The 54,921-nt window shown below is 71.0% G+C and carries 53 protein-coding genes and 1 pseudogene (1 of these 54 only partly in view); 25 read left to right on the top strand and 29 right to left on the bottom strand.

The annotated features are described in order from the left end of the window. Nucleotides 1-185: 185 nt before the first annotated feature. The 4 genes from ectA to thpD are packed head-to-tail and all read left to right on the top strand — an operon-like array spanning nt 186 to nt 3,301. Nucleotides 186-710 (top strand): diaminobutyrate acetyltransferase, encoded by a 525-nt coding sequence (gene ectA / locus ACZ7LT_RS00420; RefSeq protein WP_471232439.1) that lies wholly within the window; start codon nt 186-188, stop codon nt 708-710. Then, a complete protein-coding gene (gene ectB / locus ACZ7LT_RS00425) occupies nt 707-1,981 on the top strand; it encodes a diaminobutyrate--2-oxoglutarate transaminase (protein WP_471232441.1) in 1,275 nt (424 codons plus the stop codon). Before ectA ends, ectB begins: the two co-directional genes overlap by 4 nt. A 33-nt stretch (nt 1,982-2,014) precedes the next feature. Next, nucleotides 2,015-2,413 (top strand): ectoine synthase, encoded by a 399-nt coding sequence (locus ACZ7LT_RS00430; RefSeq protein WP_471232442.1) that lies wholly within the window; start codon nt 2,015-2,017, stop codon nt 2,411-2,413. Nucleotides 2,414-2,416: 3 nt separating this feature from the next. Beyond that, nucleotides 2,417-3,301: an ectoine hydroxylase gene (gene thpD / locus ACZ7LT_RS00435; protein ID WP_471232444.1), complete on the top strand. Its 885-nt coding sequence runs from the start codon at nt 2,417-2,419 to the stop codon at nt 3,299-3,301. Nucleotides 3,302-3,355: 54 nt separating this feature from the next. Here thpD and ACZ7LT_RS00440 read toward each other — a convergent pair whose 3' ends face one another. From ACZ7LT_RS00440 to ACZ7LT_RS00460, 5 genes are all read right to left on the bottom strand, one after another. Continuing rightward, entirely contained in the window at nt 3,356-4,411 is a 1,056-nt protein-coding gene (locus ACZ7LT_RS00440; protein ID WP_471232446.1) for an aminotransferase class V-fold PLP-dependent enzyme, read from the bottom strand. Nucleotides 4,412-4,515: 104 nt separating this feature from the next. Continuing rightward, nucleotides 4,516-5,214 (bottom strand): DsbA family oxidoreductase, encoded by a 699-nt coding sequence (locus ACZ7LT_RS00445; RefSeq protein WP_471232448.1) that lies wholly within the window; start codon nt 5,212-5,214, stop codon nt 4,516-4,518. Nucleotides 5,215-5,290: 76 nt separating this feature from the next. After that, nucleotides 5,291-5,767: a GNAT family N-acetyltransferase gene (locus ACZ7LT_RS00450; RefSeq protein WP_471232450.1), complete on the bottom strand. Its 477-nt coding sequence runs from the start codon at nt 5,765-5,767 to the stop codon at nt 5,291-5,293. Nucleotides 5,768-5,843: 76 nt separating this feature from the next. Continuing rightward, on the bottom strand, nt 5,844-6,452 hold the full coding sequence (locus ACZ7LT_RS00455) for a DUF1349 domain-containing protein (protein WP_471232451.1): 609 nt from the start codon (nt 6,450-6,452) through the stop codon (nt 5,844-5,846). A gap of 5 nt (nt 6,453-6,457) precedes the next feature. Continuing rightward, nucleotides 6,458-7,975 (bottom strand): aldehyde dehydrogenase (NADP(+)), encoded by a 1,518-nt coding sequence (locus tag ACZ7LT_RS00460; protein WP_471232453.1) that lies wholly within the window; start codon nt 7,973-7,975, stop codon nt 6,458-6,460. A gap of 107 nt (nt 7,976-8,082) precedes the next feature. Here ACZ7LT_RS00460 and ACZ7LT_RS00465 point away from each other — a divergent pair, with 107 nt between their 5' ends. Beyond that, nucleotides 8,083-8,853, top strand: a complete 771-nt coding sequence (locus ACZ7LT_RS00465) for an IclR family transcriptional regulator (RefSeq protein WP_471232455.1) — start codon at nt 8,083-8,085, stop codon at nt 8,851-8,853. Between the two features lie 5 nt (nt 8,854-8,858). On the opposite strand, the gene ACZ7LT_RS00470 is transcribed toward ACZ7LT_RS00465, so the two are convergent. Continuing rightward, nucleotides 8,859-9,371 carry a cupin domain-containing protein gene (locus ACZ7LT_RS00470; RefSeq protein WP_471232456.1) on the bottom strand — a complete coding sequence of 171 codons (513 nt, stop codon included), beginning with the start codon at nt 9,369-9,371 and terminating at the stop codon, nt 8,859-8,861. A 202-nt stretch (nt 9,372-9,573) separates the two neighbouring features. On the opposite strand from ACZ7LT_RS00470, the gene ACZ7LT_RS00475 reads away from it, so the two are divergent. The 8 genes from ACZ7LT_RS00475 (at nt 9,574) to ACZ7LT_RS00510 (ending at nt 17,085) form a co-directional block, all read left to right on the top strand. Continuing rightward, on the top strand, nt 9,574-10,524 hold the full coding sequence (locus tag ACZ7LT_RS00475; RefSeq protein ID WP_471232458.1) for a hypothetical protein: 951 nt from the start codon (nt 9,574-9,576) through the stop codon (nt 10,522-10,524). A gap of 33 nt (nt 10,525-10,557) precedes the next feature. After that, complete coding sequence (locus ACZ7LT_RS00480; protein ID WP_471232460.1) at nt 10,558-11,811, top strand: sensor histidine kinase; 1,254 nt, start codon at nt 10,558-10,560, stop codon at nt 11,809-11,811. Beyond that, entirely contained in the window at nt 11,811-12,467 is a 657-nt protein-coding gene (locus tag ACZ7LT_RS00485) for a response regulator transcription factor (protein ID WP_471232462.1), read from the top strand. Before ACZ7LT_RS00480 ends, ACZ7LT_RS00485 begins: the two co-directional genes overlap by 1 nt. A 91-nt stretch (nt 12,468-12,558) precedes the next feature. Beyond that, on the top strand, nt 12,559-14,004 hold the full coding sequence (locus tag ACZ7LT_RS00490; RefSeq protein WP_471232463.1) for a peptidoglycan D,D-transpeptidase FtsI family protein: 1,446 nt from the start codon (nt 12,559-12,561) through the stop codon (nt 14,002-14,004). A 112-nt stretch (nt 14,005-14,116) separates the two neighbouring features. After that, complete coding sequence (locus ACZ7LT_RS00495) at nt 14,117-14,503, top strand: hypothetical protein (RefSeq protein ID WP_471234744.1); 387 nt, start codon at nt 14,117-14,119, stop codon at nt 14,501-14,503. Nucleotides 14,504-14,567: 64 nt separating this feature from the next. After that, nucleotides 14,568-14,798: a hypothetical protein gene (locus tag ACZ7LT_RS00500; protein WP_471232465.1), complete on the top strand. Its 231-nt coding sequence runs from the start codon at nt 14,568-14,570 to the stop codon at nt 14,796-14,798. Between the two features lie 65 nt (nt 14,799-14,863). Then, nucleotides 14,864-16,048, top strand: coding sequence for a TerD family protein (locus ACZ7LT_RS00505; protein WP_471234745.1), 1,185 nt, complete (start codon nt 14,864-14,866; stop codon nt 16,046-16,048). A gap of 269 nt (nt 16,049-16,317) precedes the next feature. Continuing rightward, nucleotides 16,318-17,085, top strand: coding sequence for an SDR family NAD(P)-dependent oxidoreductase (locus ACZ7LT_RS00510; RefSeq protein WP_471232467.1), 768 nt, complete (start codon nt 16,318-16,320; stop codon nt 17,083-17,085). A 534-nt stretch (nt 17,086-17,619) separates the two neighbouring features. Here the strand turns inward: ACZ7LT_RS00510 and ACZ7LT_RS00515 are convergent. Beyond that, a complete protein-coding gene (locus ACZ7LT_RS00515) occupies nt 17,620-19,065 on the bottom strand; it encodes a hypothetical protein (RefSeq protein WP_471232469.1) in 1,446 nt (481 codons plus the stop codon). A 203-nt stretch (nt 19,066-19,268) separates the two neighbouring features. On the opposite strand from ACZ7LT_RS00515, the gene ACZ7LT_RS00520 reads away from it, so the two are divergent. Continuing rightward, complete coding sequence (locus ACZ7LT_RS00520) at nt 19,269-21,113, top strand: endonuclease/exonuclease/phosphatase family protein (protein ID WP_471232471.1); 1,845 nt, start codon at nt 19,269-19,271, stop codon at nt 21,111-21,113. A 15-nt stretch (nt 21,114-21,128) separates the two neighbouring features. Here the strand turns inward: ACZ7LT_RS00520 and ACZ7LT_RS00525 are convergent, their stop codons facing one another. After that, entirely contained in the window at nt 21,129-21,851 is a 723-nt protein-coding gene (locus ACZ7LT_RS00525) for an antibiotic biosynthesis monooxygenase (RefSeq protein WP_471232472.1), read from the bottom strand. A gap of 104 nt (nt 21,852-21,955) precedes the next feature. Between ACZ7LT_RS00525 and ACZ7LT_RS00530 the strand changes: the two are divergent. Then, nucleotides 21,956-22,382, top strand: a pseudogene (locus tag ACZ7LT_RS00530) (GNAT family N-acetyltransferase). 50 nt (nt 22,383-22,432) lie between these two features. Next, complete coding sequence (gene dapA, locus ACZ7LT_RS00535; protein ID WP_471232474.1) at nt 22,433-23,329, top strand: 4-hydroxy-tetrahydrodipicolinate synthase; 897 nt, start codon at nt 22,433-22,435, stop codon at nt 23,327-23,329. Here the strand turns inward: dapA and ACZ7LT_RS00540 are convergent. From ACZ7LT_RS00540 to ACZ7LT_RS00555, 4 genes are all read right to left on the bottom strand, one after another. Beyond that, a complete protein-coding gene (locus ACZ7LT_RS00540) occupies nt 23,314-23,517 on the bottom strand; it encodes a hypothetical protein (RefSeq protein WP_471232476.1) in 204 nt (67 codons plus the stop codon). The genes dapA and ACZ7LT_RS00540 overlap by 16 nt on opposite strands. 62 nt (nt 23,518-23,579) lie before the next feature. Further along, complete coding sequence (gene dapD, locus ACZ7LT_RS00545) at nt 23,580-24,581, bottom strand: 2,3,4,5-tetrahydropyridine-2,6-dicarboxylate N-succinyltransferase (protein WP_471232477.1); 1,002 nt, start codon at nt 24,579-24,581, stop codon at nt 23,580-23,582. Between the two features lie 90 nt (nt 24,582-24,671). Continuing rightward, a complete protein-coding gene (locus ACZ7LT_RS00550; RefSeq protein ID WP_471232479.1) occupies nt 24,672-25,208 on the bottom strand; it encodes a TetR/AcrR family transcriptional regulator in 537 nt (178 codons plus the stop codon). Further along, a complete protein-coding gene (locus ACZ7LT_RS00555) occupies nt 25,208-25,528 on the bottom strand; it encodes a DMT family transporter (protein ID WP_471232481.1) in 321 nt (106 codons plus the stop codon). Before ACZ7LT_RS00555 ends, ACZ7LT_RS00550 begins: the two co-directional genes overlap by 1 nt. Before the next feature lie 62 nt (nt 25,529-25,590). Between ACZ7LT_RS00555 and ACZ7LT_RS00560 the strand changes: the two genes are divergently transcribed. Further along, nucleotides 25,591-26,637, top strand: a complete 1,047-nt coding sequence (locus ACZ7LT_RS00560; protein ID WP_471232483.1) for a DUF7847 domain-containing protein — start codon at nt 25,591-25,593, stop codon at nt 26,635-26,637. Here ACZ7LT_RS00560 and ACZ7LT_RS00565 read toward each other — a convergent pair. From ACZ7LT_RS00565 to ACZ7LT_RS00610, 10 genes are all read right to left on the bottom strand, one after another. After that, the gene (locus tag ACZ7LT_RS00565) at nt 26,627-26,992 is read right to left on the bottom strand and encodes a VOC family protein (RefSeq protein WP_471232485.1); all 366 of its coding nucleotides are present in this window, start codon (nt 26,990-26,992) and stop codon (nt 26,627-26,629) included. The two genes, ACZ7LT_RS00560 and ACZ7LT_RS00565, sit on opposite strands and share 11 nt — an antisense overlap. A 109-nt stretch (nt 26,993-27,101) precedes the next feature. Continuing rightward, complete coding sequence (locus ACZ7LT_RS00570; protein WP_471232487.1) at nt 27,102-27,440, bottom strand: metal-sulfur cluster assembly factor; 339 nt, start codon at nt 27,438-27,440, stop codon at nt 27,102-27,104. Further along, nucleotides 27,437-27,910 (bottom strand): Fe-S cluster assembly sulfur transfer protein SufU, encoded by a 474-nt coding sequence (gene sufU, locus ACZ7LT_RS00575; RefSeq protein ID WP_471232488.1) that lies wholly within the window; start codon nt 27,908-27,910, stop codon nt 27,437-27,439. The genes ACZ7LT_RS00570 and sufU overlap by 4 nt, the downstream gene beginning before the upstream one ends. Before the next feature lie 15 nt (nt 27,911-27,925). Beyond that, a complete protein-coding gene (locus ACZ7LT_RS00580) occupies nt 27,926-29,182 on the bottom strand; it encodes a cysteine desulfurase (RefSeq protein WP_471232490.1) in 1,257 nt (418 codons plus the stop codon). Further along, a complete protein-coding gene (gene sufC, locus ACZ7LT_RS00585) occupies nt 29,179-29,943 on the bottom strand; it encodes a Fe-S cluster assembly ATPase SufC (protein ID WP_471232491.1) in 765 nt (254 codons plus the stop codon). The genes ACZ7LT_RS00580 and sufC overlap by 4 nt, the downstream gene beginning before the upstream one ends. A 7-nt stretch (nt 29,944-29,950) precedes the next feature. Beyond that, on the bottom strand, nt 29,951-30,268 hold the full coding sequence (locus ACZ7LT_RS00590; protein WP_019885323.1) for a bifunctional 3-phenylpropionate/cinnamic acid dioxygenase ferredoxin subunit: 318 nt from the start codon (nt 30,266-30,268) through the stop codon (nt 29,951-29,953). Then, complete coding sequence (sufD, locus tag ACZ7LT_RS00595; protein ID WP_471232492.1) at nt 30,265-31,449, bottom strand: Fe-S cluster assembly protein SufD; 1,185 nt, start codon at nt 31,447-31,449, stop codon at nt 30,265-30,267. The genes ACZ7LT_RS00590 and sufD overlap by 4 nt, the downstream gene beginning before the upstream one ends. 67 nt (nt 31,450-31,516) lie before the next feature. Beyond that, complete coding sequence (gene sufB / locus ACZ7LT_RS00600; protein ID WP_471232493.1) at nt 31,517-32,932, bottom strand: Fe-S cluster assembly protein SufB; 1,416 nt, start codon at nt 32,930-32,932, stop codon at nt 31,517-31,519. After that, nucleotides 32,929-33,657 carry a helix-turn-helix transcriptional regulator gene (locus tag ACZ7LT_RS00605; protein WP_471232495.1) on the bottom strand — a complete coding sequence of 243 codons (729 nt, stop codon included), beginning with the start codon at nt 33,655-33,657 and terminating at the stop codon, nt 32,929-32,931. The genes sufB and ACZ7LT_RS00605 overlap by 4 nt, the downstream gene beginning before the upstream one ends. Nucleotides 33,658-33,823: 166 nt before the next feature. Further along, nucleotides 33,824-37,432: a S8 family serine peptidase gene (locus ACZ7LT_RS00610; protein ID WP_471232497.1), complete on the bottom strand. Its 3,609-nt coding sequence runs from the start codon at nt 37,430-37,432 to the stop codon at nt 33,824-33,826. A gap of 176 nt (nt 37,433-37,608) precedes the next feature. Here ACZ7LT_RS00610 and ACZ7LT_RS00615 point away from each other — a divergent pair, with 176 nt between their 5' ends. From ACZ7LT_RS00615 to ACZ7LT_RS00625, 3 genes are all read left to right on the top strand, one after another. Next, nucleotides 37,609-38,535, top strand: coding sequence for an ABC transporter ATP-binding protein (locus ACZ7LT_RS00615; RefSeq protein WP_471232499.1), 927 nt, complete (start codon nt 37,609-37,611; stop codon nt 38,533-38,535). Beyond that, on the top strand, nt 38,532-39,299 hold the full coding sequence (locus ACZ7LT_RS00620; RefSeq protein WP_471232501.1) for an ABC transporter permease: 768 nt from the start codon (nt 38,532-38,534) through the stop codon (nt 39,297-39,299). The genes ACZ7LT_RS00615 and ACZ7LT_RS00620 overlap by 4 nt, the downstream gene beginning before the upstream one ends. An 83-nt stretch (nt 39,300-39,382) precedes the next feature. Then, nucleotides 39,383-40,351: a COX15/CtaA family protein gene (locus ACZ7LT_RS00625; protein ID WP_471234746.1), complete on the top strand. Its 969-nt coding sequence runs from the start codon at nt 39,383-39,385 to the stop codon at nt 40,349-40,351. Nucleotides 40,352-40,419: 68 nt separating this feature from the next. Here ACZ7LT_RS00625 and ACZ7LT_RS00630 read toward each other — a convergent pair whose 3' ends face one another. The 3 genes from ACZ7LT_RS00630 to ACZ7LT_RS00640 form a co-directional block, all read right to left on the bottom strand. Then, a complete protein-coding gene (locus tag ACZ7LT_RS00630) occupies nt 40,420-41,514 on the bottom strand; it encodes an amidohydrolase family protein (RefSeq protein ID WP_471232502.1) in 1,095 nt (364 codons plus the stop codon). A gap of 69 nt (nt 41,515-41,583) precedes the next feature. Continuing rightward, entirely contained in the window at nt 41,584-41,955 is a 372-nt protein-coding gene (locus tag ACZ7LT_RS00635; protein WP_471232504.1) for a hypothetical protein, read from the bottom strand. A 106-nt stretch (nt 41,956-42,061) separates the two neighbouring features. Continuing rightward, nucleotides 42,062-43,009: a heme o synthase gene (locus ACZ7LT_RS00640; protein ID WP_471232505.1), complete on the bottom strand. Its 948-nt coding sequence runs from the start codon at nt 43,007-43,009 to the stop codon at nt 42,062-42,064. Between the two features lie 367 nt (nt 43,010-43,376). On the opposite strand from ACZ7LT_RS00640, the gene tkt reads away from it, so the two are divergent. The 5 genes from tkt to pgl are packed head-to-tail and all read left to right on the top strand — an operon-like array spanning nt 43,377 to nt 50,006. Further along, nucleotides 43,377-45,464: a transketolase gene (tkt, locus tag ACZ7LT_RS00645; protein ID WP_471232506.1), complete on the top strand. Its 2,088-nt coding sequence runs from the start codon at nt 43,377-43,379 to the stop codon at nt 45,462-45,464. Between the two features lie 37 nt (nt 45,465-45,501). Next, nucleotides 45,502-46,653, top strand: coding sequence for a transaldolase (gene tal / locus ACZ7LT_RS00650; protein WP_471232507.1), 1,152 nt, complete (start codon nt 45,502-45,504; stop codon nt 46,651-46,653). 4 nt (nt 46,654-46,657) lie between these two features. Beyond that, nucleotides 46,658-48,190, top strand: coding sequence for a glucose-6-phosphate dehydrogenase (zwf, locus tag ACZ7LT_RS00655; protein WP_471232508.1), 1,533 nt, complete (start codon nt 46,658-46,660; stop codon nt 48,188-48,190). Further along, nucleotides 48,187-49,227, top strand: coding sequence for a glucose-6-phosphate dehydrogenase assembly protein OpcA (gene opcA, locus ACZ7LT_RS00660; RefSeq protein WP_471232509.1), 1,041 nt, complete (start codon nt 48,187-48,189; stop codon nt 49,225-49,227). The genes zwf and opcA overlap by 4 nt, the downstream gene beginning before the upstream one ends. Next, nucleotides 49,224-50,006: a 6-phosphogluconolactonase gene (gene pgl / locus ACZ7LT_RS00665; protein ID WP_471232510.1), complete on the top strand. Its 783-nt coding sequence runs from the start codon at nt 49,224-49,226 to the stop codon at nt 50,004-50,006. The genes opcA and pgl overlap by 4 nt, the downstream gene beginning before the upstream one ends. A gap of 78 nt (nt 50,007-50,084) precedes the next feature. Here pgl and ACZ7LT_RS00670 read toward each other — a convergent pair whose 3' ends face one another. The 4 genes in view from ACZ7LT_RS00670 to ACZ7LT_RS00685 are tightly spaced (at most 4 nt apart) and all read right to left on the bottom strand, a layout consistent with a single transcriptional unit that may run on beyond the window. After that, nucleotides 50,085-51,590, bottom strand: coding sequence for a PH domain-containing protein (locus ACZ7LT_RS00670; RefSeq protein WP_471232511.1), 1,506 nt, complete (start codon nt 51,588-51,590; stop codon nt 50,085-50,087). Next, a complete protein-coding gene (locus tag ACZ7LT_RS00675) occupies nt 51,587-52,099 on the bottom strand; it encodes a PH domain-containing protein (RefSeq protein WP_471232513.1) in 513 nt (170 codons plus the stop codon). The genes ACZ7LT_RS00670 and ACZ7LT_RS00675 overlap by 4 nt, the downstream gene beginning before the upstream one ends. 4 nt (nt 52,100-52,103) lie before the next feature. Then, on the bottom strand, nt 52,104-53,756 hold the full coding sequence (gene pgi, locus ACZ7LT_RS00680) for a glucose-6-phosphate isomerase (protein WP_471234747.1): 1,653 nt from the start codon (nt 53,754-53,756) through the stop codon (nt 52,104-52,106). Beyond that, nucleotides 53,743-54,921, bottom strand: the 3' portion of a protein-coding gene (locus ACZ7LT_RS00685) for an MFS transporter (protein ID WP_471232515.1). 117 nt of this gene lie beyond the right edge of the window; the window shows 1,179 of its 1,296 coding nt (coding positions 118-1,296); its start codon lies beyond the right edge, outside the window; it ends in the stop codon at nt 53,743-53,745. Before ACZ7LT_RS00685 ends, pgi begins: the two co-directional genes overlap by 14 nt.

The following is a 54,921-nucleotide window of genomic DNA, read 5'->3' on the forward strand; positions in this document are numbered from 1 at the left end:
CGCGCGTTTCGTCCCTGTGACGGACTCCACACCACAAGCGATATGCCCGGATATTACCGGGCATATCGCCCATTTCTGCGACCGTCCACGCGAGGGCTCGCGCCCGCGCGATAACACATGAGGCGCCCGCTGCCCAGCCCCTCGAGGAATGCAATCCAAGAATTCCCTCGGTAAATTCCCTCGGCATGACCGCAGCACAAGCAGCCATTGTTCTGGACAGCCCACGAGTGGAGGACGGAGCCGCGATCTGGCGTATCGCCCGCGACTCCGAGGTCCTGGACCTCAACTCCTCGTACAGCTATCTGCTGTGGTGCCGTGACTTCGCCGCCACCTCGCTGGTGGCCCGCGGCGCGGACGGCGAGCCGGTCGCCTTCGTCACCGGCTACATCCGGCCGGAACGCCCCCACACCCTCGTCGTCTGGCAGATCGCCGTCGACCACGCCCACCGCGGCCAGGGCCTCGCCGGGGTGCTCCTCGACGCACTGACCACGCGGGTCGCCTCCCGCGGCATCGAGACGGTCGAGACGACCGTCACCCCGGACAACACCGCATCGGACCGACTGTTCACCTCGTACGCCCGGCGCCATGACGTCCCCCTCACCCGCGAAGTCCTCTTCGCCGGGGACCTCTTCCCGGACGGGCCCCACCAGCCCGAAGTCCTCTACCGCGTCGGCCCCCTCCACTCCCGCCCCACAGGAGATTCGCTGTGACTGTCACCACCCCCCTGGACCACCTGAGCGTCTTCGAGACCCTGGAGTCGGAGGTGCGCAGCTACTGCCGCGGCTGGCCCGCCGTCTTCGACACCGCGCAGGGCGCCCGGCTCACCGACGAGGACGGCCGGAGCTACCTCGACTTCTTCGCCGGCGCCGGATCACTCAACTACGGCCACAACAACCCCGTACTGAAACGGGCGTTGATCGACTACATCGAGCGGGACGGCATCACCCACGGCCTGGACATGGCCACCACCGCCAAACGCGCCTTCCTGGAGACCTTCCAGGAGGTGGTGCTGCGGCCGCGCGACCTGCCGTACAAGGTGATGTTCCCCGGGCCGACCGGCACCAACGCCGTGGAGGCCGCGCTGAAGCTGGCCAGGAAGGTCAAGGGCCGCGAGTCGGTCGTCTCCTTCACCAACGCCTTCCACGGCATGTCGCTGGGCTCGCTCGCCGTCACCGGCAACGCGTTCAAGCGGGCCGGCGCCGGGATCCCGCTGGTGCACGGCACGCCGATGCCGTTCGACCACTACCTCGACGGCCAGGTCCCGGACTTCCTCTGGTTCGAGCGGCTCCTGGAGGACCAGGGCTCCGGGCTCAACAAGCCCGCCGCGGTGATCGTGGAAACCGTGCAGGGCGAGGGCGGCATCAACGTGGCCCGCCCCGAGTGGCTGCGGGCGCTGGCCGACCTGTGCCACCGCCGCGACATGCTGCTGATCGTCGACGACATCCAGATGGGCTGCGGCCGCACCGGCGGCTTCTTCTCCTTCGAGGAGGCCGGGATCACCCCGGACATCGTCACCCTCTCCAAGTCCATCAGCGGCTACGGCCTGCCGATGTCGCTCTGCCTGTTCCGGCCCGAGCTGGACGTCTGGGAGCCGGGCGAGCACAACGGCACCTTCCGCGGCAACAATCCGGCGTTCGTCACCGCCACCGCCGCCCTCGACGCCTACTGGGCCGACGGGCAGATGGAGAAGCAGACCCTCGTCCGCGGCGAACAGGTCGAACAGGCCCTGCTCGCGCTCTGCGAGGAGAACTCCGCATACGGCGCCCACTACCGCGGCCGCGGCCTGGTCTGGGGCCTGGAGTTCGCGGACCGGTCCCGCGCCTCGGCGGTCTGCGCCCGCGCCTTCGAGCTGGGCCTGCTGCTGGAGACCTCAGGCCCGGAGAGCCAGGTCGTCAAGCTGCTGCCGCCGCTGACCGTGACGCCGGAGGAGCTGGACGAGGGCCTGCGCACGCTGGACCGCGCGGTCCGCGAGACCGCCTGAACACCGCACGTACGAAGGGAAGTTGCACCACCGATGATCGTCCGATCGCTCAAGGACATCGAGAACACCGACCGGCACGTCCGGGCCAAGTCCGGCACGTGGGAGAGCAAGCGCATCGTGCTCGCCAAGGAGAGGGTGGGCTTCTCCCTGCACGAGACCGTGCTGTACGCGGGTACGGAGACGTCCATGTGGTACGCCAACCACATCGAGGCCGTGCTCTGCGTCGAGGGCGAGGCCGAGATCACCGACGACGAGACCGGTGAGGTCCACTGGATCGAGCCCGGCACGATGTATCTCCTCGACGGGCACGAGCGGCACACCCTGCGCCCCAAGACCGACTTCCGGTGCGTCTGCGTCTTCAACCCGCCCGTGACCGGACGGGAGGACCACGACGAGAACGGCGTCTACCCCCTGCTGACCGAGGAGGGCTGAACCATGACGGATCTGTACACCCATCCCACGGCCACGACGGATCTCTATCCCACGCGCGGCGCGGCCGAGACCCTCACCCCCCGCCAGGACCCGGTGGTGTGGGGCCCGGGCGCGGGCCTGGAGTCGTACGAGCGTGACGGCTTCCTCACCGAGCCCGATCTGCTCACCGACGACGAGGTCGCGCTCTACAAGGCGGAGCTGGACCGGCTGGTCGCCGAGCCGGCGGTGCGGGCCGACGCCCGCTCGATCGTGGAGCCGGCGTCGCAGGCCGTACGGTCCGTCTTCGAGGTGCACAAGATCAGTCAGGTCTTCGCCCGGCTGGTGCGCGACGAGCGGGTGGTGGGCCGGGCCCGGCAGATCCTCGGCTCGGACGTGTACGTCCACCAGTCGCGGATCAACGTGAAGCCCGGCTTCGGCGCCTCCGGCTTCTACTGGCACTCGGACTTCGAGACCTGGCACGCGGAGGACGGGCTGCCCCGGATGCGGACCGTGTCGGTGTCGATCGCGCTGACCGAGAACCACGACACCAACGGCGGCCTGATGATCATGCCGGGCTCGCACCGGACGTTCCTGGGCTGCGCGGGCGCGACGCCCAAGGACAACTACAAGAAGTCGCTGCAGATGCAGGACGCCGGGACGCCGTCCGACGAGGCGCTGACGCGGCTCGCGGACGCGCACGGGATCAAGCTGTTCACCGGCCGGGCGGGTTCGGCGACCTGGTTCGACTGCAACTGCATGCACGGCTCGGGCGACAACATCACGCCGTACCCGCGCAGCAACGTCTTCATCGTCTTCAACAGCGTGGAGAACGCGGCGCAGGAGCCGTTCGCGGCGCCCGTGCGCCGACCGGAGTTCATTGGGGCGCGGGACTTCACGCCGGTGCGGTGAGTCTCTGCCGCAGGGCTGAGCGAGGCGGGCCGGGGGTGCCCCGGCCCACCTCGCTCAGCCGTCCAGTGCCTCCAGCGCGTTCAGCGCCCGGTCGACGTCCGCCGCCGAGTTGTACAGGTGGAAGGAGACCCGCAGATTGCCCGCGCGGGCGGAGGTGACCACCCCGGCCTGCAGCAGGGCGGGCTGTCGGTCGCCGAGGCCGGGCACGGCCACGACCGCCGAGTCGGCCGGGACGGCCGGGTGGTCGAGCCGGTCGACTCCGGCCCGGAAGCGGGCGGCCAGCGCGGTCACATGGGCGTGGATCGTGTCGATGCCGGTGTCGAGCAGCAGCGCGAGGGAGCGCTCGGCGCCGTGGTAGGAGAGGTAGGCCGGGGCCTCGTCGAACCGTCGCGCCGAACGGGCCAGTTCGGTGACCGGGCCGTACGTACTGGCCCACATGTCCTCGCCCGCGACCCAGCCCGCGTGCATCGGCACCAGGGACTCCTGTGCCTCCTCGGTGACGGTGAGGAAGGACGCGCCGCGTGGGGCGATCAGGAACTTGAAGGCACCGGTGACGGTGTAGTCGAACGCCCCGGCATCCAGCGGCAGCCAGCCCGCGGACTGGGTGGCGTCGAGGAACGTACGGGCGCCGTGCGCGGCGGCCGCGGCCCGGACCGCCGCCATGTCCGCGACCCGCCCGTCGGCGGACTGTACGGATGAGAAGGCGACGAGCGCGGTCTGCGGGCCGACCCCGTCGGCGAGCGACTCCAGCGGCACGTACCGCAGCTTGAGGTCGCCGCGGACGGCGAAGGGCGTGATGACGGAGCTGAACTCCCCCTCCGGGAAGAGGACTTCGGCGCCCGCCGGCAGCGACTGGGCGATCATCCCGACGTGGACGGCGACCGAGCTGCCGACGGCCACCCGGTCCACGCCGACGCCCGCGAGCCGAGCGAAGGCGGCGCGGGCCCGGGCCACCACCTCGAAACTGCCCGCCCCCTCGGGGCTCCCGCCGGCGACCTCCTCGGCGAGGGCCTTGACGGCGTCGACGGCGCTGCGCGGCAGCAGTCCACAGCTGGAGGTGTTCAGATACGTCAGCTTCGGCGCGAACTCGGCGCCACCCAGGCTCTCCATGGCCCCAGCCTGGATTCCCCCGAACTCAAAGTCAATTACCGAAATTTACGCGGCATCCCTAAGAAACACTTATGGATACGTCGCGACGGCGCTCGCGGGCGGGATCAGACCGCGCAGCTGCCGTCCGTGTCGCAGACCTCCGCGTCACCGGTCACGGGCTGAAGCACCCGCCCCTCCCACGCCTGCTCCAGCGCCTGGGTGAACACCTCGGCGGGCTGACCGCCCGAGACGCCGTAGCGGCGGTCCAGGACGAAGAACGGCACACCGTTCGCGCCGAGCTCGGCCGCCTCGCGCTCATCGGCCCGTACGGCCTCGGCGTAGGCATCCTCGTCGGCGAGGACGGCCCGCACCTCGGCCTCCTCAAGACCCGCCTCGACGGCGAGCCGCACGAGCACCTCGGCGTCGAAGACGGACCGCTCCTCGGCGAAGTTCGCCCGGTAGGCGAGGTCGAGGAGCTCGTTCTGCCGGCCGCGCTCACGGGCCAGGTGGAGCAGGCGGTGGATGTCGAAGGTGTTGCCGTGGTCACGGCCTTCGGTGCGGTAGCCCAGCCCCTCGGCGCGGGCGTTGGCTGCGACGTGCTCCTCCATCGCGCGCGCCTCCTCGATGCTGCGGCCGTACTTCCGCGCCAGCATGTCCACCACCGGCGCGGTGTCCCCCTTGGCCCGGCCCGGGTCGAGCTCGAAGGAACGGTGCACGACCTCGACCTCGTCACGGTGGGCGAAGGCCGCGAGCCCCTTCTCGAAGCGCGCCTTCCCGATGTAGCACCATGGGCAGGCGATGTCGCTCCAGATCTCGACGCGCATGCTGTTCCACTCCCACTCGTACGGTCCGGAGGGGTCTCCTCCGCTCACGGCAGGGGCAACGCGGCCGTCGCCCGGCTCATTCCTGACCTGGGGGGAGTGTGAGCCGCAGCACGACATGGCTGCCCGCCCGCGGGGCCGTCGGGTCGGGGCGCCAGCCGTGGGCCGCGTAGAAGGCCTGGGCGCGGGTGTTGTGTTCGTACACCTCCAGGCGGGCGGCGGTGACCCCGGTCCTGCGCCAGGCCGCCACGCACGCCGCGTGCAGCGCCGTGCCGACGCCCCGGCGCCAGTGCGCCGGGGCGACATGCAGCTGGGTCAGGTACATGACGCCGTCGCGGACGCCGAAGGCGGCGGCCCCGGCCACCTCGCCCTCCCGCTCGGCGCACAGCACCCGGTCCTGCTCGACGGCGGCCGCCCACCCGGCCCGGCCGCGCGCCAGCCCCTCGGGGCTCTCGAACTCCTCGTCCGGCAGGCGGCCGCGGTAGTAGGTGGCCCGGGCCTGGCGGTGCAGGGCGGCGATGGCGTCGAGATCTTCGGCGTGGGCGTATCTGATCATGCGACCGAGGACGCGGACGGGCCGGGCGGCGGTTGCATGATGTTCCTGCCGGTGACGGGCCTGCTCCACCGGTGGTTCAGGAGCCGTCCCGCAGGCCCTGCGGCCACTGCGGGCGGTACTCGATCCGGTCGAAGGACACCACACAGCCCTCGCCCACCGGCGACTGCGCCATGAAACCGACCAGCGCCGCCGACGCCTGCTCCGTCGTGCCCAGCGAGAAGATCCGCACGAACGTCCACTTCTCGCCGTCCGTCGACGCGTGGAACGCGAACGCCCCTCCGGTCCTGCTGACCCTCAGCCAGACACTGTCACCGTCGACCACGAACGAGTTGGCGTCGTCGGAGTGACCCCGGGTCACGACTGTGCACACCGTCGGCCGGTCCGGCGAGAGCTCAAGGCAGAGCTTGGCCCACTCCCGCTCGGCCACATGGACGTACAGCACACCCGCGTCGAAGGCGGCACCGAAACCCGCCTTCACGCGCGCGATGAGCTGGAAATCGCCCTCCGGCGCGCCCAGCAGGCGCGGCGCGTCCGACGCCGGGTCCAGCGCGTCGCCCGTGGGCGGCACGAAACGGTCCTGCCGGGCGCCCGCCCAGCCGTTCAGCACACCCCGCTCGTACGACCAGTCGGCGTCGGGGCCGTAGGCGCGCAGCGGGAAAGGGAGTTCGGGGAGAACCAGATCCATGGGGGTCAGTCTTCCAGGCGTCCGTCGACACGGCGGGGAAGATCGAGAGGATTGCCGTCACGCAGCTCCCAAGGGAGCAGCGACTCGGGCGTGGACTGGTACGTCACCGGGCGCAGCCAGCGCTCCACGGCGGTCGCCCCGACCGACGTGGAGGTGGAGGTGGTCGCCGGGTACGGGCCGCCGTGGTGCTGCGCGGGGGCGACCGCGACGCCGGTGGGCCAGCCGTCGACGAGGATCCGGCCGGCGAGCTCGGTGAGCTCGGCGAAGAGCTCCCCCGCGCCCTCCTCGCCGTCGCCCATGTGGAGGGTGGCGGTGAGGTTGCCGGGCAGCCGGGTCAGTACGGCCGTGATCTCGTCCCGGGAGGTGTACCGGCCGACGACCGTGACCGGCCCGAAGCACTCCTCAAGGAGCAGCTCGTGCTCGCCCCCGGCGGCCAGCATCTGCGCCGGTACGGTCAGGACGCCCGCGCTCACGGTGTGCTCGCCGCCCGGGCCAGGGGTGACCGGCGCCGCCACACCGGGCAGCGCGCCGCGCTCCCGTACTCCCGCGACGAACGCGTCGCGCATCCGGTGGTCGAGCATCACCCCCGGCTCCGTCTCGCTGACGGCCGCCGTCAGCGCCGCGAGGAGCCGGTCGCCCGCCTCGCCCGCCGGGACGAGGACCAGCCCGGGCTTGGTGCAGAACTGCCCCTCACCGAGGGTCATCGAAGCGGCAAGACCCCCGCCGATCTTCTCGGCCCGCTCCGCGGCCGCCGCCTCGGTGACCACCACCGGGTTGAGGGAGCCCAGTTCGCCGTGGAAGGGGATCGGGACCGGACGGGCCGCCGCCGCGTCGAACAGCGCCCGGCCGCCCCGTACGGAACCGGTGAACCCGGCGGCCGCCACCAGCGGATGGCGGATCAGGGCGAGACCGGCGTCGAAGCCGTGGACCAGGGTGACGACGTCCTCGGGCAGCCCCACGCGCGCGGCGGCGCGGCGCAGCACGGAGGCGCACAGCTCGGAGGTGGCGGGGTGGCCGGGGTGGGCCTTGACGACGACCGGGCAGCCGGCCGCCAGCGCGCTCGCGGTGTCACCGCCGGGGACGGAGAAGGCGAGCGGGAAGTTGGAGGCGGCGTACACGGCGACCACGCCCAGCGGGATCTTGTACCGGCGCAGGTCCGGCCAGGGCGGGGTCTGCCCGGCGTCCGCGTGGTCGATCCGGATGTCGAGGTAGGAGCCCTCCTCGACGGTGGCGGCGAAGGCGCGCAACTGCGCGGTGGTCCGGGCGAGTTCACCGGTGAGGCGGGTGGGACCGAGCGCGGTCTCGGCGTCGGCGGCCTCGATGACGTGGTCGCGGGCCTCCTCCAGGAGGTCCGCGGCGGTCCGCAGCAGGGCGGCCCTGGCCGTACGGTCGGTGAGCGCCGCGCGGGTGGCGTGCGCGGCGCCGACGGCATGGTCGACCTCGTCCGCTGTGGCCTCGACCGCAACCTGCTCGCGCGGCTTTCCCGTCCGGGGGTCCACACTCCACACTGGTTCTGCTGCCACCGCACTGCCCCTGTTCGCTATTCTGAACGCAGTTCCTGTAGGTGAATCGCATTCGCACGGGGACTCTATTGACCGGGCGTACCGTGAACAAGAGGGGCGAGGGGCGAATGTCGACTGCCGATTCGGGTGGGGCTCAGGTCAAGTCGGCCGTACGCACGGTGGAACTGCTCGAATACTTCGCGGGTCGCCCCGGCATGCACTCCCTCGCCGCCGTCCAGGAAGCCGTCGGCTACCCCAAGTCCAGCCTCTACATGCTGCTGCGCACCCTCGTCGAACTCGGCTGGGTGGAGACCGACGCCACCGGCACACGGTACGGAATCGGCGTACGGGCCCTGCTCGTCGGCACCTCGTACATCGACGGCGACGAGGTCGTGACCGCCGCCCGGCCCACCCTCGACCGGCTCTCCGACGACACCACCGAGACCATCCACCTCGCCCGGCTCGACGGCACCAACGTCGTCTACCTCGCCACCCGCCAGTCCCAGCACTACCTGCGCCCCTTCACCCGCGTCGGCCGTCGGCTGCCCGCCCACTCGACCGCGCTCGGCAAGGCCCTGCTCGCCACCCACACCGACGAGCAGGTCCGCAAGCTGCTCCCCGAGAGTCTCCCGGCGGTGACCGAACACACGATCACGGACCGCGAGGAGCTCATCGACGAGCTGCACGCCGTCCGCGAGCAGGGATACGCCGTGGACCGCGAGGAGAACACACTGGGGCTGCGCTGCTTCGGCATCGCGATCCCGTACCGGACCCCGTCGCGCGACGCGATCAGCTGCTCGGTGCCCGTGGCACGGCTGACGCCGGGCCACGAACAGATGATCAAGGACGCGCTCTTCGACGCGCGGGACCGGCTGACGCTGGCGACGCGCCGGCTCTGACGCGGTCATCCGCGATCGGCCAGCGCCTTCTGCCACACCGGGCTGTCGACATAGTGATTGTCGAACCGCTCCGACGACTCCTTGATCTCCTCGAACCCCGCCTCACCCCGCATCACCCGGCCCAGCAGCCGCAGATAGTCGAAGCGCGCCATCCCCGGCGTGAACACGAACAGCACATCCGCCTCGGCGCCCGGCGCGGCCGCGAAGGCGTGCGGGGTATGCGGCGGTACGAGCAGGAAGTCGCCCTGCTCCAGAACGCTCAGCTCTTCCCCCACCATGACCTGGAGCGAGCCGCCGAGCACGAAGAACATCTCGGACGCCTTGGTGTGGAAGTGGGCGGGGGCTCCGACCGCGCCCTTCGCGAAGGAGGAGCGGTAGCTGGTGAGCAGGCCGCCGGTGGTGTCCGAGTCGGCGAGGAGGGTCATCACGCTGCTCGGGTCGGCGGTGGTCTCGGCGTCGGCGCCCCGGGTGAGGACGGGGGCGAAGGCGGGGATGTCCAGGCGTGTCTGTGCGTTCATGAAGATCACCTTAGGGACAGAGCGACCGGCCGGACAGGTCATTTCCGACCTCTGTTCGTGGGTCAATTTCCCTCCCCCACATGACCGCCCGCACATGACCTCCCTCGTACGACCTCGCCCGCACCGCCTCCCCCGCACGGCGGAGGCGGTTCGTCATCAGGCAGGACGTGCCCGTACGGCCCCGGCCAGGAGTGTGGGAGCCATGACACCACCGCTCTCCCCCGGCCGCCGCGCCCTGCGGGCGCTCACCATCGCCGCCTGCCTGCCGTACGTCTCGCTGAAGATCGCCTGGATCGCGGGCAGTCAACTCGGCATTCCCGACGGCAGCGTGCTGCTGGAGCAGCGCGCGGTGATGGCCGTCGCCAACGGCGTCACGGTCCTGATGGACGCCGCCGTCGTCGTCCTCGCCTTCCTGCTGACCCAGGCTTGGGGGCTGCGGGTCCGGGCCTGGCTGCTCGCCGTGCCGATATGGGCGGCGACCGGGCTGCTCGCCCCGATCGTGGTGGCCTACCCCTCGCAGCTGGTCCTCTCGGTGTTCGTGGGTGCCCCGCGCCGGGTCGCCGACGGCCGTCCGTTCCTGGAGGACTGGGTCTTCGGGGTCGTCTACGGCGGTTTCATCATCCAGGCTCTCGCGCTGGGCGCCCTGTTCGTGACGTACGCCCGGGGCCGCTGGGGCCAGGTGGCGCGGGGCCGGGTCGGTGAGCTGCCCCGGTCGCTGTCCGGCCGGGGGACGCGGGCCACGGCCGTCGTCGCCTCGCTCCTCACGCTCGTACCGGTCGCCCTGCACACCCTCTGGGCCTTCGGCGTTCCCGACGGTCTGTCGCGGGCCCGAATCGCGGAGCGCACCACCGACTTCCCCCTCCTGGAGGGCCTGCGGGTCGGCTTCGCGGCGGTCGCTGTGGCGGGGACGCTGATGCTGGTGTTCCGGCTGGGCCGGTCGCTGCGGGTGCGCACCGCGCTGACGATGGCATGGCTGGGTTCGGCGGCGCTCGGCTCCTGGGGCGCCTTTCTGCTGACGGCGGCGCTGCTGCCGGTCGACGATCCCAACAACCAGGTCACGGGGTGGATGGTGACCGCCTACGCTGGAGAAATGATCACGGGGTGCCTGATGGCCTGCTGCATAGCGGTCGTGCTGCGGCGCCGCGGCGCGTAGGGGCGAGGCTCAGGGGTGCGGGGGAGTACGGGCATGGCGGTGGCGGGGGCGCTGTTCGGGCGGCGGGCGCGGCTGCGCTGGGTGCATCTGATCCTGGGCGGCGCGCTGCTGATGCCGTACTGGCTGCTGGGGACGGTCGTCGCCGGGCCGCTGCTGGGCGGGCAGACCATGTTCGCGTCGTCGTTGACCGTGCAGTTCACGGCCTATGCGATCGCGCTGCCGCTGGCCGCCGTCACGGCGCTGTTCCCGCTGACCCGGCCGATGTCGGTGGCAGCGGCGCGGTCGCTGTGCGGGGTGCCGGGGGGCCGGTTCGCGGAGGGTCCGGCGGACAGCCGGGACGCGCGGCTGCGGACGGCGGGCTGGTACACGCTGCATGTCGGGCTCGGCGGGCTGATCAGTGGTGCGACGCTGGCGTTGCCGCCGTTCGCGGTGACGACGATGCTGCTGCCGTTCTCGCCCGGTCTGCGTGCCTCAGCGGTGAGCCACTTCTGGTCGCTGGACCAGGAGTGGCTGGTGTACGGGGGTGTGCCCGCGGGGCTGTTGATGCTGCTGGCGCTCGTGGCGGTGGCGGCGGGGGCGGGGGCGTTCATGGCCCGTCAGGCGCCGCGGCTGCTGGGTCCCACCCCGGCGGACCGGCTGGCGGCTGCCGAGCGGCGCGCGGCCGAGCTGGCCGTACGAAACCGGCTGGCGCGGGAGCTGCACGATTCGGTGGGCCATGCGCTGAGTGCGGTGACGTTGCAGGCGGGTGCGGCGCGGCGGGTGCTGGATTCGGATGCGGCGGCGGATGTGGAGTTCGTCCGGGAGGCGCTGGCGGCGATCGAGGAGACCACGCGGCGCACGGTCGGTGAACTGGACGCGGTACTGGGGCTGTTGCGGCAGGGCGAGGACGACGGGGAGCTGCCGGGGCCGGGGCTTGAGGCGTTGGACGGGCTGCTGGCGGGGGCGGCCGGGGCGAAGGTGGCGCTGAGGTTGGGCGAGGGTCTTGACCGGGTGCCGGCGGCGGTGTCCAGGGAGGCGTACCGGATCGTTCAGGAGGGTCTGACGAACGCGGTGCGGCATGCCGGCGGGGAGCCGGTGACGGGGTGGATCGGTGTGGACGGTGAGGAGTTGGAGATCGTGATGGAGAATCCGCTGTCGGCCGGGGGGCCGGTGGTCCGGCCGGGCGGTGGCCGTGGGCTGCGTGGTCTGGAGGAGCGGGCCCGGCTGCTGGGTGGTACGGCGGCGTCGGGTCCGGTGGGCGGGGTGTGGCGGCTGGCGACGCGGCTGCCGGTGGGGGGTGGCCGGTGATGGATGCTCCGATCAGGGTCGTTCTGGCGGACGACGAGCGGATGGTGCGTACGGCGCTGCGGGTGATCCTGGACGCCGAGCCGGATGTCGAGGTGGCCGGGGAGGCGTCCACGGGGGCCGAGGCGGTGTCGGTGGTGCGTGAGGTGCGGCCCGATGTGGTGCTGATGGATGTGCGGATGCCGGAGATCGACGGAATCCGGGCCACGGAGCAGATTCTGGCCACGATGGAGCGGCCGCCGAGGATCGTGGTGGTGACGACGTTCGAGAACGACGCGTATGTGTATGACGCGCTGCGGGTGGGGGCGGCGGGGTTCGTGTTGAAGCGGTCGGCGGCGGAGGAGCTGGTGGCGGCGGTACGGCTGGTGGCGCGGAGTGATTCGCTGCTGTATCCGGCGGCGGTGCGGGGGCTGGCGGCGGAGCATGCGCGGCGGCGGCCGGCGGCTCCGGCGTGGGTGGCGCGGCTGACCGAGCGGGAGGCGGATGTGCTGCGGCTGATGGCGACGGGGTTGACGAACGCGGAGATCGCGGGGCGGCTGGGGGTCGGGCCGGCGACGGTGAAGACGCATGTGGCGGCGGTGCTGGCGAAGACGGGGGCGCGGGACCGTACGCAGGCGGTGATCGCGGCGTACGAGTCGGGGTTCATCACGCCGGGGTAGGGACCCCGCGGGCAGCGCGGAGATGAGGATTCCCTGAGAAACCGGACACATCGGGAACGAGGGCCGGCTTTCCGCTCGTCCCGTCTGCGGGATGAACACAACGATCAGGCGGGCGGCTGTCTTCTCGCTGCTGCTGGTGGTCGCCCTGCTGATGCGGGCGACCTGGGTGCAGGCGTACGAGGACAGGGCGCTCGCGGACGACAAGAACAACCGCCGGAAGGTGATCGCGCAGTACGCGCAGCCGCTCGGGGACATCATCGTGGCCGGTTCGCCGGTCACCGGTTCGAAGAGGACGGAGGGTGGTGATCTGGCGTACAAGCGCACCTACACGCAGGGCGAGCTGTACGCCGCCGTCACGGGCTTCAGTTCGCAGGTGTACGGCGCCACGCAGCTGGAGGGTGTGTACGCGGATGTGCTGGACGGGACCGACTCGCGGCTGAAGAGTCCGCTGGACGCGTTGACGCGTGAGCAGCAGGATCCGGGTGATGTGCTGACGACGATCGATCCGGCGGTGCAGAAGGCGGCGTACGAGGCGCTCGGCTCGAAGAAGGGCGCGGCGGTGGCCGTCGATCCGAAGACGGGGCGCATCCTGGGGATGGTGAGTACGCCGTCGTACGACCCGTCGAAGATCGCGGGCGGGACGGACGGGGCGGCCTGGCGGAAGCTGACCGCCGATGAGGACAAGCCGCTGGTGAACCGGGCGATGCGGCAGCCGTTGCCGCCGGGCTCGACGTTCAAGCTGGTGGTCGCCGCGGCGGCGCTGGAGGACGGGCTGTACGGGTCGGTGGACACGGCGACGAAGAGCCCGGATCCGTACACGCTGCCGGGGACGGTGCGGGTGCTGGAGAACGAGAACCGGTCGGCGCCGTGCGAGAACGCCACGATCCGTACCGCGCTGCGGTATTCGTGCAACAACGTCTTCGCGAAGATGGCCGTGGATCTCGGCCAGGCGAAGGTGAAGGCGATGGCGGAGAAGTTCGGCTTCAACAACCAGAAGCTGGATGTGCCGGTACGTGCCTACGCGAGTGTGTATCCGTCGAAGATGGACGACGCACAGACGGCGCTGTCGGGGATCGGGCAGTTCGATGTGACGGCGACGCCGCTGCAGATGGCGCTGGTGTCGGCCGCCATTGCCAACGACGGTGTGCTGGTGGCGCCGCACATGGTGTCGAAGGTGGTGGACGGGGACGGCAATACGCTCCAGTCGTTCGAGGACACCGGTTCGACGCGGATCGTGTCGTCCGGGACCGCCGAGCAGCTGCGTGAGGCGATGCGGACGGTCGTGGAGCAGGGCACGGGGAGCAACGCCCGGATCGACGGCGCGGAGGTGGGCGGCAAGACGGGTACGGCGCAGCACGGCGAGAACAACAGCAAGACGCCGTACGCATGGTTCACGTCGTACGCCAAGGATTCCGCCGGGAAGGAGGTCGCGGTGGCGGTGCTCATCGAGGACTCGGGGGCGGCGCGCTCGGAGGTGAGCGGCAATGGTCTGGCGGCTCCGGTGGCGCAGAAGATGATGGCCGCGGCGCTGAAGTAGACCCTGGGTCGGGGGCGGGGCGGGCCGCACGGTATGCAGGGGGTCTCGATCGACGTCCCTGTGTTGGCGGAGGAGTTCCGTGCGGCTGCCTCGTTCCCTGTCCGGCTGGACCATGGCGGTCTTCGGTGTGCTCGCCGCGGCGCTTGGTGTCGTGGGGCTGGTCGCCCCGGATGTGATGATCTCGCTGATGGGTTTCGAGCCCATACCCTCGGCCCGCCGGGCGGAGGGTGACCACACCCTGGTGTTCCTCCTGGCATCGTCGATGGCGGCGCTGAACATGGGTGTGTACTACGTGCTGGCCGCCTTGGCGGACTGGCGTGCGTTCTTCCGCTGGACGGTCCCTTTCCGACTGCTGACCTGTGCGGTGTTCACGACGGCGGTCCTGTCGGGCCGGGCGGCGGAGGGCTTTCTCGGGGTGGGGATCTGGGAGGGCGTGGGGGCGGTGGTGACCGGGGCGGCGCTGCGGTACGAGGACCGGCGGCCGGCCGCCCGCGGATGACAGCCCCGGTCCTGCGCCGGATATCCGGGTGACGGGCGCGGGCGGCGGCCTGGATGATGCGGCCATGCCACGACCGTATGGATTCAGTTACGAGCAGCGCGCCGACGGCACCGTCGAGATCGTGCACCAGGGCCGCGCGGCGGGGACGCTGCGCGGCGCCCGGGCGGAGAGGTTCCTCCAGGAGGCGGAGTCCGGGGACGCGCAGCTGGTGATGGCGCGCTGGACCGGCGCGTACAAGCACGGCAACGAACGGCTGGCCCGGCAGCATCCGCGCAATCGGGGTGCACGCGGATAGCGGAACGTTTCGCAAGGTAAGGGAACGGCAAAGCGGCGTCGCTCGTTACCGAGAGCATGACCGCAATGACCCCCGGCTCGAACATCCCCCTCGGCGTGACCCGTGTGGCGGTGGACGTCACCGCACCGGTGCGGCTCGACGTATCGGGCCTGCTGCTCACCGCCGACGGCAAAGTGCGCTCCGACGACGACTTCATCTTCTACAACCAGCCGACGGGACCGGGTGTGACCTACCGGTCCGGTGGGGGCGCCGCCCCCGACGCGATCATCGTGGACACCTCGGCCGTGCCCGCCGGGATCGAGAAGATCGTGGTGACGGCGAGCCCGGACGCCGCGGGGCAGACGTTCCAGGGCATCGAGCCGACGGCGACGATCCGTGACGCCGACAGCGGCACGGCGCTGGCCACGTTCACGCCGCCGCAGCTCGGGTCCGAGACGGCGCTGGTGGTCGTGGAGATCTATCTGCGGGGCGGCGCCTGGAAGGCGCGTGCCGTGGGCCAGGGCTATGCGAACGGGCTGGCCGGGATCGCCACGGACTTCGGTGTCTCGGTCGAGGAGGAGCCCCCTGCGGCCCCCGCGGCCCCGGCCGACCCGAGGCTGGCCGCTCCCCCGGTCCCCGCCGCGGCGCCCGCCGCCCCTGCTTCCGCCGCTGCCGCGCCCGCGCCCGGCGCCGGGAAGATCAATCTGGACAAGGGCCGGGTCAGTCTGCAGAAGAACCAGACGGTGTCCCTGGTCAAGGGCGGCCGTCCGCTGCTCTCCCAGGTCAAGATGGGTCTGGGCTGGGAGCCCGCCTACCGCGGCAAGGACATCGACCTCGACGCGTCGGTGATCGCGTACGGCCCGCAGCGCAACCACCTGGACAGCTGCTACTTCGGCAAGCTGAGCATCCTGAACGGCTCGGTCAAGCACTCCGGCGACAATCTGACCGGCGAGGGCGCGGGTGACGACGAGGTGATCGTGGTCGACCTGGGCCGGCTGCCGGCCGAGGCGACGGGCCTGGTGTTCACGGTGAACTCCTTCTCCGGGCAGAAGTTCACCGAGGTCGCCAAGGCGTACTGCCGGCTGATGGACGCGGCGACGGGCGAGGAGCTGGTCCGCTTCGACCTCACCACCGCCGAACCGCAGACCGGCGTCATGATGGCGAAGCTGATCAAGCAGTTCTCCGGTGAGTGGGAGATGACGGCGATGGGCGACTTCGTGAAGTCCCGTACGGTCCGGGGCATGGTGAAGCCCGCCGCGCAGTCGCTCTGACGGTACGGACGGTTCGTAGGCGCTACGGGAACGGCCCGCCGGGGATCTCCGGCGGGCCGCTCCCGTGTACGGCGGGGCTCAGTCGCCGGTTGCTCAGTCGCGGGGTGCGCGGCGCCAGGGGCCGGTGGCGGACGTGGCGGCGAAGTCTCTACGGGTGAGGGGCATCGCGGTCTCCCGGGGTCGGCCGCTGTCGGCCACACGTTCGCGCTCACGTATAAACGGCAGTTGAACATGGACCGACATGGATCTACCGCGAGAGGCCTCCTTCCATGAATCTGCCCGCAGCCGGCCGCCGTGTCCTCGTCACCGGCGCGTCGCGTGGCCTCGGCCGCGCGGTCGCGCAGGCCTTCGCCGCCAACGGGGACCGGGTGGCCGTGCATTTCGGCACCCGCGCCGACGAGGCCCGCGAGACGCTCGACTCCCTGACGGGCTCGGGCCACGCCCTGACGGGCGGCGACCTGTCCGACCCTGCGGGTGCGGCGGCGGTGGTGGAGGCGGCGGCCGAGGCGCTGGGCGGCATCGATGTGCTGGTGAACAACGCGGCGGTGAATGTGCGTCATCCGCTGGCGGAGACTCCGTACGAGGAGTGGGTGGCGGTGTGGCAGCGGCATGTGGCGGTGAACCTGCTGGCCACGGCGCATGTGAGCCATCAGGTGGCGCGTCGCATGATCGACGCGGGTGGGGGCGGGCGGATCGTGAACATCGGCTCGCGCGGCGCGTTCCGGGGGGAGCCGGACCACCCGGCGTACGGCGCGACGAAGGCGGCGGTCCACGCGCTGGGCCAGTCCCTGGCGGTCTCCCTGGCCCCGCACGGCATCGGCGTGGCGTCCGTGGCCCCCGGCTTCTTCACCACGGAACGCGTGGCCCCCCGCCTCTCTGGCCCGGAGGGCGCGTCGATCCTGGCCCAGAGCCCCTTCGGCCGCGTGGCCACGCCGGAGGAGATCGCGGGGGCGGTGATGTGGTTGGCGTCGCCGGGGGCGGAGTGGGCGGCGGGGACGGTGTTGGACATGAATGGGGCGTCGTACTTGCGGACGTGACGGTGGCTCCGCCGGTTGTGCGCGTCGAAACGTTCAGGCCCTTCCGGGTGGGCCAGGCCCGTCGGGGGTGGGCCTTGGCGGTCGGGGGTGGGCCTGCGCCGTCGGGGTGGGCCCGGGCCGCGCCGCCCGTCGGGGCGTTTTCGCCCGCCCGGGCGGGGGTGCGGCCGAGGCGGTCCCGCGGGAACGTGGCCGGAACGGCACCGCCGTCGTAGCGTGCGGGCCCGTCGGGGTGGGCCGGGACCGAAAGCGCGCCGCCCGTCGGGGCGTTGTGCCCACCCTCCCCCAGACTCCGTCCGGGGGGACCCCCAGCCCAGCGGAACGTATGCCCACAACGGGCCCGAGATCCGGCGCCGCGTAGCCGGCAGCGCTGGAAAGGCGCGAGCCCCAACGCCCGCGCCGCGCAGTCGCACGCCCCGCAGCGAAGCCCCACCCCGCGCCGCGCAGCCGGCGCGCCCAGGGGCCCGGGGCACCGCCCCGGCCCCACCCCCCACCCGCCCCCGGCAGGGTTTCGGGAAGGGGCGGGGTGGGGGAAACTCAGGCCTGCGAGCGAGCCTTGAAGGCCGCCTTGCGGGCCTCCTTCGCCGAGTGCTTGTCGCGGTGGAGGCGGCCCATCGCCTCCAGGACCTCCGCCGTCGCCGGGTGGTTCACCCGCCACGCCGCGTCGAAGAAGCCGCTGTGCTGGCCCGTCAGGCCCTCGACGAGGTCCTGGAGTTCTTCGAGGTCGCCGTCGGCATCCAGCTGCGCGGCGATCGTGTCGATGGCCAGCCAGAAGATCATGGCCTCCGGCGGCGGCGGCACGTCCGACGCGCCGCGTTCGGCGAGCCAGACGCGGGCGAGGCCGCCCAGTTCGGGGTCGTCGAGGACGTCGCGGACGGCGGGTTCGGCGTCGGGGCCGACGAGGGAGAGGGCCTGCTGGCAGTGGAGGCGGCGCAGCGGGGAGCCGGCGTCGGTGCCGCGGGCGGCGGCGAGGAGTTCGCGGGCGCCGGCGAGGGGTTCGCGGCGGGCGATCCACAGTTCGGTCTCGGCGCGGGCGGAGGGCTCGGGGTAGTGGGCGAGACCGTCGAGGAGGGTGTCCGCGCCCTTGTCGGCGAGGTCGCCGACGGCGGGCGCGTCGACGCCGGCCTCCAGCATGCGGGCGCGGATGCCATAGAGGCCGAGCGGGGTGAGGCGGACCATGCCGTAGCGGCTGACGTCCTCGTCGTCGACGGGCGGCGCGGGCTCCTCGCCCTCCTCGGCCATGAGGGCTTCGTCGACGGGCTGGTAGGCGACGAGGCCGATCGGTTCGAGGAGCCGGAACTGGTCGTCGAGCCGCATCATCGCCTCGGAGACCTGCTCCAGGACGTCGTCGGTGGGCTCCCCCATGTCGTCGGGGACGATCATCGACGCGGCGAGCGCGGGCAGCGGCACCGGTCCTTCACCGGAGCCGCCTTCGGCGACGGTGAGCAGGTAGAGGTTGCCGAGGACGCCCTCGAGGAACTCGGCTTCGGCCTCGGGGTCCCAGTCGAGCGCGTCGAAGTCGATCTCGCCGTTCTCGCCGATGACGTCGGCGATGTCGTCGAGGACGGGCGCGGTGGCGTCGGCGAAGACGACGTCGAGGCCGTCGAGCCAGAGGCCGAGGACGTCCTGTGGGGCGCCGCCGGTGACGAGGGCGAGGTTGTCCCCGGCGGTGGCGGTGCCGAATTCAGCTTCCCCCTCCTCCGAAGGCTCCACGACGTCGACGAGTCCGGTGTCGACGGCCACCCGCCAGGCTTCGCTGGCGTACGCGGCGCCGTCCTCGTCCGGCGCGAGGCCGAGGACGCGGGCGGCCTCGGGCAGCTGCTCGTCGGCGAGTTCGCCGCCGGCGCCGACGCGGGTGTCGGGTCCGGCCCAGCGGGCGAGGCGGACGGCCCGCGCGAGCAGCGGGCTGGCGAGTGCGTCCCTCGCCAGTTCCGCGTCCGAGTGCAGCCGTACGGGCGGCAGGGTGGGGCGGTCCGAGACCATCGGGGATTCTCCTCGGGGCATACGTGTTCCAGGCGCGTGTTCCAGGCCGACCCAGCGTAGACGCTATTCGTCCGGTGCCTGCCGCTTCATGAGCCGGTCACCATCCGTACCCCCGGCAACTCTTGACAAGTTCCTTACTCACACAAGAGATTGACGCGCGTAGATCCATCGACCGATCCTCCAAGCACTTTCGGAGCCCTTTGATGCCTTCCTCCATACCGAGATCCGCGGCCGTTTCGACCGTCGTCGCCGCCGCTCTCGCCGCCGGTCTGCTGGCCGGTTCCGCCACCGCCGCCGCCGAGGACACCGCCCCGGCCGTGGTGCGTATCCACGACATCCAGGGCACGACCCGCACCTCCCCGCTCGCCGGCCAGGCGGTCACGGATGTCACGGGCATCGTGACGGGCGTGCGGACGTACGGCTCCAAGGGCTTCTGGTTCCAGGACCCGCAGGGTGACGGGGACGCGGCCACCAGCGAGGGCGTCTTCGTCTACACGGGCTCCGCGCCGACCGTCGCGGTCGGCGACGCGGTGAAGGTGTCGGGCACGGTCGGCGAGTACGTGCCGGGCGGTCTGAAGTCGGGCAACCAGTCGGTCACCCAGATCACCAAGCCGGCCGTGACGGTCGTCTCCTCCGGGAACGCCCTGCCCGCGCCCGTCCGGATCTCGGCGAAGTCCGTTCCGTCCGTGTACGCGCCCGAGGGCGACCCGGCCGCCGGGGGCTCCATCAACGGGCTGACGCTGCGCCCGGAGACGTACGCCCTGGACTACTACGAGTCCCTGGAGGGCACCAACGTCACGATCGGCTCGTCGCGGGTGGTCGGCGCCACCGACCCGTACTCCGAGCTGTGGGTGACGGTGAAGCCGTACGAGCACGCGAGCCGCCGCGGCGGCACGGTCTACGGCTCGTACACCTCGCAGAACACCGGCCGGCTCCAGATCCAGTCGCTGACCCCGATCGCCCAGCAGCCGTTCCCGAAGGCGAACGTCGGTGACGTGCTGTCGGGGACGACCGAGGGCCCGCTCGACTTCAACCAGTTCGGCGGCTACACGCTGACGGCCCGCACGCTGGGCACGGTCGTGGACCGTGGTCTGGAGCGGGAAACCACCGAGCCGCAGCGCCGCGGCGAGCTGGCGGTGGCCACGTACAACGTGGAGAACCTGGACCCGTCGGACCCGCAGGAGAAGTTCGACGCGCTGGCCAAGGCGGTCGTGGAGAACCTTGCGTCGCCGGACATCGTGGCCCTGGAGGAGATCCAGGACAACAACGGCGCCAAGAACGACGGCACGGTCGCCGCCGACCAGACGCTGAAGAAGTTCACGGAGGCGATCGCGGCCGCCGGCGGCCCGGCCTACGCGTGGCGCTCGATCGACCCGGTCAACAACAAGGACGGCGGCGAGCCCGGCGGCAACATCCGCCAGGTCTTCCTCTTCAACCCGGAGCGGGTCTCGTTCACCGACCGCGCCGGCGGCGACGCGCAGAGCGCGACCGGTGTGGTGCGCGGCGAGAAGGGCCGGGCGGCGCTGACGCTGTCCCCGGGCCGGATCGACCCGGCGAACACGGCCTGGGACAACAGCCGCAAGCCGCTCGCGGGTGAGTTCACCTTCAAGGGCAAGACGGTCTTCGTGATCGCGAACCACTTCGGTTCGAAGGGCGGCGACGAGTCGCTGGTCTCGCACCACCAGCCGCCGAACCGTTCCTCCGAGGTGAAGCGGCTGCAGCAGGCGCAGGCCGTGAACACCTTCGTGAAGGACATCCTGAAGGTGCAGCGCGGCGCGGACGTGGTCGTCCTCGGTGACATCAACGACTTCGAGTTCTCCGAGACGACGAAGGCGCTCACCGACGGCGGTGTGCTGTACCCGGCCGTGAAGTCGCTGCCGCGCAGCGAGCGGTACTCGTACGTCTTCCAGGGCAACAGCCAGGTCCTCGACCAGATCCTGACGAGCCCGTCGATCGACGACTTCGAGTACGACAGCGTGCACATCAACGCCGAGTTCGCCGAGCAGAACAGCGACCACGACCCGCAGGTGCTGCGCTTCCGCCCGTAACTCCTCCCCGCATTCTCAGGACACGCCCGCGCTGAGGCTCAGCGCGGGCGTGTACCGCTTCACGCCGCCGCCGACGACACCCGGGTACGTCTGCACCTTGCGCCACTGGGGAGTGTCCGCGCCGATGCCGTCACCGGGCGCGGCGAGGGCCTCGATGTGGGCCTCTGCGCTCTCCCACTCGGCGTAGTTGAGGATGCGGGTGCCGTCGACGCTGATGTGGAAGTTTCCGGAGATGCCGCCGGGGTGCGGGTTCGGGTCGGTCGCCAGTGCCTCGAAGACGCCGTCCACCCAGTCCCGCTGCCGGTCGGCGTCGGGGCCGTCGAACGTGACGTCCACGACGACGATGCTGCCCGGTACGCGATGGTCGTCCTGCGCCGACTTCTCGGCGCGGTAGAGCTCGTACGAGTTGACCTCGACGCGTTCGATGCCGGGGACGGCGGCGTCGATCTCGGCGTTGCGGTCGTCGCGGTGGCGGGCGAAGAAGTCCTGGAAGGCCTGCTCGCTGCGCCACTGCGAGTAGTGGAAGAGCGTGTCGCCGTCCTCCCCGATGTAGACGGTGTACGAGAGGATCCCGCTGTCGGGCCAGGCGCGGCTCTGCCAGGTCTTGCGGATGGCGTCGACGGCGGCGCGCTGGCGCTCGGGGGTCCCGACCCGCCAGGTGCTGGCCTTGACGACTCCGACGTCGGCGCGGGTGAGGTCGGGACGGGCGTCGGTGTGGAGGCGGGCGTGGACGGTCATGGTGGTGTTCCCCTTCCGGTGGTGGGCGCCTGGGCGGCGCGTAGGACCATCGTGGAACGTCAACCAAAGTTGAGGTCAAGCGTGGATCACGGATACTTCCGGCCATGATCTTCCGACCCGCCACCCACACCGAACTGCCCGCCGTCCTCGCCCTGCTGGCCGACGAGGACACCGTCGTCGATCCGGCGTCCATAGTCGTGGACGAGGCGTACGAACGGGCCTTCGCCGCGATCGAGGCCGACGGCCGCAACGAGATGCTGGTGCTGGTCGACGGGGACACCGTGGTCGGCTGTCTTCAGGCGACGTACATTCCGGGCCTCGGCAAGGGGGGGCGCCGAGCGGGCCCTGATCGAGGCGGTGCGGATCAGGGCCGACCGGCGGGGCGGCGGGCTCGGCCGGGAGCTGATGACGCGCGCGGTGGCGCGCGCCCGTGAGCGTGGCTGCGCGCTGGTCCAGCTGACGAGCGACAAGCGCCGGGCGGAGGCCCACCGCTTCGGCCCGGGATTGTTCAGCGGTGCTAACCCTGCCTGACAAGAAGAACTAAGTGGACCTTCATCTTCGGGGGCGCGGAGACTGCGAGGATGACGATCGTTGACTGTGAACAGCCTCCTCGTCCGTTCGGCCGCGCGCTGTGCGCGATGATCACGCCGTTCACCGACTCCGGTGAGCTCGATCTCGGCGCGGCGCGGCGCCATGCGGCGCGTCTGGTCGCGGAGGGCTGCGACGGCCTGGTCCTCAACGGCACGACCGGCGAGTCGCCCACCACGAGCGACGCGGAGAAGTCGGCGCTGGTACGGGCCGTGCGGGAGGAGGTCGGGGACGGTGTCGCGGTCGTGGCGGGCGTCGGCACGTCCGACACCCGGCACACGCTGGCGCTGGCCCGGCAGGCCGAGGAGGCCGGCGCGGACGGGCTGCTGGTGGTGACGCCGTACTACAGCCGTCCACCGCAGGACGCGGTGCGGGCGCACTTCCTGCGGGTGGCGGACGCGAGCGGGCTGCCGTTGATGCTGTACGACATTCCGGGGCGCACGGGGACCCGGATCGAGCCGGGGACGCTGCTGGAGCTGGCGGGGCATCCGCGGATCGTGGCGGTCAAGGACTGCGCGTACGACCTGCTGGGCAGCGCGAAGGTGATCGCGCGTACGTCGCTGGCGTACTACTCGGGGTGCGAGGAGCTGAATCTGCCGCTGTACGCGCTGGGTGGGGCGGGTTATGTCAGTACGGTTGCCAATGTGGCGCCGCGCGCGATGCGGGCGGTGCTCGACGCGTTCGACGCGGGTGACACGGTGGCGGCGCGGCGGCTGAATCAGCGGACGCTGCCGCTGGCCGAGCTGATGATGGCGTCGGGGCTGCCGGGCACGGTGACGGTGAAGGCGCTGCTCGGCGGGGCGGTGCGGGAACCGCTGCAGCCCGCCGGCCGGGAGGCGGCCGCCGGGCTGCGGGCTGCGTACGAGGAGCTGGTTCAGCCGGAGACGTGAGTGCGGCCGAGGATGTTCGCGTGCTCCAGGACGTCTTCGGCGGGGTCGTCGATCTGACCGGTGTGGATCAGGGCGACGACCGGGCCGTTGTGGGAGTCGCGGTTGGTCTCGTCCGCGGTGGCGGTGGTGGCGGGCAGCAGGACGGCCAGGAAGGTCAGCGCCCCCGCCACCGTGGATCTGGTCCTCATGTCACTCCTCGCATCAGATGATCGGTCGGCTCTGCGTCGTGTTCAACGCGGAGCCGGCCCGATCAGTTGTGGCTGTGGAGGATGTCGTTGAGGCCGCCCCAGACCGCGTTGTTCGGGCGGGCCTCGACGGCGCCGGTGACCGAGTTGCGGCGGAAGAGGATGTTCGAGGCGCCGGAGAGCTCGCGGGCCTTGACGATCTGGCCGTCGGGCATCGTGACGCGGGTGCCGGCGGTGACGTAGAGACCGGCCTCGACGACGCACTCGTCGCCGAGCGCGATGCCGACACCGGCCTCGGCGCCGATCAGGCAGCGCTCGCCGATGGCGATGACGACGTTGCCGCCGCCGGAGAGGGTGCCCATGGTGGAGGCGCCGCCGCCGATGTCGGAGCCGTCGCCGACGACGACACCGGCCGAGATGCGGCCCTCGACCATCGACGTGCCGAGCGTGCCGGCGTTGAAGTTGACGAAGCCCTCGTGCATGACGGTGGTACCGGCGGCGAGGTGCGCGCCGAGCCGGACGCGGTCGGCGTCGGCGATCCGGACGCCCTTGGGGGTGACGTAGTCGGTCATGCGCGGGAACTTGTCGATGGACGTCACCTGGAGGTGGAGCCCCTCGGCGCGGGCGTTGAGGCGGACCTTCTCGACGTCGTCGACGGCGACCGGGCCGAGCGAGGTCCAGGCGACGTTGGCGAGGACGCCGAAGAGGCCGTCGAGGCTCACGCCGTGCGGCTTGACCAGGCGGTGGGAGAGCAGGTGCAGACGCAGGTAGGCGTCGTGCGCGTCGAGCGGCTTGTCGTCCAGGGAGCCGATGACGGTACGGACGGCGACGACCTCGACCCCACGGCGGGCGTCCACGCCGATGGCCTTGGCGGCGCCCGCGCCGAGGAGAGTGACGGCGTCGTCGGCGGTGAGCCGCTGGGTGCCGGCCGGGCCGGGCTCGGCGACGAGCTCGGGGGCGGGGAACCAGGTGTCGAGGACGGTGCCGTCGCCGGCGATGGTGGCGAGGCCGGCGGCGACGGCGCCGGTGGTGCGCGGTGCGGTGGTGCTGTCGGGCGAGTCAGTCATGAGGGAAACCTAACCGGCGGGGGCGCGCCGGGGCGAACCGGTCTCAGGTACCGGTCGGCGGCGGGGGCGGGCCCTCATCGGGCCGAGGGTTCACGGGAGGAGGCGGTGCAGCATGTCGCGGGCGTGGGCTTCGTCGTACTGGCCGCCGGTGAGCAGGACCTGGAGGCAGAGGCCGTCCATCAGGGCGACGAGGGCGCGGGCGGTGGCGGGGTCGGTGCGGTGGGAGAGGGCGGCGGTGACGGTGTCGGTCCATTCGGCGGCGACGGGGCGCAGGGCGGGGCGGCGCAGGGCGGCGAGATAGAGCTCGTACTCCAGCTCGACCGCGGTGCGGTCGCCGGCGATCCAGCGGCCCATGAGGCGGGCGAGTTCGGTGGCGAGGTCGCGGCCGGGGTCGGTGAGGGCCTCGCTGGTGGCTACGGCCGCGGCGAAGGACTCGCCCGCCTGGCGCAGGGCGGCGACGAGGAGTTCGTCGAGGGAGGCGAAGTGGTACGTGGTGGAGCCGAGCGGGACGTCGGCCTCGGCGGCGGCGGTGCGGTGGCTGAGGCCGGCGATGCCGCTCTCGGCGACGACTCTGAGGGCGGCGTCGATGATGCGCTGGCGGCGGTCGGGGTCGTAGCGGCGGGGCATCAGTGCGCGCCGCCGAGGTTGAGGACGATGACGCCGGCGATGACCAGGAGGATGCCGGTGATTTTGATCAGGCTGGTGGATTCGCCGAGGAAGAGCATGCCGATGGCTGCGACGGCGGCGGTGCCGATGCCGGACCAGATGGCGTAGGCGGTGCCGATCTGGAGGGTTTTGAGGGTCTGCGCGAGCAGGGCGAAGGCGATGAGGTAGCCGGTCACGGCGATCAGGGAGGGCCAGAGCCGGGTGAAGCCGTCGCTGTATTTCATGGCCGTGGTGGCGGCGATCTCGGCGGCGATGGCGCCGGCCAGCAGTCCGTATCCCATGCGTACGACCGTACACAACGTTGCGTACGGTCGTACACTGCACCGCCCGCTACCTTGTGTCCATGACATTTCCTACGGGGCCGTACGGCTGGGCTTCCCCGCCGCCGCCCAAGCCCGGAGTGATACCCCTCGCGCCGCTCGGACTCGGCGAGATCCTGGGCGGTGCGTTCGCGACGCTGGGCCGCCACTGGAAGCAGCTGCTCGCCGTCGCGCTGGTCGCCTACGGCGGGGCCGCGGTGCTGATCGGCGCGGCGCTCGTGGTCGCGTACGCGGCGGTCGCGGACCATCTGCCGCGCGTCTTCGACCTGCCGTCGGGGCAGAGCCCGGCCTGGGAGGACGGACGGCCGCTGCTGATCGCGCTGGCCGCCGTGTGGGTCGTGGGCATCGTCGGGCTGCTGCTGGCGAACGCGGTGCTCTACGCGGCGTGCCCGGCGGTCCTCCAGGACGCGGTCCTGGGCCGGCCCACCACCTTCGGGGTGGTGTGGGGGCGGGCCTGGAAGCGGATGCCGGCGGTCCTCGGCACGGTCTTCCTGACGGCGCTGATCATCCTGGTGCCCGTCGCGCTGTTCATGATCGGGTTCATCGGGCTGATGATCGCGCTGCTCGCGGCGGCCGGCGACGCGTTCACCAGCTCCCCGGCCCTGCCGCTGCTCGCCCTGCTCGGGGCGCTGCTGGTGGCGCCGGTGTCGACCTGGCTGTGGGTGCGCTACAGCCTGGCCCCGGCGGCGGCCGTCTTCGAGGGTCAGGGGGCGCTGGCCGCGATGGGCCGCTCGGCGGACCTGGTCCGCGGCTTCTGGTGGCGGATCTTCGGCATCACGCTGCTGGCGGGCCTCCTGGCGGGCCTGGTGAACTACGCCATCCAGCAGGTGTTCACCCTGCTGGTGTCGGTCCCGACGTCCTCCTTCGGCCAGGTCGACTCCGGCAGCGAGCTGGTGGCGCTGTTCTCGGGCCTGCTGGTCGTGATGCTGATCGCCCAGCTGGTGGGCCAGATCGTCGCGGCGACCTTCCCCCAGCTGGTGGCCGGCCTGCTCTACGTGGACCAGCGCATCCGCAAGGAGAACCTGGCCCCGACGTTGGCGGAGGCGGCGGCGGTCCCCGTCAGTCGATGAGCGAGGCCTTGGGCCTCAGCACACAGAACTCGTTGCCCTCGGGATCGGCGAGGACGACCCACGACACGTCCTCGCCCTGCCCGACGTCGACCCGCCGGGCCCCGAGCCGCACAATCCGCTGCACCTCGGCGTCCTGATCGTCGGGCGTGAGATCGATGTGCAGCCGGTTCTTGCCGGTCTTCTCCTCGGGCACGGGCACGAAGCACATCCCGGGCAGCGCATGCTCGTGCGCCCCGATGACGACCTCGTCCCCGGCCTCGTACAGGACCTGCCAGTCGAGCACCTGCGCCCAGAACCGGGCCTGGGCGGGGAGGTCATGGGCGTCGACGACGAGGTGGTACATGGATACGGCCATGTTCGTCAGTGTTTCAGCCCAAGCATCGTGCGGCGACGAGGCGGCACGCACCGATAGCCCGAAGGGCCCCGGCTCACCAGCCGGGGCCCTTCAGGGTGTCCAACAGCGATCAGACGTTGAAGCCGAGCGCGCGCAGCTGCTCGCGGCCGTCGTCCGTGATCTTGTCCGGGCCCCACGGCGGCATCCAGACCCAGTTGATCTTGAGTTCGCTGACGATGCCGTCGGTCGCGGCCTTCGCCTGGTCCTCGATCACATCGGTCAGCGGGCAGGCCGCCGACGTCAGGGTCATGTCCAGCGTCGCGACATTGGAGTCGTCGATGTGGATGCCGTAGATGAGGCCGAGGTTGACGACGTCGATGCCCAGCTCGGGGTCGACGACGTCGTACAGCGCCTCGCGGACTTCTTCCTCGGAGGCCGGCTTCATCGTGGCCTCTGCGTTCTCGCTCATGCCGACTTCCTCGCAGAATCTTGTGGTCCTTCACCCAGAGCCTGGGCCGTCGCGTCCTTCCACGCCATCCAGCTCAGCAGGGCGCACTTCACCCGGGCCGGGTACTTGGAGACTCCGGCGAACGCGACCGCGTCCTCCAGGATCTCCTCCATCGCGTCGTCCGGCTCGATCTGGCCCTTGGACTGCATCAGCTCCAGGAACGTGCCCTGGATCTTCTGCGCCTCGGCCAGCTCCTTGCCGACCAGCAGTTCGTTCAGCACGGAGGCCGACGCCTGGCTGATGGAGCAGCCCTGGCCCTCGTACGACACGTCCTCGATCCGTGAACCGTCGTACTTCACGCGGAGCGTGATCTCGTCGCCGCACGTCGGATTGACGTGATGCACCTCGGCATCGCCGTCCCGCAAGCCCCGGCCATGCGGGTGCTTGTAGTGGTCCAGGATGACGTCCTGGTACATCGAATCAAGCTTCACAACCGCGTCAGCCCCTCAGCCGAAGAAGTTCCGTACGTGCTCCAGGCCCGCGACCAAGGCGTCGACCTCGCCGGGCGTGGAGTACAGATAGAACGACGCCCGCGTGGTCGCAGGAATTCCGTACCGCAGACAGACCGGCCGCGCGCAGTGGTGGCCGACCCGGACCGCGATGCCCTCCTCGTCGAGGACCTGGCCCACGTCGTGCGGGTGGATGTCACCGAGCGTGAAGGAGATCGCGGCGCCGCGGTCCTCGGCCGTCACCGGGCCGATGATCCGCAGGTCGGGGACCTCCTGCAGGCGGCGCACCGCGTACTCGGTGATCGCGTGCTCATGCGCCGCGATCTTGTCCATGCCGATGGCCGAGAGGTAGTCCACGGCCGCGCCGAGGCCGACGGCCTGCGCGATCGGGGGCGTACCGGCCTCGAACTTGTGCGGCGCCGGGGCGTAGGTGGACGAGTGCATCGAGACGGTCTCGATCATCTCGCCGCCGCCGAGGAACGGCGGCAGGTCCTCCAGGAGCTCCTGGCGTCCCCACAGCACACCGATGCCGGTCGGGCCACACATCTTGTGGCCGGTGAAGGCCACGAAGTCGGCCTGGAGCGCCTGCACGTCCAGCACCATGTGCGGGGCGGCCTGCGAGGCGTCGATGCAGACCAGCGCACCGACCTCCTGGGCGCGGCGGACGATCGTCTCGACCGGGTTGACCGTGCCCAGCAGGTTGGAGACCAGGGTGAACGAGACGACCTTGGTCTTCTCGGTGATCACCTCGTCGATGTTCGACAGGTCGAGGCGGCCGTCGTCGGTGAGGCCGAACCACTTCAGCTTCGCGCCCGTGCGCTGCGCGAGCAGCTGCCACGGCACGATGTTGGAGTGGTGCTCCATCTCCGTGATCGCGATCTCGGTCTCGTGGTCCACGCGGTAGGGCTCGTCGGCCCAGCCCAGCATGTTGGCCACGAGGTTGAGCGACTCGGAGGCGTTCTTGGTGAAGATGACCTCGTTGCGGCTGGGCGCGTTGATGAAGCCGGCGACCTTGTCGCGGGCGCCCTCGTACAGCGCCGTGGCCTCCTCGGCGACCGTGTACACGCCGCGGTGCACATTGGCGTTGTGGCGCTCGTAGTACTCGTTCAGCGCGTCGAGCACCTGGCGCGGCTTCTGCGACGTCGCCGCGGAGTCCAGGTACACGATCTTCTTCCCGTCGTGGACCACACGATCCAGCAGGGGGAAGTCCTTACGGATCGCCTCGGTGTCGAGAAGGCCCGGCAGCTGGGTCACTCGGATGCGCCGCCCTTCGTGTACGCCTCGTAGCCCTCGTTCTCCAGCTTGTCGGCGAGCTCGGCGCCGCCGGACTCGGCGATGCGGCCGTTGGCGAAGACGTGGACGAAGTCGGGCTTGATGTAGCGGAGGATCCGCGTGTAGTGCGTGATCAGCAGGGTGCCGACCTCGCCGGTCTCGCGGACGCGGTTGACGCCCTCGGAGACGATGCGCAGGGCGTCGACGTCGAGGCCGGAGTCGGTCTCGTCGAGGATGGCGACCTTGGGCTTGAGCAGCTCGAGCTGGAGGATCTCGTGGCGCTTCTTCTCACCGCCGGAGAAGCCCTCGTTGACGTTGCGCTCGGCGAAGGCGGGGTCCATGTGGAGGCGCTCCATGGACTCCTTGACCTCCTTCACCCAGGTGCGCAGCTTGGGGGCCTCGCCGCGGACGGCGGTGGCGGAGGTGCGCAGGAAGTTGGAGACCGAGACACCGGGGACCTCGACCGGGTACTGCATGGCGAGGAAGACGCCGGCGCGGGCGCGCTCGTCGACGGACATCTCCAGGACGTCCTCGCCGTCCAGGGTCACGGTGCCGCTGGTGATCGTGTACTTGGGGTGGCCCGCGAGGGAGTACGCGAGGGTCGACTTGCCGGAGCCGTTGGGGCCCATGATGGCGTGGGTCTCGCCCTGCTTCACGGTCAGGTCGACGCCCTTGAGGATCTCCCGGGGGCCGTTCTCGGCCTCGACGGAGACGTGCAGGTCGCGGATTTCAAGCGTTGCCATGGGTGACTCAGGACTCCTGGGTGACGGAGACGAGCACATCGTCCCCTTCGATCTTTACGGGGTATACGGGGACGGGGCGCGTCGCGGGGAGGCCGGACGGCTTGCCGGTGCGCAGGTCGAAGCTGGAGCCGTGCAGCCAGCACTCGATGGCGCAGTCCTCCACCTCGCCCTCGGAGAGGGAGACGTTCGCGTGCGAGCAGATGTCGTTGATCGCGAACACCTCGCCCTCGGTGCGGACGATGGAGACGGGCGTGCCGTCGAGTTCCACCCGCTTGGGGGTGTCCTCCTCCAGCTCGCTCAGCCCACAGGCGCGTACGTAGGTCATGCGACCGACGCCTCCAGCTCGGCGTCGATCTTGGCGATGAGGCGCTCCTGCACGTCCGGCAGGCCGATCTGCTGGACGAGCTCGGCGAAGAAGCCGCGGACCACGAGCCGGCGGGCCTCCTCGGCGGGGATGCCGCGGGCCATCAGGTAGAAGAGCTGCTCGTCGTCGAAGCGGCCGGTGGCGGAGGCGTGGCCGGCGCCGGCGATCTCACCGGTCTCGATCTCCAGGTTCGGCACGGAGTCGACGCGGGCGCCGTCCGTGAGGACCAGGTTCCGGTTGAGCTCGTAGGTGTCCGTGCCCTCGGCCTTGGCCTGGATGAGGACGTCGCCGATCCAGACGGCGTGCGCGTCCTGGCCCTGGAGGGCGCCCTTGTACGCCACGTTGGAGCGGCAGTGCGGGGTGTTGTGGTCGACCAGGAGGCGGTGCTCCTGGTGCTGGCCGGCGTCGGTGAAGTAGAGGCCGAACAGCTCGGCCTCGCCGCCGGTGCCGGCGTACTGCACCCGGGGGTGGATGCGGACGACGTCGCCGCCGAAGGTGACGACGACGGACTTGAAGGAGGCGTCGCGGCCGACCAGCGCGTTCTGCTGGGCGACGTGGACGGCCTTCTCGTCCCAGTCCTGGACGGAGACGACGGTGAGCTTGGCGCCGTCGCCGAGGACGTAGTCCACGTTGGCGGCGAGCACCGCGTCACCGGTGTGGTCGATGACGACGACGGCCTCGGCGAACGCGCCGAGCTCGATCACCTGGTGGCCGAAGGCGGTGCCGCCCTCGCCGTGCACGGCGATCCGGATGGGCTCGGTGAGCACGGCCTCCTTGGGCACGGAGACGACCGAGGCCTGCTCGAAGGAGCTGTACGCCTGGGCGGCGACTCGGTCGACGGGCGTGCCGGCCCGGCCGAGGCGGGCGTCGTCGCGGCCGACGGTCTCGACGGTGACGCCCTCGGGGGCCTCGATCGCGACCTTGACGCCTCCGCCGGTGGCGACGGCGGTGCCGTCGTGCAGGCCGCGCAGTCGCTCCAGCGGCGTGAAGCGCCACTCCTCCTCGCGGCCGTGCGGGACGGGGAAGTCCGCGACGTCGAAGGAGGGGGGCGCGCTCATGCGCGTGGCGACGGTCGACTCGGCGGCCACCGCGATCGAACCGGCGGTGGTGGAGCCCGCCGGGATGTTCTGAGCCTCAGCCATGGCTGTCGTGTTGCTCTCTTCCTACGTAACTACGCAAAGACCAGGGGGTACGGACGGCGGGGCGGCGTCAGCCGACCGCACCCTCCATCTGCAGCTCGATCAGCCGGTTGAGCTCCAGGGCGTACTCCATCGGGAGCTCCTTGGCGATCGGCTCGACGAAGCCGCGCACGATCATCGCCATCGCCTCGAACTCGGTCAGGCCGCGGCTCATCAGGTAGAAGAGCTGGTCCTCGGAGACCTTGGAGACGGTGGCCTCGTGGCCCATGGACACGTCGTCCTCGCGGACGTCCACGTAGGGGTACGTGTCGGAGCGGGAGATCGTGTCGACGAGCAGCGCGTCGCACAGGACGTTCGACTTGGCGCCGGGGGCGCCCTCGCCGATCTCGATGAGGCCGCGGTAGGAGGTGCGGCCGCCGCCTCGCGCCACCGACTTGGAGACGATGTTGGAGGAGGTGTTCGGGGCCATGTGGACCATCTTGGCGCCGGCGTCCTGGTGCTGGCCCTCGCCCGCGAAGGCGATGGAGAGGGTCTCGCCCTTGGCGTGCTCGCCCATCAGGTAGACGGCCGGGTACTTCATCGTCACCTTGGAGCCGATGTTGCCGTCGACCCACTCCATGGTCGCGCCCTCGTACGCCACGGCGCGCTTGGTGACCAGGTTGTAGACGTTGTTCGACCAGTTCTGGATGGTCGTGTAGCGGCAGCGGCCGCCCTTCTTGACGATGATCTCGACGACGGCGCTGTGCAGCGAGTCCGACGAGTAGATCGGGGCGGTGCAGCCCTCGACGTAGTGGACGTAGGCGTCCTCGTCGACGATGATCAGCGTCCGCTCGAACTGGCCCATGTTCTCCGTGTTGATACGGAAGTAGGCCTGGAGCGGGATCTCGACGTGCACGCCCTTGGGGACGTAGATGAACGATCCGCCGGACCACACGGCCGTGTTCAGGGAGGCGAACTTGTTGTCGCCGACCGGGATCACGGTGCCGAAGTACTCCTTGAAGAGTTCCTCGTGCTCCTTGAGCGCGGTGTCGGTGTCGACGAAGATGACGCCCTGCTCCTCCAGGTCCTCGCGGATCTGGTGGTAGACGACCTCGGACTCGTACTGGGCGGCGACACCGGCGACGAGGCGCTGCTTCTCCGCCTCGGGGATGCCGAGCTTGTCGTACGTGTTCTTGATGTCCTCGGGCAGGTCCTCCCAGGACTCGGCCTGCTTCTCGGTGGACCGCACGAAGTACTTGATGTTGTCGAAGTCGATGCCCGACAGGTCGGAGCCCCAGCTCGGCATGGGCTTCTTGTCGAACAGGCGCAGACCCTTCAGCCGCAGCTTCAGCATCCACTCCGGCTCGTTCTTCTTCTCGGAGATGTCGCGGACGACAGCCTCGGAGAGACCGCGCTTGGCGGCGGCACCGGCCGCGTCCGAGTCGGCCCAGCCGTACTCGTACCGACCCAGGCCCTCGAGCTCGGGGTGGCTGATCTCGGTGGTCATGCGGGGTTCCTCCCGGCCGTGCTTGCGGATGCTGGTTCTGAAGTGGTCTGTGGGTTGCCGTGCGGGATGAACGTGGTGCAGACGCCGTCACCATGGGCGATGGTGGCCAGACGCTGGACGTGCGTTCCCAAGAGGCGGGAGAAGATCTCCGTCTCCGCCTCGCACAGCTGGGGGTACTGCTCGGCGACGTGGGCGACCGGGCAGTGGTGCTGGCAGAGCTGCTGGCCGACCGGCGCGTTCCGCGCAGTGGCAGCGTACCCGTCCGCCGTCAGGGCCTTGGCCAGAGCCTCGGCGCGGTCCTTGGGGTCGGCGGACTCGACAGCCTTGCGGTAGGCCTCGGCCTGGGCCTCGATCCGGTCGCGGGCGAAGGCCGCGACGGCGGCCTCTCCCCCGGCGTTCTGCTCGATCCAGCGCAGCGCGTCGACCGCGAGCGTGTCGTACGACTGGTCGAAGGCGTCGCGGCCGCAGTCGGTCAGTGCGAAGACCTTGGCGGGGCGGCCGCGGGTGCGCGCGCCGTAGACGCGCTGTTCGCGGGCTTCCACGACGTTCTCGGCGACGAGCGCGTCGAGGTGGCGGCGGACCGCCGCCTGGGTGAGGCCGAGGCGCCCCGCGAGGTCGGCCACGGTGGACGGGCCGTGGTCCAGGATGGAGCGCGCGACCCGGTTGCGGGTGGACCGCTCACCGGTCGCGAGTTCCTCCGCTGGGGCCTCGCCGACGTTTTTCACAACGCCATTGTTGCGTAATTCTCGAGGGAGTGACAAGCCGCCGCTGGATCATCGAACGGTGCGGTGCATCACTTAGGTAAACCTAATCTGACCTGCGGAAATGATCTCCAGGACGCACCACGGCCGCGCCGGGACAGGCGCGGCCGCGGTCCTCAGAAAAGGCGTATCAGCTGGTCAGGTCGGGCCTGTGGGTGACCCTTACCGAGTTCACCAGCGTCTTTCCGGCGTTGGCGACGAAGCGCAGATTCAGCTGACCGTCGGTGACCTTCACGGTGAAAGAACGACTGTGCGCGACACGCACACCGGCCTCCAGGGCCAGGTCCAGATTGGGTACGAATTGCGCGCCCTCGGCCATCACGTCGAAGACCCGGTCGGTCGGACGCTTGGCGGCGAGCTCGGCGAAGCCCAGCTCGACCTCGTACGTGCCCTCGGGGAGGGCGTCGAAGCGGTACTCGTACATGCCCTGCCGAGCCGTGCGCAGCAGCGGCGGATCCTCGGCGCCCACGATGGGCCGAGTGGTGGACAGGGTGCTGGTGGTGCCCAGGTGCCCGTACGAGCCGGCGGTGTGTTTCCGGTCGGGGCTCCAGGTGTCGCCGAGCGCGTCGACGGACTCCTGGGTGGCGCCGGTGTCGAGCGCGGTGCGGTAGGCGGGGACGACGACCTTCACCGGGATCTCGATCACGGGCCTGCGTCCGCTGTCGGAGGTGACCAGGAGCGTCCCGGTGAGGACGGTGCCGGGCGCCACGCCGGTGGTGTCGACGGCGAGGCTCACCTCCCGCCGGTCCTCCGGGTCCAGGCCGCCGGCCGCCGGGGACGGCGTGATCCAGCCCTTGCCGTCCTTCTCGGTGACGGTGTACGGCGTACCGATCGAGCCGGTGTTGGTCAGCGTCAGCGCACGGGTGCGCCGGGCGTCGGGCGGGGCGATCACGGTCAGCGCGGTGCGGTCGACGGTGACCCGGCCGGTGCCCAGCTCCGCGTCCACCACCTTGATCTCCCCGGCGGCGGGCTCGGTCGTGAGCCGGTCGCCGCGGTACGCGTGGGCGTGCACGGTGACGTCGTACTCCGGGCCGGCCGGGATCTGCGCCAGGTACGCGCCGCTCGCGTCGGCGGTGTCGCTGGCGGCGACCAGACCGCCGGTGGCGACGGTGATGGTGGCCCCGGGGACGGGCAGGGTGTCGTTGGCGTCGGTGACCCGGCCGGCGACGACGGCGGTCTTCGTCGTACGGAAGGACAGCACCGTCCCGTCCCGGACGACGGGCTCGTTGAACGCGTACAGCAGGGCGTCGGTGCCGGTGGCGCTCTCGGCGCCGATCGTCGCCGACGAACCGTTCTCCAGACCGGTCCCGGAGACGTCCTTGTAATGGAAGGACGCGGTGCCGTCCTCGCCCAGCACGGCGGCGAAGGAGATCCGCTCGCCGGCCGTGTTCGAGGCGAGCAGGGCGTTACGCCATTCGACGACGATCCTGCGGTGCGGGGCGGTGCCGGTGGCCGACCAGTACACACCCGCCTCGGCGTCCACCGTGAGGTTGTCCCAGAACGGGTAGAGCGCGCCGTTGGGAGTCGCCGTGGTGGGCAGGGTGGTGTTGAGGCTGGAGGTGGAGGACGCGCCGAAGGAGAGCACCCCGTCGACGGAGGCGGTCGCCGACCGGTACGTACTGCCGTAGAGGGGCACCGGGAACGGCAGGGCGAAGGTGGCTGTGCCGAAGGTGGCGCTGGTGTAGGCGAGCTTGGTGGTGCCGGTCGGGAAGTCGGCCGGTACGGTGACCGAGCAGACCGTGCCGAAGGTGTCGCTCCGGGCCGGCAGCGCAATGTCCTTCGTGGTGGCGCCGGTGACATCGGCCTGGACACCGGTCGCGGAGGCGCAGCGGTGGGCGGGGGTGACGGCCAGGGTGTAGGAGCCGAGCGGCAGGCTCAGGGTGTAGCGGCCGTCGGCGCCCGTCTTGGTGGTGACGGGGGTGCCCTGGGCGGTGACGACGGCGCCCTCCTCCGGGCCCGCGTGGCTGGTGACCCTGCCGGTGACGTCGGCGTGCGGGGCCTGGTCGAGGGTGAAGTCCTTCACCGCGGTGCCGTTCTCGGTGACGGTGAGCGTGCCGGTGGCGGTGAGGTGACCGAATTTGGTAACGACGACGGTGTAGTCGCCGGTCATCAGCCGGGGCAGGGTGTAGCCGCCGTCGGCGGCGCTGGTCGTGGTCGTCTTCATCGGGCCGTCGAAGCGCAGCGTGGCGCCGGGCAGCGGTGCGCCGGAGGAGGTGACGGTGCCGCGGACGGCGCCGAGGGGGCCGCGCGGGGTGGCCGCGACCGCGGCGTACGCGTCGAGGCGGCCCTCGCCGAAGACGTTGTTGTCGGCGGCGGTGCCGCCGCAGGTGGTGGCGTCGACGTCGGCGGCGGTGGTGTCGAGGAGCTTCTCGGTCTCGGTGACGTTGCCGCGCAGCGCCGGCGAGGCCGACCACATCAGGGCGACGGTGGCGGCGGTGTGCGGCGAGGCCATGGAGGTGCCGGAGATGGCGTGGTAGCCGCCGTTGTTCCAGGAGGCACGGATGTTCACGCCGGGCGCGGCGAGGTTGGGCTTGAGGCCACCGGTCTCACCGGCGCCGCGTGAGGAGAAGGACGCGATGGCGCCGTCGATGTCGAAGGCTCCGGAGGCGTAGGCGTTGGTGTACGCGCCCGGGGAGCCGGCGGTGTTACAGCCGGGGCCGTTGTTGCCGTTGGAGAAGGCGGGGAAGATGCCCGCGTCGCGCCACGCCTGGACGGTCGTCTTGTACCAGGTGTCGACGACGCCGCTGCCCCAGGAGTTGTTGACCACGTCGGGGGCGAGGTCGGGGCGCGGGTTCTGGCCGCTCGCGTCGGTGGGGGCGACGATCCACTGGCCTGAGCGCAGCAGCGAGTCGCGTGAGCAGGAGCTCGATTCGCAGCCCTTGGCGGCGATCCAGCGGGCGCCGGGGGCGACGCCGATGCGGTTTCCGGCGCCGTCGTCGCCGACCATCGTGCCCATGGTGTGGGTGCCGTGGCCGTTGTTGTCGCAAGGGGCCGCCGAGGCGCAGACCTTGGCGGGGTCGAACCAGTGGTAGGCGTGGTCGTAGGTCCCGTCCGCCTTCAGCCCCCGGTAGGCGGCCCGCACCGCCGGGTGGTCGTACTGCACGCCGGAGTCGATGGTGGCGACGGTGATGCCGTCGCCGCGGACGCCGAGCTCGGACCAGACCCGCGGGGCGCCCACCCGGTCGACGTTCCACTCGACGGCGTCGGTGCGCGGCTCGTCGCGGCCCGGCAGCGGATCGGGGATCGTGATCGGGTCGTCGGCCTCGACGGTGGCGACCTCGGGGCGGGCGGCGAGGGTCTCGGCGAGCGCCCGGTCGCCGGTGACCTTGAGGGTGTTGGCGATCCAGTACGCGGTGTGGGGTGCGCCGGCCTTCTTCAGCAGCGCCCGCAGCCCGGCCTGGGACTTCTCGGCGTGCGCGGTCTTGGCCGCGCGCAGGGCGCCGGCCTTGGCGGCCTTGCCGGTGGCGCGCCGGGCCAAGGCGGTGTCGGCCTCGGTGGTGAGGGTGACCCAGAAGGTGGCCCGGTCGCCGTCGGCGAGCTGGGCGCGCAGCGGGGCGGTGGTCTTCTGGGCGTACGGGGTGGGCCGGGCGGTGTCGGGGTCCTGGGCGCGGGCGGGGCTCGCGCCCAGAGCGAGCGGCAGGGACAGGGCGGCGGCCGTCAGGGCGGCGAGGGCACTGGGGGTTCTGGGGCGGCCGGGTCTGAGGCGGGCTCGGGTCGGGACGGGGGAAGGCAGGGCCACGGACTCTCCTTCACGAGTGGTGCACCGATGGGTACGTACCGTCACCTGATCGTGAAGGGTTTGACAGGTCCATGTGAAGGCGCCTCATGTGCCAGTTCAGGCCATTCCTGCCCCTTGGGCCCCCGGGTTCTCCCCCGCCGCCCGGCCGCCCGCCCGGGCTCCTTAGACTTCCCCGCATGAACAACGAGTCCGTCGTCCAGGTCCGGGGCCTGGTCAAGCGGTACGGATCCAAGACCGCCGTCGACGGCCTCGACCTCGATGTCCGCGCCGGTACGGTCACCGCCGTCCTCGGCCCCAACGGCGCCGGCAAGACCACCACCGTGGAGACCTGCGAGGGCTACCGGCGCCCCGACGCGGGCACCGTCCGCGTCCTCGGGCTCGACCCGGTCGCCGACGCCGCCCGGCTGCGGCCCCGGATAGGCGTGATGCTCCAGTCCGGCGGCGTCTACTCCGGCGCCCGCGCCGAGGAGATGCTGCGCCACATGGCCAAGCTCCACGCCGACCCGCTCGACGTGGACGCCCTGATCGAGCGCCTCGGTCTCGGCTCCTGCGGCCGCACCACCTACCGCCGGCTCTCCGGCGGCCAGCAGCAGCGCCTCGCGCTCGCCATGGCCGTGGTCGGCCGTCCCGAACTGGTCTTCCTCGACGAGCCCACCGCCGGCCTCGACCCGCAGGCCCGCCGCTCCACCTGGGACCTCGTACGCGAACTGCGCGCCGACGGCGTCTCCACCGTCCTGACCACCCACTTCATGGACGAGGCCGAGGCGCTCGCGGACGACGTCGCCATCGTCGACGCGGGCAAGGTCGTCGCCCAGGGTTCCCCAGAGGAGCTGTGCCGCGGCGGCGCGGAGAACACCCTGCGCTTCACCGGCCGCCCCGGCCTCGACATGGGCTCCCTGCTCAAGGCGCTCCCGGACGGCACCGCCGCGGCCGAGCTGACCCCAGGCGCGTACCGGATCAGCGGCACAGTCGACCCACAGCTGCTCGCCACCGTCACCAGCTGGTGCGCCCAGCACGGCGTGATGCCCGACGGCATCTCCGTGGAGCGCCACTCCCTCGAAGACGTCTTCCTCGGGCTCACCGGCAAGGAGCTGCGCGCATGAGCGCCGGAACGTACACCCCGCGCCCCGGCGCCGCCCCCGTCGGCCGGATGATCGCCGCGCAGGCCCTCTTCGAGACGAAGATGCTGCTGCGCAACGGCGAACAGCTGCTGCTCACCGTCGTCATCCCCTCGCTGCTGCTCGTCCTCTTCTCCACCGTCGACATCGTGGACACGGGCGACGGGCGGCCGGTGGACTTCCTGGCGCCCGGAGTGCTGGCGCTGGCCGTGATGTCCACCGCCTTCACCGGCCAGGCCATCGCCACCGGTTTCGAGCGGCGGTACGGAGTCCTCAAGCGGCTCGGCGCCTCACCGCTGCCGCGCTGGGCGCTGATGACGGCGAAGACGCTCGCCGTGCTGGTCACCGAAGTGCTCCAGATCGCGCTGCTGACGGCGATCGCGCTGGGCCTCGGCTGGTCCCCGCAGGGGGGCCCGCTGCCGGTACTGCTGCTGATCGTCCTCGGCACGGCCGCGTTCTCCGGCCTCGGACTGCTCATGGCGGGCACGCTCAAGGCGGAGGCGACACTCGCCGCCGCGAACCTGGTCTTCCTGCTGCTGCTGGTCGGCGGCGGGGTGGTCGTACCGCTGGACAAGTTCCCGGACGCCGCCCGCGGCCTGCTGGAAATGCTGCCGATCTCCGCCCTCTCGGGCGGCCTGCGCGACGTCCTCCAGGACGGGGCGGCGATGCCGTGGGCCGATCTCGGCATCCTCGCCGTCTGGGCCGCCGCCGGGCTGGGCGCGGCGGCGAAACTGTTCCGCTGGGAGTGACACCGGGGCGCGGGGCTTGCGCTGTGACACGGGATCGTACGAAATCGACCCCTCGTGAAAACGCGCACAAGCGTGCGCCTACGATAGGGGCCGTGTTGAACCCCCTCGCCTCCATCGCCCGACGCTGGACCCCGAGCCCCCGCACGGTCCGGCGTGCCGCGCTCGCACCCGTCGTGATGACCGTCGTCATCATCGTCACCGGCGGCGCGGTCCGGCTCACCGGCTCCGGCCTCGGCTGCGACACGTGGCCCAAGTGCACGGACGACAGCCTCTTCGCCACCCCCGAGCAGGGACTCCACGGGGCGATCGAGTTCGGCAACCGCATGCTGACGTACGTCCTGTCGGCCGCCGTCGGCTGGGCGATCGTCGCGGCACGCTCCACCAAGCCGTGGCGACGCGGGCTGACCCAGCTCGGCTGGCTCCAGTTCTGGCTCGTCGTGTTCAACGCCGTCCTCGGCGGCATCACCGTCCGGCTCGAGCTCAACCCATGGACCGTGGCCGGCCACTTCGTCGCCGCCAATGCCCTGCTGACCGCGGCCGTCCTCACCTGGCAGCGCACCCGCGAGGGCGACACTGCGCCCCGGCCGCGGGTGCCGGGCCCCGTCCGCAAGCTGTCGTGGGCGATCACCGGCGTCTCGGCGCTCCTGATCGTCCTCGGCACCACCGTGACTGGCTCCGGCAAGCACGCCGGGGACAGCAGTGACGTCCCGCGCATGCCCTGGGACTGGACCGTCGCCGCGCATGTGCACGCCATCGCCGCCTGGGTGGTCTGCGCCCTGGCCGTGGCGATGTGGCTGGTGCTGCGCGTCGTGGACGCCCCGGACGACACCCGGGCGCGCGCCCGTGACCTGCTGATCGTCGTCCTGCTCCAGGGCGGCATCGGCTACGCCCAGTACTTCACCCACGTACCCGAGGTCCTCGTGGGTCTCCACATGCTCGGCTCCTCGCTGATGTGGATCGCGGTGCTGCGGCTGGCGCTGAGCCTGCGGGAGCGGCCGGTGGAGAAGGCGGAGATCCCGGCACAGACGGACGCGGCGCTGACCAACGCGTGACGCCGGATGACGGATGACCGATGACGGGTGACGGATGACCACATCTGTCACCCGTCATCGGTCATCCGTCATCTGTTGTCACCCGTCGCGAGTCCGTACACCCGCCGGGCGTTGCCCGCCGCGATCATCCCCGCCACCCGCTGCGCGTCCGTACGTGACCACGCTCCCGCGCCCGTCCACTCCGCGAGCACCCGGCCGAGTGCTTCGCGGAAGCTGCTCGCCGCCACCACATGGAGTTCCGGCAGGCCGTGGGCGCCGCTGGAGAAGAGCAGTTTGCCGAAGGGCGCCAGTTCCAGGATTTCGGCGAGGATCGCGGCCGCCCGCGGCCCGGTCTGGACGAGGACGGGGCCCAGGTCGGCGTACACGTGCGGGAAGACGCTGGTGAGGTGGGCGGCCTGGCGGTGGTAGGGGTAGCCGTGCAGCAGGATCAGTTCGGCGCCGAGGCCGCTGGTGGCGGCGGCGAATTCGCTCAGGTGCGTGGGGTCTTCGATGCCGACGTGGAGCTGGAGCGGCCGTCCGGACGAGATGGCGATCCACAGCAGGTGCCGTAGCAGTACGGGGTCGGTGAGCCGGCCGCCGACGGGGCGGCGGGCGAGCCAGCGGGAGGCGGCGCCGCGTACCTCACCCGGTCCGGGGGGTTCGGGGGCGAGGGAGAGGCCGCAGCGCAGGGCGGCGACGGAGATGAAGGCGACGGCGGAGGCGGCGGCGCCGTGGACGGCTTCGGCGAGGTTGGCGAGGAGCGCGTCGACGGTGCCGGAGGTGTCGGCGACCTGTTCGGCGAGGAGTTCGAGGCGGACGAGCTCATGGGCCTCGGCGGCGCCGGTCGCGGCGATCTCGGCGGGCCCGGTCAGGTCGCCTGGCAGTCCGGTGTCGACCAGGTAGGTGGAGATGCCGCTCGCCCGCAGCAGTCGTCGTCCTGATTCGAGGACGCCCAGTTCCCGCCGTCGGGCCAGGTAGCGGGCGGGCGGGCAGTGGGGTTCCAGGCCGAGCAGGGGTGGGCACCAGCGTCGTACGGCGAACCCGGTCTGGGTGTCGAAGAAGGTGGTGCCGGGCGCGGGTGGCCCGGCGGTCCTGCCGAGGTGTGCCTCGAAGGTGCCGAGGCCGAGCTCCGTGCGGAGCACCCCGTGGCAGTACTGGTCCACCAGGGTCGGGGTGTCGATCATTCGGGGGGCTCCCTGCGATGGACGCGTTTCCACCCGTCCTAACGGGTGAGCCCCGTGTGAGGTGTTGCCTCAGTTGCCGGCGGGCGGGTTCGCGGGGCCGCCGATCTGGATGCCGGCCATGCGGGTCCACTCGTACGGGCCCGTGACGACCTTGGCGGCGAGGTCGCCGTCGAAGGTGTCGTGGAGGGTGAGGCCGGCCTTCTCGGCGGCGCTGCGCGCGATGGTGTGGGTGGGGGCCACGACGTCGCCCCAGCCGCCGTCCTCGCCGACGAGGACGATGCGGGTGCCCATCTGGCCGATGTAGGCGAGCTGCCCTTCGGCGCCGCCGTGCTGCTTGGAGAACGCGGTGATCCGCTTGGCGAGCTTGGCCGCCGTGCGCTCGGCGCGCGCCGCCTGCCGGACGTCCGCCGCCTGGTCTTCCGCCTGCTTGGTGTCTGCCATGAGCAGGATGCTACCGACGGGTAGATCGACTGGCGACGGGCGGGTCACGTGGCCTTGACCACGTGACCCGCCCGTGCGGGGGAATCTCTGGGGAATCCGGGTGCGGCTAGCGGAGGAAGGGGTCCACGGCGACCGCGACGAAGAGCAGCGAGACGTAGGTGATGGACCAGTGGAAGAGCCGCATCTCCTTGAGCTTGGCGCCGGTGGCGCCGGCCTTGGCGCGGGCCTGGAGGGCGTGGGCCTCCCACAGCCACCAGCCGCCGGTGGCGAGGGCGACGGCGGTGTAGAACCAGCCGGTGTAGCCGAGGGGCTGGAGCAGCAGGGAGACGGCGACCATGACCCAGCTGTAGAGGACGATCTGGCGGGCGACGACCCTGTTGCTTGCGACGACCGGGAGCATGGGGACGCCGACGCGGGCGTAGTCCTCCTTCACCTTCATGGACAGCGGCCAGTAGTGCGGCGGGGTCCAGAAGAAGATGACCATGAAGAGGATGACGGCGGCCCAGGACATCGAGTTGGTGACGGCGGACCAGCCGATGAGGACGGGCAGGCAGCCGGCGATGCCGCCCCAGACGATGTTCTGGGCGGTGCGGCGCTTGAGGATCATCGTGTAGACGACGACGTAGAAGAGGAGCGCGCCGAGCGACAGGGCGGCGGAGAGCCAGTTGACGAGCAGGCCGAACCAGAGCGTGGAGACCACGGCGAGGGTGAGGCCGAAGACCAGGCCTTCGCGGGGCGAGACCATGCCGGTGACCAGGGGGCGCTGGGACGTACGGTCCATCAGGGCGTCGATGTCCCGGTCGATGTACATGTTGAGCGCGTTGGCGCCGCCGGCGGAGAGGTAGCCACCGACGCAGGTGGCGAGCACCAGCCAGAGGTTGGGCACGCCTTGCTCGGCGAGGAACATCACCGGAACGGTGGTGATGAGCAGCAGCTCGATGATCCGCGGCTTGGTCAGCGCCACGAATGCCTTGACGCGGGCACCGAATGGCCTATGGCCCCCCGGGCTGGGAGTCAAGACGACCCCTGCGGGTCGGGACTCGACGGCCGTCACGCACACCCCTGACAGAGAATTCCCAGCAAGCTGCCCGGGCGCTGTGTGAAGGCCCGGTAAATACTTGCGCGTACCACGCCACTCTAGACGTTGCCCATACGCCGATCTTCGCGGGGGTGGGGTCGTGTTGGGTGGGCCCGGCGGGGCGGCCGGGAGGCGACTGGGGGTGACCTTCCGGACGACTGGGGGTGGTCCGGGGGGTGACCCGGGAGGCGAAGTGACACAGTCGCCCGCACTCTGGCTGTGTCTTCTTTTTCCCAAGGCATGCACTCGAAAAGATGCGCGCTGACGCAAGGGTAGGCTCGACAACGCCGGTGCGCCCTCAGTCACCGGGTTTCGAACATGTGGAGAGGAGCCCTGACTCAGGGTGAGCAACAAGCCGACCACCACAGAGCTCGAGTGGACCGAGTTGGACCAGCGGGCCGTGGACACCGCTCGCATCCTGGCCGCGGACGCCGTACAGAAGGTCGGCAACGGCCATCCTGGTACGGCGATGAGCCTGGCGCCTGCCGCGTACACCCTCTTCCAGAAGGTGATGCGGCACGACCCGGCCGATCCGGACTGGGTCGGACGCGACCGTTTCGTTCTGTCCGCGGGCCACTCGTCCCTGACGCTGTACACCCAGCTGTACCTCGGCGGGTTCGGGCTGGAGCTGGACGATCTCAAGGCGTTCCGTACCTGGGGTTCGAAGACTCCGGGTCATCCGGAGTACGGCCACACGGCCGGTGTGGAGACGACCACGGGTCCGCTGGGCCAGGGTGTCGCCAACGCCGTGGGTATGGCGATGGCCGCTCGGTACGAGCGTGGCCTGTTCGATCCGGACGCCGCGGCCGGCCAGTCGCCGTTCGACCACCACATCTATGTGATCGCCGGTGACGGCTGTCTGCAGGAGGGCATCTCCGCGGAGGCGTCCTCGATGGCCGGGCACCAGAAGCTCGGCAACCTGATCATGCTGTGGGACGACAACCACATCTCGATCGAGGGCGACACCGAGACGGCGGTGTCCGAGGACACGCTGAAGCGGTACGAGGCCTACGGCTGGCATGTCCAGCGTGTGGAGCCGCAGGAGAACGGCGACCTGGACCCGGCCGCGCTGTACGCGGCGATCCGGGCGGCGGAGGCGGAGACGGAGCGTCCGTCGTTCATCGCGATGCGTTCGATCATCGCCTGGCCGGCGCCGAATGCGCAGAACACCGAGGCCGCGCACGGCTCGGCGCTGGGCGACGAGGAGGTCGCGGCGACCAAGCGGGTGCTGGGCTTCGACCCGGAGAAGACCTTCGAGGTCTCCGACGAGGTCCTGGGGCACACGCGGGGTCTGCTGGACCGTGGCCGTGAGGTGCGGGGCGAGTGGGAGAAGTCGCTGGCGGCGTGGCGTACGGCCAACGCGGAGCGGGCGGCGGAGTTCGACCGTATCCAGGCCAATGAGCTGCCGGAGGGCTGGGAGAAGCAGCTGCCGGTGTTCGAGGCGGGCAAGGGTGTCGCCACCCGTGCCGCGTCGGGCAAGGTGCTGCAGGCGCTGGGCGCGATCATTCCGGAGCTGTGGGGTGGTTCGGCGGACCTGGCGGGTTCGAACAACACGACCATCGACAAGGGTTCGTCGTTCCTGCCGGAGGGCAACCCGCTGCCGGAGGCCGACCCGTACGGGCGGACGATCCACTTCGGTATCCGTGAGCACTCGATGGCCGCGGAGATGAACGGCATCGCGCTGCACGGTCACACGCGGATCTACGGCGGTACGTTCCTGGTCTTCTCGGACTACATGCGCAACGCGGTGCGGCTGTCGGCGCTGATGCACCTGCCGGTGACGTACGTCTGGACGCATGACTCGATCGGTCTGGGCGAGGACGGTCCGACGCACCAGCCGGTGGAGCACCTCGCGTCGCTGCGGGCGATTCCGGGTCTGAACGTGGTTCGTCCGGCGGACGCGAACGAGACGGCGATCGCGTGGCGGGAGATCCTCAAGCGTCACACGAAGGTGTTCGGCAAGGGTGCTCCGCACGGTCTGGCGCTCACCCGTCAGGGTGTGCCGACGTACGCGCCGAACGAGGACGCGGCCAAGGGTGGTTATGTCCTGTTCGAGGCCGAGGGCGGTGCTCCTGAGGTCGTGCTGATCGGTACGGGCTCGGAGGTGCACCTGGCCGTGGAGGCGCGGGAGCAGCTGCAGGCGGCCGGTGTGCCGACGCGGGTGGTGTCGATGCCGTCGGTGGAGTGGTTCGAGGAGCAGGACCAGTCCTACAAGGACAGTGTGCTGCCGCCGTCGGTGAAGGCGCGGGTGGCGGTGGAGGCCGGTGTGGGTCTGACCTGGCACCGCTATGTGGGTGACGCGGGTCGCATCGTGTCGCTGGAGCACTTCGGTGCGTCGGCGGACGCGAAGGTGCTGTTCCGTGAGTTCGGCTTCACGGCCGACGCGGTTGCGGCCGCCGCTCGGGAATCTCTGGCTGCCGCGGCGCGCTGACGCCGTATACGTACGACTTAATGGAGATGCAACTCTCATGACAGACGCACTCAAGCGCCTCTCCGACGAAGGCGTCGCGATCTGGCTGGACGACCTGTCGCGTAAGCGGATCACGTCGGGCAACCTGGCGGAGCTGATCGATCAGCAGCATGTCGTGGGTGTCACGACGAATCCGTCGATCTTCCAGAAGGCCATCTCGTCGGGTGACGGGTACGAGCAGCAGCTCGCCGACCTGGCTGCCCGCAAGGTGACGGTGGACGAGGCCATTCGCATGATCACGACGGCTGACGTGAGGGACGCCGCCGACATCCTGCGACCGGTCTTCGACGCGACGGACGGTCAGGACGGGCGGGTGTCCATCGAGGTGGACCCGCGGCTGGCGCATGACACGGCGGCGACGATCGCCGAGGCGAAGCAGCTGGCGTGGCTGGTGGACCGGCCGAACACGCTGATCAAGATTCCGGCGACGAAGGCGGGTCTGCCGGCGATCACCGAGGTGATCGGTCTGGGGATCAGCGTGAATGTGACGCTGATCTTCTCGCTGGAGCGGTACCGCGCGGTGATGGACGCGTACCTGGCGGGTCTGGAGAAGGCGAAGTCGCGCGGTCTGGATCTGTCGAAGATTCATTCGGTGGCGTCGTTCTTCGTGTCCCGGGTGGACTCGGAGATCGACAAGCGTCTGGACGCGGTGGGTACGGCCGAGGCCAAGGAGCTGAAGGGCAAGGCCGCGCTGGCCAACGCCCGGCTGGCGTACGAGGCGTACGAGGCGGTGTTCGGCTCTGCCGACAAATCGACTCAGCCCTCGGAGCGGTGGGCGGCGCTGGACAAGGCGCAGGGCAACAAGCAGCGTCCGCTGTGGGCTTCGACGGGCGTCAAGGACCCGCGGTACAAGGACACGCTGTACGTGGTGGACCTGGTGGCGCCGGGCACGGTGAACACGATGCCGGAGGGCACGCTGGAGGCCACCGCGCACCACGGTGAGGTCACCGGTGACACGGTGCGGGGTACGTACGAGCAGTCGCGTGGCGAGCTCGCCGCGATCGAGAAGCTGGGTATCTCGTACGACGACGTGGTGCGGCTGCTGGAGGACGAGGGCGTCGAGAAGTTCGAGGCGTCCTGGAACGACCTGCTCGAGTCGACCGAGGCGGAGCTGAAGCGCCTTGCGCCGTCCGCACCTTCGGAGGCGTGACACCTTGACCGCTGTTCATGAAGCGAATCCGCTTCGTGACGCCGCAGACCGACGGCTCCCGCGTATCGCGGGGCCGTCGGGCCTGGTGATCTTTGGCGTCACGGGCGATTTGTCCCGTAAAAAGCTGATGCCCGCGGTGTACGACCTGGCCAACCGCGGTCTGCTGCCGCCGGGCTTCGCGCTGATCGGCTTCGCCCGCCGGGAGTGGCAGGACGAGGACTTCGCGCAGGAGGTCCACGACGCCGTCAAGCAGCATGCGCGCACGCCGTTCCGGGAGGAGGTGTGGCAGCAGCTCAGCCAGGGGATGCGCTTCGTCCAGGGCGACTTCGACGACGACGACGCCTTCGACCAGCTCAAGACGACGATCGAGGAGCTGGACAAGGCGCAGGGCACGGGCGGCAATTTCGCCTTCTACCTGTCGGTGCCGCCGAAGTTCTTCCCCAAGGTCGTGCGGCAGCTGAAGAAGCACGGTCTGGCCGACCAGAAGGACGGGTCGTGGCGGCGCGCGGTCATCGAGAAGCCGTTCGGTCATGACCTGGCCTCCGCCAAGGAGCTGAACGAGGTCGTCCACGAGGTCTTTCCGCCCAACGAGGTCTTCCGGATCGACCACTATCTGGGCAAGGAGACCGTCCAGAACATCCTGGCGCTCCGGTTCGCCAACACGCTGTTCGAGCCGCTGTGGAACCGGTCGTACGTCGACCATGTCCAGATCACGATGGCCGAGGACATCGGCATCGGCGGCCGGGCCGGCTACTACGACGGTATCGGCGCGGCCCGTGACGTCATCCAGAACCACCTGCTCCAGCTGCTGGCGCTGACCGCGATGGAGGAGCCCGCCTCCTTCGACGCGGACGCGCTGGCGGCGGAGAAGACGAAGGTGCTCGGCGCGGTGAAGCTGCCGAAGGACCTGGGCAGCAGCACGGTGCGGGCGCAGTACGCGGCGGGATGGCAGGGCGGCGAGAAGGCCGTCGGCTATCTGCAGGAGGACGGCATCGACCCCCGGTCGAAGACGGACACCTACGCGGCGATCAAGCTGGAGATCGACAACCGGCGTTGGGCGGGGGTTCCGTTCTATCTGCGGACCGGCAAGCGTCTTGGCCGGCGGGTCACCGAGATCGCGGTGGTCTTCCAGCGGGCTCCGCACTCCCCCTTCGACCACACGGCCACCGAGGAGCTGGGGCACAACGCCCTGGTGATCCGGGTGCAGCCGGACGAGGGTGTGACACTGCGCTTCGGTTCGAAGGTGCCGGGGACGCAGATGGAGGTCCGGGACGTCTCGATGGACTTCGCGTACGGCGAGTCGTTCACCGAGTCGAGCCCGGAGGCGTACGAGCGGCTCATCCTCGATGTGCTGCTGGGTGACTCCAACCTCTTCCCGCGGGTCGAGGAGGTCGAGCTGTCCTGGAAGATCCTCGACCCGATCGAGCAGTACTGGGACGCGCACGGCAAGCCCGCGCAGTATCAGGCGGGCACCTGGGGTCCGGTCGAGGCGGACGAAATGCTCGCACGAGACGGACGGAGCTGGCGCCGGCCATGAAGACCGACCTGACGGACACCACGTCAAGCAAGATCAACAAGGCGCTGGTGCTGGGGCGGCGGGCGATCGGCACGCCGGCCGTCGGCATGGTGCTGACCCTTGTCATCGTGACCGACGAGGAGAACGCGTACGACGCGCTGAGGGCCGCCAACGACGCGTCCCGCGAGCATCCTTCGCGGACGCTGGTGGTCATCAAGCGGGCCGCGCGTTCGGCGCGCGACCGGGCCAAGGCCCGGCTGGATGCCGAGGTGCGGCTGGGCGCGGACGCGTCCACCGGTGAGACGGTGGTGCTGCGGCTGTACGGCGAGGTCATCAACCACGCCCAGTCGGTGGTGCTGCCGCTGCTGCTGCCGGATGCTCCGGTGGTGGTGTGGTGGCCGGTGAACGCGCCGAGCGACCCGGCCAACGACCCGCTGGGTGCGCTGGCGCAGCGCCGGGTGACCGACGCGTACGCCTGTGAGCAGCCGGTGCAGGAGCTGGCCGCGCGCGCCGAGGCGTACACGCCGGGTGACACGGATCTGTCCTGGACGCGGATCACGCCGTGGCGTTCGATGCTGGCGGCCGCCCTGGACCAGGTGACCTGTGAGGTGACCGGGGCCGAGGTGGAGGGCGAGGAGTTCAACCCGAGCGTGGAGCTGCTCGCGATGTGGCTGGCGGACCGGCTGAAGATCCCGGTGAAGCGGTCGCTGTCGACGGGACCGGGTCTGACGGCCGTAAGGCTCGAGTCCAGTTGTGGTCCGATCGTGCTCGACCGGGCGGACGGTTCGCTGGCGACGCTGTCGATCCAGGGTCAGCCGGACCGTGCGGTGGCGCTCAAGCGGCGTGAGACGGCGGAGCTGATCGCGGAGGAGCTGCGGCGGCTGGACCCGGACGACACGTACGCGTCGGCGCTGCGGTACGGCGTGGACCGGCTGGGTGCGCACTCCGACGTCGTGCCCGATCCGGCGCCGGTGGCCGATCCGGCGCCCGTGGCGGAGCCGGCGGCTGAGGCGCCCGCGCCGAAGAAGGCGCCGGCGAAGAAGGCGGCGGGGAAGTGAGTGCTCCGCAGCTCGTCGTCCACCGCGACAAGGAGCTGATGGCGCAGGCCGCGGCGGCCCGGCTGATCACGCGGATCGTGGACGCGCAGGCCGCCCGTGGTTCGGCGTCGGTGGTGCTGACCGGTGGCCGGAACGGCAACGGGCTGCTCGCCGCGCTGCGTTCGGCTCCGGCGCGGGACGCGATCGACTGGTCGCGGCTCGATCTGTGGTGGGGCGACGAGCGGTTCCTGCCGGAGGGCGATCCGGAGCGTAATGTCACGCAGGCCCGTGAGGCGCTGCTGGACAGTGTGCCGCTGGATCCGGCGCGGGTGCACGCGATGCCCGCGTCGGACGGTCCGTACGGCTCCGACGCCGACGCGGCCGCCGCCGCGTACGCGGAGGAGCTGGCCGCGGCGGCCGGTCCTGAGGACCATGGGCCGGTGCCGACGTTCGACGTCCTGATGCTGGGTGTCGGCCCGGACACGCATGTGGCCTCGCTGTTTCCGGAGTTGCCGGCGGTTCGTGAGACCGAGCGGACGGTGGTGGGGGTGCACGGCGCGCCGAAGCCGCCGCCGACGCGTATCTCGCTGACGTTCCCGGCGATCCGGGCGGCCCGTGAGGTCTGGCTGCTCGCGGCGGGCGAGGACAAGGCGAAGGCGGCCCTGCTCGCCCTGTCGGGCGCGGGCCCGGTGCAGGCTCCGGCGGCGGGCGCGGTGGGCCGCTCCCGCACGCTGTGGCTGCTGGACGCGGCGGCGGCTTCGCTGCTGCCGAGGGGCCTGTATCCGCCGGCCTCTGCCTGATCGCTGTCATGCCGTTGCGAAGGCCCGGTCCACTGGAAGGTGGGCCGGGCCTTCGTCATGGGCGCTGCCGGCCGCGGTTCAGCGTTCTCGGCGTTCCAGGAAGGGTTCGAGGAGGCCGGGGACGGCGGTGGCGGCGAAGGTGAGGCCTTCGGTCTCGCCGGCGTCGTGGACGGTGTAGGCGCCTTCTCCGGCGGCCGTGGTGGCGGTGATGCTGAGGAGGTGGGCGCGGCGCTGGAAGAGGGACTGGCGGATGGTCCAGCCGATGACACCGCCGCGTTGCAGGGCGACCGTGGTGCGGCGGAGCGTGCCGGAGCGGGCGATCAGGTAGGCGTCGGTGGTGGCGTGGCCGAGGCTGCGGTAGGCGTCGAGGGCGAGCAGGAGGGCCGGCGCCGTCAGGACGAGGGCGCTCAGGGCCGCGGCGATCTGGAGCCCGGAGGTGTCGAGGGCCGTGCCGAGGACGGCGAGGGTGGCGGCGGGGAGCAGGGCGGCGGCGAGGGCGCGGCGCAGGCGGCGGGAGCGGGCGGCGCGGGGGTGGGGGGTGAGCGGGGCGGCGGTGGGGGTCGTGGGTTCGCGCAGGACCTGGGCGGCGACGTCGTCGGCTGTGGCTCGGGGGGTGGCGGGCAGGAGGGTTTTGTGGTCGCCGTGTTGGTCCTGCTCGTCCTTGACGATGCCGGTGGCGACGGCGTCGACGCGGGCGGCGCCGAAGGCCCGTACGCCGAGGGGTTCGACGAGTTCGACGCCGCGCAGGCGGCGTTCTTCGAGGGAGAGGGAGCGGGCGGTGAACAGTCCGCGCCGTACGCGCAGGGTGCCGCCGGGTTCCCGCTCCAGGCGGTAGTTCCACCACATCTCGATCCACAGGCCGAGCGCCCCGAGGGTGCCGGCGAGGAGCGCGGCGGCGACCAGGGCGGCGATGGTCCAGCCGAGGGGCGTTTCGTGGAAGCGGTCGCCTATCCAGTCGATGACGTCGCGCTGGGCGCCGAACCATTCGCTGACCTGCATGAGCGCGCCGGCCGCTGCGCCGCCGAGGAGGGGGGCGACGAAGGAGACGGGGGCGTAGCGGATCCAGGCGGGGTCGAGGACGGCGAGGGTGCCGTGGTGGGGGCCGGGTTCGGGTGCGGTCGGCCGGTCGAGCAGGAGGCGGCGCAGCCGCTCGCCTTCGGTCGTGGTGACGGGGTCTAGTTCGAGGGTGGACGCGCCGCCGGTGTGTTCGCCGGTGCCGATGCGGACCTTGACGAGGCCGAGGACGCGCAGGAGGGGGTTGGCGACGAGGTCGACGCTGCGGATGCGTTCGCGGGCCAGGGAGCGGCGGGTGGTGAGGAGGAGTCCGGTGTGGAGTTCGGCGCGTTCGGGGCCGATGCGGTAGCGGGTGCGGCGCCAGCGGATGTGGTCGCCGGCGGCGCTGAGGCCGATGAGGAGGGCGGCGCCGGCGGCGACCCACAGGAGTGCCTGCCACAGGGGCATGGTGGCGGCGAGGGCGAGGAGGACGGGGAGCGCGGCGCCGGCGGCGACACCGGTCATGACGGCGGCGGTGACGAGGGCCGTACGCCGGTCGAGGCGCCGCCAGTCCTCGTCGGCGGGGGTCATGTGGCGTCCCCGGGGGTGGCCTGGGTGATGCGGGTGAGCCGCTCGGCGAGGTCGGCGGCGGTCTCGTGGTCGAGGCCCTCGATGCGCAGGGCGCCCTTGGCGGAGGCGGTGGTGACGGTCACCGTGGCGAGGCGGAAGGTCTGTTCGAGGGGGCCGCGGACGGTGTCGACGGTCTGGATCCGGGACATGGGGGCGATGCGCCATTCCTGCCGGAAGTATCCCGTGCGGACGTAGACGGCGTCGTCGGTGACCTCCCAGCGGTGGACCTTGTACCACCAGTGGGGGAAGAAGGCGGTGGCGGCGAGGCCGACGAGGGCCACGGCCGCGGCGGAGGCGAACAGCCAGGTCCGCGCGGGGCCGATGAACGCGCCGAGGACGGCGAGGACAGCCACCGGGGCGGCGGTGGTCAGCAGCAGCTGTGCCCGCCACCAGCCGACGGCCCGTTCGTTCAGGGTGTGCCGTGGCGGCCTGAGCCGTACGGTCTCCCCCACCGCTTCTTCCCCCGTCATCGGACTACCTGCCGCGCAGGGCGCGGTAGGTGGCGGCGAGGGTGGCGGTGGAGCCGTCGAGCTGGTCGCCGCCGGTGCCCTCGGTCAGGACCGGTTCGATCTTCTTGGCGAGGACCTTGCCGAGTTCGACGCCCCACTGGTCGAAGGAGTCGATGTTCCAGACGGCGCCCTGGACGAAGACCTTGTGTTCGTAGAGGGCGATGAGCTGGCCGAGGACGGAGGGGGTGAGTTCGCCGGCGAGGAGGGTGGTGGTGGGGTGGTTGCCCTGGAACGTCTTGTGCGGGACGAGTTCCTCGGCGACGCCTTCGGCGCGTACCTCCTCGGGGGTCTTGCCGAAGGCGAGTGCCTGGGTCTGGGCGAAGAAGTTGGCCATGAGCAGGTCGTGCTGGGCGACCAGGCCTGGCTGGAGGTCGCCGACGGGGCGGGCGAAGCCGATGAAGTCGGCGGGGATGACCTTGGTGCCCTGGTGGATCAACTGGTAGTAGGCGTGCTGGCCGTTGGTGCCGGGGGTGCCCCAGACGACGGGGCCGGTCTGCCAGTCGACCGGGTTGCCGTCACGGTCCACGGACTTGCCGTTGGACTCCATGTCGAGCTGCTGGAGGTAGGCGGTGAACTTGGACAGGTAGTGGGAGTACGGCAGTACGGCGTGGGACTGGGCGTCGAAGAACGCGCCGTACCAGATGCCGAGCAGGCCGAGCAGGAGGGGCGCGTTCTCCTCGGGCGGCGCGGTGCGGAAGTGCTCGTCGACGAGGTGGAAGCCGTCGAGCATCTCGCGGAACCGGTCCGGGCCGATGGCGATCATCAGGGAGAGGCCGATGGCGGAGTCGAAGGAGTAGCGGCCGCCGACCCAGTCCCAGAACTCGAACATGTTGGCCGTGTCGATGCCGAAGTCCTGGACCTTGCCGGCGTTGGTGGACAGGGCCACGAAGTGCTTGGCGACGGCTTCCTGGCCGGCGTCGAGGCCGGTGAGCAGCCAGGTCCGGGCGGAGGTTGCGTTGGTGACGGTCTCGATGGTGGTGAAGGTCTTGGAGGCGACGATGAAGAGCGTCTCGGCCGGGTCGAGGTCGTGGACGGCCTCGTGGAGGTCGGCGCCGTCGACGTTGGAGACGAAACGGAACGTCAGGTCGCGGCGGGTGAAGGAGCGCAGTGCGTCGTACGCCATCGCCGGGCCCAGATCGGAGCCGCCGATGCCGATGTTGACGATGTTCTTGATGGGCTTTCCGGTGTGGCCGGTCCAGGTGCCGGAGCGGACCCGCTCGGAGAAGGCGGCCATCTTGTCGAGGACGGCGTGTACGCCGGGGACGACGTTCTCGCCGTCGACGTCGATCACGGCGTCACGGGGGGCGCGCAGCGCGGTGTGCAGGACCGCGCGGTTCTCGGTGGTGTTGATCTTCTCGCCGCGGAACATGGCGTCCCGTAGCCCGGCGACGTTGGTGGCGGCGGCCAGCTCGCGCAGCAGCGCGAGCGTCTCGTCGGTCACCAGGTGCTTGGAGTAGTCGAGATACAGGTCGCCGACCCGCAGGGTGTATCGGCTGCCGCGCTCCTTGTCGGCGGCGAACAGGTCCCGCAGGTGGGTGTCGCCCAGCTGCTCCCGGTGCTTGCCGAGAGCGGCCCACTCCGGTGTCTGGTTGAGCCTGGCCCGGCTATCGGTGTTCATCTCGGACATCGCCCACTTCTTCTTTCTCACCTGTCTGCTTTGCCCCGCTGCCACTCCAACCTAATTGATTCAGCGGGGCCAACGACGCGACGGCGAGTGCGAAGCACCCGGCCGCCAGCAGGGCGGGGGTGTTCGGTCCCCAGGCCGCGGCCACCGCGCCGGCCGCCAGGGCGCCGAGCGGCGCTCCGGCGACGGCGAGCGTGCGGAAGGCGGCGCTGATCCGGCCGAGCATCCCGTCCGGGCTGCGTTCCTGCATCAGCGTCACCTGGTTGACGTTCCACACCAGTCCCATGGAGCCGAACAACGCCATCGCCGCGATCGTTACCCACAGCGCCTGGACGGCGCCCATCGCCAGGAGACAGCCGGCCTGGAGGGCGCCGGCCAGCACCACCGTGCGTATGCGGCCGAGTCGTTGGGCGATCCGGCGGGCGAGGGCTCCTCCGGCGACGCCGCCGACGGCGTAGGCGGTGAGGGCGGCGGCGTAGCCGGTGTTCCCGGCGGAGAGCCAGCCGGTGACGTGCAGGACGAGGGTGGCGATCAGCGCGCCCATGCCGATGTTGCAGAGGGTGGTGGCGGTGCAGAGCCGGCGCAGGGTGTCGTCGCGCCGCAGGGCGCGTATTCCTTCGGCCATGTCGGCGCGGAGGGTGGCTCCGGCGGGACGTGAGGGCCGGGCGGGTGGTTCGGGGCGCAGGGAGGCGATGAGGAGCGCGGCGAGGAGGTAGGTGGCGGCGTCGGTGGCGTACGGCATGGCCGCGCCGACGAGGAGCAGGACGGGCACGAGAGGCGCGGCGAGGATCCCGCCGGCGATCTGCTGACCGGTCATCAGACGGGCGTTGGCGCCGGCGAGGGTCTCGGTGGGCACCAGGGACGGCAGCAGGGCGGTGGCGGCGTTGTCGAAGAGGGTCTGGAGGGTGGTGAGGGCGAAGGCGACGGCCAGAAGCAGTGCGACGGAGGCGTGCCCGAGGGCGACGGCGAGGGCGAAGCCGCCCATCAACAGGGCCCGTACGGCGTCGACGGCCCACATGGCGCGCCGTTGGTCGACCCGGTCGGCGAGGGTGCCGCCGAGAAGCCCGAAGAGCAGCCAGGGCAGTTGCCCGCAGGCGGTGACGGCGGCGATGAGGAGTGGGTCGGTGGTAAGGGTCGCGGCGAGCAGGGGCAGGGCGGT

It is taken from the genome of Streptomyces sp. NPDC039465 (genome assembly GCF_055639315.1).

Coding starts and splice junctions, on each gene's coding strand:
- ectA (WP_471232439.1), top strand. CDS start 186: ATGACCGCAGCACAAGCAGCCATTGTTCTGGACAGCCCACGAGTGGAG.
- ACZ7LT_RS00430 (WP_471232442.1), top strand. CDS start 2,015: ATGATCGTCCGATCGCTCAAGGACATCGAGAACACCGACCGGCACGTC.
- thpD (WP_471232444.1), top strand. CDS start 2,417: ATGACGGATCTGTACACCCATCCCACGGCCACGACGGATCTCTATCCC.
- ACZ7LT_RS00440 (WP_471232446.1), bottom strand. CDS start 4,411: ATGGAGAGCCTGGGTGGCGCCGAGTTCGCGCCGAAGCTGACGTATCTG.
- ACZ7LT_RS00445 (WP_471232448.1), bottom strand. CDS start 5,214: ATGCGCGTCGAGATCTGGAGCGACATCGCCTGCCCATGGTGCTACATC.
- ACZ7LT_RS00450 (WP_471232450.1), bottom strand. CDS start 5,767: ATGATCAGATACGCCCACGCCGAAGATCTCGACGCCATCGCCGCCCTG.
- ACZ7LT_RS00455 (WP_471232451.1), bottom strand. CDS start 6,452: ATGGATCTGGTTCTCCCCGAACTCCCTTTCCCGCTGCGCGCCTACGGC.
- ACZ7LT_RS00465 (WP_471232455.1), top strand. CDS start 8,083: ATGTCGACTGCCGATTCGGGTGGGGCTCAGGTCAAGTCGGCCGTACGC.
- ACZ7LT_RS00470 (WP_471232456.1), bottom strand. CDS start 9,371: ATGAACGCACAGACACGCCTGGACATCCCCGCCTTCGCCCCCGTCCTC.
- ACZ7LT_RS00475 (WP_471232458.1), top strand. CDS start 9,574: ATGACACCACCGCTCTCCCCCGGCCGCCGCGCCCTGCGGGCGCTCACC.
- ACZ7LT_RS00480 (WP_471232460.1), top strand. CDS start 10,558: ATGGCGGTGGCGGGGGCGCTGTTCGGGCGGCGGGCGCGGCTGCGCTGG.
- ACZ7LT_RS00485 (WP_471232462.1), top strand. CDS start 11,811: ATGGATGCTCCGATCAGGGTCGTTCTGGCGGACGACGAGCGGATGGTG.
- ACZ7LT_RS00490 (WP_471232463.1), top strand. CDS start 12,559: ATGAACACAACGATCAGGCGGGCGGCTGTCTTCTCGCTGCTGCTGGTG.
- ACZ7LT_RS00495 (WP_471234744.1), top strand. CDS start 14,117: ATGGCGGTCTTCGGTGTGCTCGCCGCGGCGCTTGGTGTCGTGGGGCTG.
- ACZ7LT_RS00500 (WP_471232465.1), top strand. CDS start 14,568: ATGCCACGACCGTATGGATTCAGTTACGAGCAGCGCGCCGACGGCACC.
- ACZ7LT_RS00505 (WP_471234745.1), top strand. CDS start 14,864: ATGACCCCCGGCTCGAACATCCCCCTCGGCGTGACCCGTGTGGCGGTG.
- ACZ7LT_RS00510 (WP_471232467.1), top strand. CDS start 16,318: ATGAATCTGCCCGCAGCCGGCCGCCGTGTCCTCGTCACCGGCGCGTCG.
- ACZ7LT_RS00515 (WP_471232469.1), bottom strand. CDS start 19,065: ATGGTCTCGGACCGCCCCACCCTGCCGCCCGTACGGCTGCACTCGGAC.
- ACZ7LT_RS00520 (WP_471232471.1), top strand. CDS start 19,269: ATGCCTTCCTCCATACCGAGATCCGCGGCCGTTTCGACCGTCGTCGCC.
- ACZ7LT_RS00525 (WP_471232472.1), bottom strand. CDS start 21,851: ATGACCGTCCACGCCCGCCTCCACACCGACGCCCGTCCCGACCTCACC.
- dapA (WP_471232474.1), top strand. CDS start 22,433: ATGACGATCGTTGACTGTGAACAGCCTCCTCGTCCGTTCGGCCGCGCG.
- ACZ7LT_RS00540 (WP_471232476.1), bottom strand. CDS start 23,517: ATGAGGACCAGATCCACGGTGGCGGGGGCGCTGACCTTCCTGGCCGTC.
- dapD (WP_471232477.1), bottom strand. CDS start 24,581: ATGACTGACTCGCCCGACAGCACCACCGCACCGCGCACCACCGGCGCC.
- ACZ7LT_RS00550 (WP_471232479.1), bottom strand. CDS start 25,208: ATGCCCCGCCGCTACGACCCCGACCGCCGCCAGCGCATCATCGACGCC.
- ACZ7LT_RS00555 (WP_471232481.1), bottom strand. CDS start 25,528: ATGGGATACGGACTGCTGGCCGGCGCCATCGCCGCCGAGATCGCCGCC.
- ACZ7LT_RS00560 (WP_471232483.1), top strand. CDS start 25,591: ATGACATTTCCTACGGGGCCGTACGGCTGGGCTTCCCCGCCGCCGCCC.
- ACZ7LT_RS00565 (WP_471232485.1), bottom strand. CDS start 26,992: ATGGCCGTATCCATGTACCACCTCGTCGTCGACGCCCATGACCTCCCC.
- ACZ7LT_RS00570 (WP_471232487.1), bottom strand. CDS start 27,440: ATGAGCGAGAACGCAGAGGCCACGATGAAGCCGGCCTCCGAGGAAGAA.
- sufC (WP_471232491.1), bottom strand. CDS start 29,943: ATGGCAACGCTTGAAATCCGCGACCTGCACGTCTCCGTCGAGGCCGAG.
- ACZ7LT_RS00590 (WP_019885323.1), bottom strand. CDS start 30,268: ATGACCTACGTACGCGCCTGTGGGCTGAGCGAGCTGGAGGAGGACACC.
- sufD (WP_471232492.1), bottom strand. CDS start 31,449: ATGGCTGAGGCTCAGAACATCCCGGCGGGCTCCACCACCGCCGGTTCG.
- sufB (WP_471232493.1), bottom strand. CDS start 32,932: ATGACCACCGAGATCAGCCACCCCGAGCTCGAGGGCCTGGGTCGGTAC.
- ACZ7LT_RS00615 (WP_471232499.1), top strand. CDS start 37,609: ATGAACAACGAGTCCGTCGTCCAGGTCCGGGGCCTGGTCAAGCGGTAC.
- ACZ7LT_RS00620 (WP_471232501.1), top strand. CDS start 38,532: ATGAGCGCCGGAACGTACACCCCGCGCCCCGGCGCCGCCCCCGTCGGC.
- ACZ7LT_RS00630 (WP_471232502.1), bottom strand. CDS start 41,514: ATGATCGACACCCCGACCCTGGTGGACCAGTACTGCCACGGGGTGCTC.
- ACZ7LT_RS00635 (WP_471232504.1), bottom strand. CDS start 41,955: ATGGCAGACACCAAGCAGGCGGAAGACCAGGCGGCGGACGTCCGGCAG.
- tal (WP_471232507.1), top strand. CDS start 45,502: ATGACAGACGCACTCAAGCGCCTCTCCGACGAAGGCGTCGCGATCTGG.
- opcA (WP_471232509.1), top strand. CDS start 48,187: ATGAAGACCGACCTGACGGACACCACGTCAAGCAAGATCAACAAGGCG.
- ACZ7LT_RS00670 (WP_471232511.1), bottom strand. CDS start 51,590: ATGACCCCCGCCGACGAGGACTGGCGGCGCCTCGACCGGCGTACGGCC.
- ACZ7LT_RS00675 (WP_471232513.1), bottom strand. CDS start 52,099: ATGACGGGGGAAGAAGCGGTGGGGGAGACCGTACGGCTCAGGCCGCCA.
- pgi (WP_471234747.1), bottom strand. CDS start 53,756: ATGAACACCGATAGCCGGGCCAGGCTCAACCAGACACCGGAGTGGGCC.